Raw genomic sequence first — 57,671 nt, 5'->3', positions numbered from 1 at the left:
TACCTGAAAATTACTCAAATATGGAGGAGTGTTGTTTACCGCTTCTTCGTAGGTATAGGCAAAAGTTGGTAAGCCATCTTCACAATCAAAAAGCTCAAAAGTACTTCGGTCTATAGTGTTAATAGGCGTAGCCGTTAACCCTAATAGAGTAGCATTAAAATACTTTAGAATTTCGCCGAAGGCGTTGTAGATAGAGCGGTGGCTTTCATCCACAACAATAATGTCAAAAAAGTGGGGAGACAGCTGTTGTTGTTCGTCCTGAATAATATTAAGCATTGTCGGATATGTTGAGACATAAATACGCCTATCTTTTGCTATTATTTTTTCACCAACGTTAGGCCAACGAGGCTCATTCGGCAAATATTCTTTAAAAGCTGATAAAGCTTGTTCTCTTAATGCTATTCTATCGACAAGAAACAGTACTCGCTCTGCATACCCAGCCCTCATCATCGCATCGACATAAGCAATACAAGTACGAGTTTTCCCTGTGCCTGTTGCCATAACTAATAAGAACTCACGCTTTTTATTTTCTATACCTTCAAGTACTGAACGAATTGCTCTGATTTGATAATCTCGACCTGCAATATCTTTGTTAATAAACTCTTGAGTTAGTGACTTTTTGTTTCGGCGAATATATTGAAAACGCTCCAAATCATCCCTAGAGGGGAAGCCAATAACTTTACGAGGAGGGTAATTTTCAAGGTCCCAGAAATAAATTTCATGCCCATTGGTATAAAAACAAAACGGAAGTTCAACACCTAGCTGCTTTTGAATGTTGTAGCAGTACTGTTTCGCTTGCTCTCGACCTATTTCGGCATCTATTCTTGATTTCTTAGCTTCAACGACAGCAAGTGGTTTTCCATCCCTACCTAAAAGCACGTAATCACTAAACTGATGACCCCGATAAGGAGTTTGAGGCTCTTTGAGCCCTTCAGGTAAATCAACAAGGATGTCAAATTCATGCACTACTTGTGTAGGATCTGATATATTCCAACTCGAAAGTTCTAATTGTTTGTCAATCAACTCTACACGAGTTTGTGCTTCTGACTTTGTCATCCCATTGTCCTCAAACTTCAAAAAACTCTTCGTCTATTTTCTTCAGGCTTAACACCTGCTCATCACGGCTACCAATGTTGTAACGCAGCATCAATTTTGCTAACTCTTTAGAGGGTGTTCATAGTTCTGTGTCACCCAACGTTTAAAGATCTACGTAGTCGTCGAGCCGTCCTTCGAAGTGGATGCTCAGTTGGGACAATGTCAGGTTCCAATTCTGTACCGGATGCGTCCACTTCTCTGACGCCTTCAACATACCTGCATACAGCAACTTGAGCAATGCGTTCTCGTTGGCAAAGCCACCCTTGGTCTTCGTCAGTTTGCGGAATTGGCGATGAACAGCCTCAACGGCATTGGTCGTGTAAATCGCTTTGCGTACCTGTTCTGGGTACTTGAAGTACACCGATAGATTTTCCCATTTGCTGCGCCACGACTTTATGACCAGTGGATATTGAGCACCCCATTTGCTTTCCAGTTCATCTAACGCTTGCTCTGCGGCGTTTTGGGTCGTCGCTCGGTAAACGCACTTCAGATCGGACATAAAGGCTTTCTGATTCTTGCTGGCCACGTACTTCACGCTGTTGCGGATCTGATGGATGATGCAGAGCTGAACCTCCGTCTTGGGATAGACAGTTTCAATGGCTTCAGGGAAGCCCTTTAATCCATCGACCGAGGCAATAAGGATGTCTTTGACGCCACGGTTTTGTAGGTCTGTCAGTACATTTAACCAGTAACGGGCACCTTCACTAAAGGCCAAGTAATTCCTTTTTGCCCTCGATATTCAGCCCTAAGATTGTGTACAGGGCTTTAGAGACGAAGCGGCCATTTTCTTTGATTTTTTAATGGATAGCATCTAACCAGACGAAGGGGTAAACCGCTTCCAATTCGCGCTCTTGCCAGGCGCGTAGCTCAGGCACCAAACGGTCTGTAATGGCGTTTATCGTGCCATTGGACACCTCAGTCCCATACATCTCAAGAAGGTACTCACGAATGCTTTTGTAGCTATTCCCAAGTGCAAATAATGAGATGATATTACGCTCCATCTCATCGGTTAGCCGAGTCTGGTACTTCTTAACGGTCTGCGGCTCGAAAGCGCCGTTGCGATCACGGGGCGTGTCTAGTTCAAACGAGCCTGAAGCGGTTTTGATGGTTTTCTGAGAGACACCGTTTTTGCGGTTAGGCTGACCCTCTTTGGTCAGGTGTTCATCCATCTCAGCGGCCAAATCAGCTTCGGTGATTTGTTTAATCAACGTAGTTAGCAGTCCATCTTTCCCGTTGAGATCTTGTCCAGATTGCAGTGCCTTAGCAAAAGCTTGAATATCAATTTCGTATTTGTCGGACATTGATGTATCACTCCCTGTTGAGGGTTAACTATAGGAGTGACACAGATTTTTGAACACTACCAGCAAATCTGTATTAACCGCTTGTGTTATCCCGCTTTTCACTGTTTTGACTCATTTTTTGGATTTTTAGGCTGAGCCCGCACCACGCGAATACCGCAGTAAAAAATAGCCAAAGCCCAATCAATGCCCACGTATTCTCAGTCATAGCTTGCTCTACCCTCCCACATTATTCATCCAACCAGTGATCCTCTAGCCTACTGCCAACTTCGCCGCTTGCTGCCACATAAAGTTTGGCATCGGAGTGACTAGCTCCCACGTAATATCCATCGGTTAACGCGTTCGCAGACAACGCCTCATCGCTGTGTCATGATCCCTGCCTCAAATACTCTCCCCGTGTTCGATGCGGTAGCCAAGATCGATGTGGCTCGGCCAGGTGTCGGCGCCGCGGAGTCGGGCAATAAGCTCGGTGGCAGCGACGCGGCCGATTTCTTCTCGGGGGGTGATCACTGTCGCCAGTTTGGGGAGCATGGCTTGGCTGATGTCGTGGCCATGAAAACCGGCAATCGCCATGTGTTCCGGCACCTTGATCCCGCGTCGTTGGCATTCATATAAAGCACCAATCGCCAGGTCATCGTTGGTGCAAACAATGCCATCCACCTCGGGATGTAATTCAAGGATCTGGCCGAGTAACTTGGCCCCTAAGGTAAATGACGAGGCGTCTTCAGTTTGCAGGCTGATCGGCGTTTGCTGGGTTTGAGCAATCGCTTGATGATAGCCCTCAAGCTTTAACCGCGTGCGCTCATCCATACGGGCGGCAAAATACGCAATGCATCGGCGCCCTTTTTCAATCAGGGCGTTGGTCATATCGCGCGAGGCTTTGGTGTTGTCAAACCCAACCGCTTGCTCGAGGCGTGGCGACACGCTGTCCATGATTTCAATCACCGGAATCGAGGCGGTTTGCAGCATTTTACGCGCTCTATCGGTATGGACATTTTCAGACAAAATGATCGCATCGACGTTATACGAGAGCAAAGACTCAATGCTCTGCTCCTCAAGCGCGGCGCTGTAGCTGTAGTGGGCAATCATGGTTTGATAGCCCTCTGGTGAGGTGACGGATTCAATCCCGCGGATCACTTCGGCAAAGACTTGGTTGGTCAGGGACGGCACCAGTACGCCAATTGCATGGGATTTTGCATTGGAGAGAATATCGGGGGCACGATTGGGAATGTAACCCAGCTCCTCTACCGCCCATTGGATTTTTTCACGGGCGGCGTCCGAGACCATCGCCGGGTCGCGTAAACAGCGGCTTACTGTCATTTTGGTGACGCCGACTCGATCGGCAATGTCTTGTAATGTCGGTCGCTTTTTCTTATTCGCCATCTGGGTCTTTCATTGATGCAGTCTTGTTTTGGCTCCATCATACCCACTCTTTTGCCCTTTTTGTTGTTACGTGTAACAAAAAGGCGCGCCCATCACAGCGCGCGTTGGCTTATCGTATTTGTTGTCGCTTTGGCTGCTCACTCCAGGTCAAATGGTACCGGCGTGACCCATCATCATCGACACGTGCATAACCATGGGCGCCAAAATAGTCGCGCTGAGCCTGAAGCAAGTTAGCGGGTAACACCTCGCTATAAAGAGCATCAAAGTAATTCAATGACGCCGCCATCGCGGGAATAGGCACCGCCGCTTGCACGGCACTGGCAACGGTCGCACGCCAGCCGGAAGCTTGGCGGCTCACCGCCTCGGCAAAGGGCGCGACGAGAAGCAAGTTAGCGACATCTGGCGTCTGTTGATACGCGCTGGCAATCTCGCTTAAACATTGTGCGCGGATAATGCACCCTGCCCGCCAAATCTTGGCAATTTGCGCAAAATCCAGTGTCCAACCTTGTTGCTGGGCGGTGGTGTTGATCAGATCAAACCCTTGGGCATACACCGATAATTTGGCGCAATACAGGGCCTCGTGTAGGTTTTCAAGCTGCGTATCAATATCATCATACGCAACAGACGCTGAGTTGGTACGGGTTTTCGCTGCCGCCACTCGCACCGCTTTTAAGCCACTTTGGGCGCGTGCAAACACCGCCTGGGCAATGGTCGGGGCCGCGACACCAGTTTGCAGCGCATTCACTGCCGTCCACATGCCCGTCCCCTTTTGGCCGGCTTTATCCAGTACCACCTCGACGAACGGCTTACCTGTGATAGGGTCTGGGGTTTGTAAGATGTCGGCGCTGATTGCCATCAAGTAGCTATTGAGCGGCCCTTGGTTCCAACGAGCAAAACATTGGCCAATTTCTACCGCCGACAGTCCTAGTGCTTGCGACATAAAATGATACGCTTCCGCCATTAACTGCATGTCCGCATATTCAATGCCGTTATGTACCATCTTGACATAATGACCCACACCCGCCCCACCTAAATAAGCGGCACACGGCTCCCCCTGCTCAAACTGGCCCACAGGCTGACCGGCGTGATCCACTTTTGCCGCAATCGCCAACCACAGGGGTTTAACCTGCGCCCACGCTGACGCATCGCCACTGGCCATCAGCGAGGGGCCGGTACGCGCGCCCACTTCCCCACCGGAGATGGCGGTGTTAAAAAAGCGCAACTGCCCTTGGTAGTCGCGGGCGCGCCGCTCACTATCTGTCCACAGGCTGTTGCCGGTATCGATAACAATATCGTCAGGTGCCAGGCCCTCCGCCAACAACTCATCGATCACCTGATCAACAACTTCGCCGGCGGGCACCGACAAGGCGATAACACGCGGCGTTTGCAAACTGGCCAGCAGCTGAGATAGCGAATCGACCACCGTTAGCTGGCCTTTTCCCGAGACCTGATTGAGGGGCAGCGCGGCCTCGCGCGCCGCTTGCCGGTGATGCGGGTTAATATCAAAGCCTGCGACGTTAAAGCCATGATCGACAAGGTTTAAAGCCAGGCTTTTCCCCATCACACCTAATCCAACCAGACTTATCTGTGATGGCATCATGACTCCATCTCCTTTATTTGTTGCAACGCGTGCGCGACCACGGTGTCGACGGGGTAAGAGATATCGACAAACAAAGCCTCTTCAGCACTGGGCTCGACCAAGGCGTCAAATTGGCTACGCAGCATGGCTTCACCATGAAAATAGTGGTTAGCCCGTTTTTGTAGCCGTGACCAAATCGTGGCGTAATCCCCTTGCAGGTAGACAATCACTAACTCTGGGTTGTTTTGTCGCAGAACGTCGCGGTACTCCGGTTTTAATGCTGAGCAGGCAATCACCGCCGCTTCATTGTCGGTGTACAGACGGTTCAAGGTGCGCAACCAGCCACTACGGTCAGCATCAGTCAGTGGGATCCCTTGCCGCATTTTTTCTACATTGTCAGCGGGATGATAATCGTCACCGTCATAAAAAGGCAGGTCGAGTGCACAGGCAATTTCACTGCCAATCAGGCTTTTGCCGCACCCTGAAACCCCCATGATTAATAGTTTTTTTACTTTCATTGCACACCACAACCCTTAGCCGGGCTACACGCCAGCGATAACACCTTGAGAACTCGATATTGCTGTTTTAATACCATGATCATTGCCACCACATTGCCAACTCAGGGAAGATAATCACTAATGACAGCACGAACACTTGCAGAGCGATAAAAGGCAGGAGTGAGGTAAAAATCTCACCAAGACTAATGTCTTTCGGGGCGACCGATTTAAGGTAAAAGGCAGCGGGTCCAAATGGTGGCGAAAGGAACGACACCTGCATGTTGAGGCAGAACACCACCCCGAACCAAATGGGGTCAAAACCAAGCCCGGTGATGATGGGCACAAAGATCGGCATGGTTAACAGCGCCACCCCGACCCAGTCTAGAAACATCCCTAAGACGAGTAAGATCACCATCATGATAAGCAAGGTACCTATCGCACTGCCGCCACTTAGGCTCAGGATCACTTGTTCAACAAAATCAATCCCGCCCATCAGGTTGTAGATTCCCACCAGGGCGCTGGCACCAATGCCAATCCACATGATCATCCCGCAAGTGCGCATGGTGGCAATCGCGCTCTCTTTGAGCATCGAAAGATTCATCTCACCACGGACAATCGCAGACAGCATGATCCCCACCACGCCAAGCGCCGAGGCTTCAGTGACCGAGGCCACCCCGGTGTAAATACTGCCAAGCACCACCGCTACCGAGAAAAGCGGGAAAAATAGCGCTTTAAAGTAGCTCACTTGCGGCTCCTCTTCTTCGCCGCTGTCGCTTGGGATCGGTGCCAGAGATGGGTTTAACTTACAGCGAATCAACACATAAGCGATGTAACAGGCGGCAAGAATAAAGGCGGGGAGAAAGGATGCCTTGAACAAATCTCCAATCGATACACTGGCGGTCATGCCGTAAATAATCAGTACGATACTGGGCGGCAGCATGGTCCCGAGCGCGCCCCCGGCACAGGTGGTCCCGATCGCCAGTTTGCGATCATAACCAAGGCGGAGCATTTGCGGTAACGCCAAGATCCCCAATAGCACGGTTTCACCGCCAATCACGCCAGACATAGAAGCCAGCAACACCGCGACTAAAATGGTTTGTACCGCGACCCCGCCTCTCACCTTGCGCCCTAGGGACTTCATGGCATCGAAAAGATCTTTGGCAATGCCTGAACGGTCAAGCAGTGCAGCCATTAATACGAACATCGGCACGGCTAAAAAGACGTAACCAGAGGCAAAACTGTAGGTACGGCTGGCAATTAATGGCATCGCCTCGGGGCCAAACCAAAAGAGGGTAAAAAAGATCGCCACAAACCCAGACACAAACGCCAATTGCATTCCAGTGAGCAGCAGTCCAATCAGCATCACCAGCATGAGCAGGCTTCCCCATGCCAGTCCAATCGAAGATAAATCAAACATCGTCTTTGTTCCTCAGTCCCATCAGCTCTTGGATGAGATGCAATACAAACTGGATCACGAGAATACACAGCGCGATAAAAATCAGCCCTTTAAGCAGCGCCGGATAGGGCGCATTAAGCACAGACCCCGAGGTCTCAAGCCGTAATTCGCCCCAAGGTGCAAACCAAGCTTCCTTGGCAAGCGAGTAGGATGAATAAGCCAGCATACTGGCAAACGCGAGCCCCACGAGGTGATGAACCAGGTTGAGGTATTTGCGCGTTTGTGACGACACCGCGTCGTAAACCAGGACGACACGCACATGGCGATTGGCCGCGAAGGCATAAATCCCACCGATAATGAACAAAGAGCCGCCGATAAATGAGGCCGTTTCATGCACCCAGGTGGTGGGCGAATCAAACAGGTAGCGCATCACCACTTCATAAAAAGAGATAAAGACGGTGGCGATAAACAACCAACTTAATAGGTGGCTCRCCTTAATGATCGCTCTATCGAGTACGTTTCTTGGGTGCTCGTCGGGCTCGGGCGGGGTATGAGGTGTTTGTTCAGTCATAAAATAGGTCCACAATCAGGAGGGCGATGCCCTCCTATCACTGACAAGACAAGGATGAATGCTTACAACAAGCCATTGGTTTCTAAGAACTCGGTCACTGAGTCATACACTTTTTGTGCATTCGGTGAGCGCTCGGCAAACACTTTCCATTGGGTTTTGGCAATTTCACGAAACTTCTTGCGCTCTTCGTCAGACCAATCGTGGATAGTGATCTCTGGGTTGGCTTTGGCCTCTTTCACAGCTGCCATATCTGCCATTTTCAGTTGGGTGGTCATGTCGTAAGAAAAGTCACGAACAGAGGTTTTCAAAATGGTCTGCAAGTCTTCCGGCATCTTGTCCCATTTTTTCTGCGCAATAGAGATATCAATCAGTGGCAGCGAGTGGAAGCCTGGTTGCACTGGGTGCGGTGCAATATCATTCATGCCCGCTTTTTGGTTGGTGGAAAACACGGTGTAATCGGCCGCATCAATCACCCCTTTACTCAGACCGGTAAAGACTTCCGAGCCCGGCAAGTTAACCGGTGTGGCGCCAGCAGCGGCAAACACTTGCTGCACCAAGCCTTCCGGGGCACGCAATTTGAGCCCTTTCAGATCAGCCACGCCATCAATCGGTTTTTTGGAAATAAACGACTCAACGCCTGTGGTCGATGCGCCTACAAACTGCACGCCGTACGGAGCGTAAAGCTCAGTCATCAGCTCATTCCCGCCACCGTAATTCATGTATTGCAGCAGCTGGGTGGTATCGGACCAGGCACCGACCATATTACCAATCAAGCCAAAGGCCGGATCTTTGCCCGAAAAGTAGCCCGTGGCGGTGACATGGCCGTCCAGGATCCCCATTTTTATCGCCCCAAGGGTCTCGGTGTGTTTCACCACAGAGCCGACAGGCAATAAATCGATATTGATTTGGCCATCAGACATGGTCTCAACACGATCCGCCCAGCGCTGCTGAACCTTAAAGTTGAGATCACCTGAGGGATCAGAGGATTGGATTTTCAGATTAAAATCCGCCGCCATCGCTGACACAGAGAACAAGCCAGAGATAGAGGCAGCGAGCAGGGTTTTCGTTATTGCTTTCATAGTAGGATGTCCTTGTTTTATTTCCACTTATTCCAAAGTCCTGGAATGCGATTGGTCGAAACACTGGATGTAATAGTTATGTTACCAACGTTCTACGTCGTAAAGTTACCGGTAACACTGATGCATGAACAGAGATCGCACTCACAGTTATTGATTAATCTGTCACAAGGATAAAGCAAAGAGGAAGAAGTGTGAGGCACACCACATTGGCGGTTGTCGGGCTAGCGTCCTCGGTAAAAAGCGTAAGCATGAGCCGATGCCCACCCTGAAACAGGGTGGGAAACGGTACTAGCGGGTGGTTTCAGGCTTTTTTTCGCCCACCGACTCGTGCTGAATGTCCGCGTCAGCGGCCGGCTGCTCAGCACGGCGTTTGTGTTTGCGGTATTTGGGATGGGTGATCGGGATCGCGGAGAGTAGCGTTTGCGTGTACTCGTGCTGCGGCTGATGGTAGACGGTTTCGGTCGGACCCTCTTCCACCACATGACCAAAGTACATCACCGCCACTTTATCGGAGATATGACGAACCACCGATAAGTCGTGGGAGATAAAAATCATCGCCAAGTTCATCTCTTGCTGGAGTTTCAACAGCAAGTTAAGAATCTGTGCCTGCACCGACACATCCAAGGCGGAGACGGATTCGTCACAAATAAGCAGCTTCGGTTTAAGGGCAATTGCCCGTGCAATACCAATCCGCTGGCGCTGACCGCCCGAGAATTCATGCGGATAACGGTTAACCGCATCGTGGGGCAAGCCGACTTTATCTAATAGCTCAAGTACCCACTGGCGACGCTCTTTCGCGGTGCCAATATTGTGAATAATAAAGGGCTCTTCTAAGATCCCGCCGATGGTATGGCGCTGGTTGAGCGACTCGAGCGGGTCTTGAAAGACAATCTGCATGTCTTTACGCAGTGGCCGCATCTGACGTGGCGATAAATGCGTGATGTCTTTACCTTCAAAGAAAATTTTCCCTTCGGTCGGCTCAAACAGCTTAAGCATGGTACGGCCAAGGGTGCTTTTGCCACACCCCGACTCGCCCACTAGCCCGAGCGTTTCGCCTTGGGATACCGAGAGCGATACGCCATCGACGGCTTTAATGGTGTAGCCTTGACGAAGCAGGCCCTTGCCCGAGACAAAATACTGCTTCAGATTTTCTACTCTGAGGACTTCCTTGCTCATCGCGTTCTCCTGCAACTACGTGGATGATGGCGCGGCATCAAACTCTTCCAACGGCCGAATATCAATCATCTGTTTGGACTGATGGTGACGCCCCGGCATTAATCCCAACAACCGCTTGGTATACGGATGGGCTGGATGATCAAACAAGGTAAAGATATCAGCGCGTTCGCGAATTTGGCCGTCGTACATCACCGCCACATCGTCACACACCTCGGCGACCACCCCCAGATCGTGGGTGATAAAAATCACCGCCATGCCGGTTTCTTCTTGCAGCTCGTTGATCAAGTCCAAAATCGAGGCCTGCACCGTCACATCTAGGGCAGTGGTTGGCTCATCACAAATCAAGATGTCAGGCTTGCAGGCCAGTGCCATCGCGATCATTACCCGCTGACGCATCCCGCCGGATAGGTTATGCGGATACTCGTTCAGTCGCTTTTCTGGCATCGGGATTTTCACCTTAGCCAGCATGTCGAGCGCACACGCCGCACGGGCTTTTTTGTCGAGCTCTGGGCGGTGTAGCGTCAAGACTTCATTGATTTGCCGGCCAATGGTGTGCACAGGGTTCAGCGCCGTCATCGGGTCTTGAAAGATAATCGAGATCCGATTGCCGCGCATCGCATAGCGCTCTTTGGCTGGCAGAGTGACCAAGTCGGTCCCGCGGTACAAGATTTCACCACCCGTCACCTGCCCGTAAGGCTTAGGCAGTAAGCCCATGATCGACATCGCTGTAACACTTTTGCCGCTGCCCGACTCGCCCACTAAGCCGAGCGTGCGCCCGGCTTTGACTTCAAAGCTCACCCCGTGAAGTACCTCACGGGGGCCATCGTCAGTGGTAAAATTAACGGTCAAATCCTTAACCGAAAGAATGACATCCTGGGTCATAACCGCCTCTACAGCTTGTATCTGTCATCAATGATGGTCACCGGCTCAAAGGCTTTGTCCTCGTCCATGGCCTCTTCGGTGGCGTCTTTCATCTCTTCATCAATCCAGAAGGTGCCAAAGCCCATCACGCGGCCGCTGGTCACCATCTTCTCGGTGCGCTTGGTCATCGCGTTATCTGGGATTTGCACATAACGCCAAAAACCTTGACGCACATAGGGCACCATGTACCCGGGCACAATCACACTGGCTTCTGAGATCTTAGCGCGGATCTGGTGCGACAGCTGGTATTTCTTCGCCATGTCGAACTCGGTCTTGTACGCCATGATCAGCTTATCCAGCACCGGGGAGCTGTAATTGGTGTGGTTATTGGTTTGCTTTTTATTGGCGTTATCCGAGTGGAAGTACTCCCAATAGGCCGGGATTTCTGAGGTGCCCATATTAAGAAACGCTAGCTGATGCTTTTTCTCCAGTATGTATTTAAACGCCGATGAGCCATCAACCAGGTGAATGGTAAAATCCAACCCCGCTTTCTTCGCTTGTTCTTTTAAGTAAGCAATACGTGGGGTGTGGTGCTGATACCCATAAGTAATCGCAAAGCTTAAACGCTCGCCTTTGTCGTTAACACGAATGCCATCAGGGCCCACTTGGTCAAAGCCGGCTTTTTCGAAATAGCTGATCGCTTTTTCAGGATCAAATGGTGGTGGCGTCGCACCATCATTGTCGTACTCACCATGACCATGTCCCATTGCATGTGGCTTGCGTGAGTAGTCACCACGGGTAATGTTTTCAATCATGCCATCAAAGTCCGTGGCATAGATGATGCCTTTGCGCACATTGATATCATCGAGTAGCGGCATGGCGGTATTCATCCATAAACCACCCGCGCCAACCGGCACCTCGTTGTGGCCCCAGAATTTGGTGATATAGCCTTTTCTATAAGGTTCAGATTGGGTTTTGTCGTGCCACACATCCGGTAAGAGCAAGTCGAACACATCCAAGTTGCCTTTCTCAAAGTGCTTCATGGCGATATCGTTATCCCGGATCACACGCAGGCGAATTTTGTCGACGTTATAGCGGTGCTGATAATAGGGGTTGGTGTAGCCCCACCAGTCATCGACATGCTCAAAGGTGACGCTGCGGCCTTTTTGCACCCGCGCTAATTCGTACGGACCCAGGGTGGGGGTCGCTTTGAAGTTATAACGGCGCACAAAGTCGTCGGCAATGCCGTCTTGGTTTTCATCTTTACGCGGATTGGCGTAAAAATGCGCGGGACGTGGGACCAAACTACCCAAGGTATACATCAGATCTTCGTCACTTTTCTCTATCGCGGTCGAGATCGCAATGGTGTGTTGGTCAATTTTCTCTACCCCACCAATGGTGTTGGTGTAGTAGTCGTTGTACCAAGGGGCAACAATGTCTTTCGAGCGGTAGAACTGCATCATAAAGACAAAATCATCAGCGGTGACGGGCTCGCCATCCGACCAGGTCGCCTCTGGGTTCAGTTTAAAGTAGATGGTTTTATGGTCGTCGCCATAGGCCCACTCGTTGGCCAAATCCGGGATCCATTCCAGCGTGTCAGGGTGGCGCTTTACCAATGAGGGCATTTCATCGAGAAAATAGCTGCGCAGGCCTGCGTTGGAGTCTGGGCCTACCGTGCGCAGCGTCTGGGGAAAGGAGCTTAAGTGTGAGCGCAGAACGCCGCCGCGCTTGGCGTCGGGAGAGCCGATTTTAGGCGCATCCCAGTTGGTTTGCCAATTGAGGTTTTCAGGCAAATCCGCCGCCCAGCCAGTCAGGCTAAACATTGAGATTGAGGTCGCAAGGATCAGTTTTTTCATCGTGATTTCCTTATCGTGATTCAAACATTGCACATTGTGTTTAACGTTAGTCGTAACGGGTGAATTTTTTCGGGTCGAACGCGGCGCGCACCGCTTCACCAATGAAGGTCACCATCACCAATACCACCACCAGTGAGGTCACCACGGACGCAACAATCCATGGCGCGTCCAAATTTGATTTGCCTTGCTGCAACAGCTCCCCCCAACTTGGCGTCGGCGGCATCAGTCCTAGGCCGAGATAATCCAGCGCCGTTAGCGCGGTAATATTGAGGGCGATGGTAAAGGGCGCCAAAGTCACAATCATCACCATGGTATTGGGCAAAATATGACGGAATAAGATCCGGCTGGTCGAGGCACCGAGTGCACGCGCGGCCATCACATAATCACGCGCTGACTCTTTATAGGTCATGGTGCGCATATACCAAGTAATCGCCATCCAGCCAAACAACACGTTAATCCCCACAAACAGAGCAAACGTGGGCTGGAGAATCGAGACCAAAATCATGATCACGTACAAAAACGGCACCATCGACCAGATTTCGATAAAGCGTTGGAAGAAAAGGTCAAACTTGCCGCCCCAAAAGCCCATCGCACAGCCGACAGCCGTGCCAATCGCATAGGAAGCGGCCATGGTGAGCAACGCAAAGCCCATGGCGATACGAAAGCCGTACACCAAGCGGGCGAGGATGTCGCGACCAATCTCATCAGTGCCAAGGTAATGCTGATGCTCAGCGCTGGGCGCTGTCGGCGGGAAGTCACCGCTAAAGTCTTGCTCAAGCGGGTTCCACGGCACTAGGGGCATCACCACATAATTGTCACCGCCTTGCGCGGCAAAGGCTTTCGCGAGCTGACGATAGTTGGCCTCACTGGTTCCTACCTGCCCAAAATCGCTCGCCAAGTACACATCACTCAGTACGGGGAAATAATACTCGCCGTCGTATTTGACCATTAACGCTTTACTGTTGATAAAAAGCTCGGCAAACAGCGACAACACCAGCATGGTGGTCAAGATGATAAACGACCAGTAACCACGTTTAATTTGCTTAAAACTGCGGATTTTCTTTTGAGTTAAAGGGCTAAACGTCAACATATCAAGATCCAAACTTCACGCGAGGGTCAACCAAGGCAACACAGATATCGGAGATAATATTGCCGGCCAGCAGTAAAAGCGCATTGATGGCGACAATGCCCATTACCACCGGATAATCGCGCTCCATAATCGACTCATAGCCAAGTAAGCCAATGCCGTTGATGTTGAAAATCACTTCAATCAAAAACGCACCAGTCATAAAGAACAACAAGGAGTTGCCAAAATGGCTGGCAATCGGAATTAAGCTGTTGCGCAGCGCGTGTTTGCGCACCGCCGAACGAAACGGTAACCCTTTGGCGATAGCCGTACGGATATAGTCCGCCGACAAGTTTTCCATCAGGTTGTTTTTCATCGTCATGGTCAGAGTGGCAAAGTCACCAATCAGATAACAAATCAGCGGCAGCACCGCATGCCACATCACATCTTTGGCGCGTTCCCAAAAACTGGTGGCATCGTAGTAAGCGTCCCCCACAAAGCCCCCCATCGGAAACCATTCGAGGTGATAGCTAAATAAGGTGATCAGCAATACCCCCACCACATAGCCGGGTAAGGCAAAACCAATAAAGATCAGCACAGAGGAGGACGAATCAAACACCGAGCCGTGTTTGAGGGCTTTGTAATAACCAAGCGGAAGAGAAATGAAATAACTGATGAAGAAGGTCATCCCGCCATAAAACAAAGAGACGGGCAGACGCTCGGCAATCATGTCGGTGACCGGCTCGTAGTAGCGGGTCGACTCGCCCAAGTCCAAATTGGCCAGTTTGCCGAGCCAATCCACGTAGGCCTCGAGCACGGGTTTATCGAGGCCGTAAAATGCCTTGAGTTCGGCAATCTGATCGTCTGATAACGCTGAGCTATCGCCAGCACGCTGCAAGCTCGAGCCACCATCGGCTTGAGCCTGCATTTGCGTCATCATCCGTTCGACCGGCCCACCTGGTACTAGGCGGGTGATACCGAAAATCAAAATGGTAATGCCGAGAAACGTCGGGATCACCAACAGTAACCGGCGTAAAAAGTACGACAGCATAGTCCACTACTCCCTGTCCACTGTCTGATATTTTTGCAGAGCACTGCGCCTGCCGTTGCGTTCTCTTGGCCATCCTAAGCACTGAAAGCAACAATACGTATTACACACTTATATAAAGTGGTCTATATTTATCTTGAATTTTGGTCACGATCAACGATAACACGCTGTCAAAAGTCATTTTTTTTCGACAAAACAATGACGTTATTCCGGCACTAATTACTGTGTTGTGCTAGCTTGCTTATCGCTAAAAGCAATAAATATTTCAATCAATAGTTAAAAAGGTTTGGTTTAAAATGCAATAAAAATGACATTTCACCGAAACCTTGTATCTTCTCGTGATTGCACGCACCGATAACCCACCACAGTGCCTGCCTTGATAAACAGACAACCATCCTCCCGCTCCACCCTCAATCTCATATTCATTCATCAGGATCAGTGCAACAGTGATAGTGACTTGTTTCACTATAAACTAGGGCTACCAGCATGAATCACTAACCCCAATGATTGTGTGCAGTCGCTCCCTGAACGTCCATCGCATCGCTAGGGTCAGGCTCTCTGACACTGAATAACCGTATTTATTAGGGGTTGGTAATTTTTAGCAATCCTCTACAATTGGTTGAGTGATGCCGAGCCTCTTCCTGCTCGGCTTTTTTTCATCCAATTAAGCAAAGAGTGCCTGATGGAGTCTGCTTCTCGCGCAAAGCGCTTGTTCTCGACCACCCTACCCATGCTGTTTGGCGTACTGTCACTGATGAGTTTTCAGCTCGTTGACAGTGCTTTCATTGGTCAGCTGGGCGTGTTGCCCCTCGCCGCGCAAGGCTTCACCTTGCCGATTCAGATGATCATTATCGGCATTCAAGTCGGACTCGGGATTGCGACCACGGCGGTGATCTCGCGCGCGCTCGGTGCCGATCAGTGCCGTTACGCCAAACAACTCGGCGGTTTAATTTTATTTATCGGCACCACAGGGGTCGCCTTGTTCGCCGGTTTACTTTATGCATTACGCCACCCCATCTTGCAGCTGCTGGATGCACCGGATAATGTGTTTCCGGTAATTGATAGCTATTGGCAAATTTGGTTAGTCAGTGCCTGGACAGGCGCGGTACTCTACTTCTTTTATAGCCTAGCACGCGCCAATGGAAACACCATGTTGCCCGGCTCCATGATGGTGGTGACCAGCTTATTAAACCTCGCGCTCGATCCGGTGTTTATCTTTTGGCTCGATTGGGGCATTAATGGCGCGGCCGTCGCCACCTTAATTGCGTTTGGCTCAGGCATCGCCATTGTCGCGCCCCGCGTGTTTGGTAAAGGTTGGGTTTCGTTTGACTGGCAAGACTTAGACATCAAACACAGTGTGGGTTCGATTGGGCATATTATGGGACCAGCGATGATAAGCCAGCTGCTGCCGCCGGTGTCATCTATGCTGGCCACCAAGCTGCTCGCCAGCTTTGGCTCAGCGGCAGTGGCCGCCTGGGCGCTGGGTTCACGCTTTGAGTTTTTCGCCATTGTCTCGGTGCTGGCGCTGACCATGTCGATGCCCCCCATGGTGGGTCGTTTGCTGGGTAAAGGCGATCTGACCGAAGTGCGGCATCTGGTCAAGTTAGCCTGTCAGTTTATTCTCGGCTTTCAATTGCTGATAGCACTGGTCACCTGGCTTGCCGCCGCTCCCTTGGCGGACTTGATGACCAGCGATCAACAAGTCACCGATATCTTGTATACCCACCTCACGCTAGTGCCATTTAGTCTTGGCGCTCTGGGGGTGTGTATGTTGATGGTGTCGATTACCAATGCATTAGGTCGCTCGTACACCGCGCTAACCATTTCTGCGCTCCGCCTATTTGCGTTTTTCCTGCCCTGCCTCTGGTTAGGCGCACAAATTGGCGAGCTATTTGGCCTGTTTGCCGGTGCCTTAATCGGTAACCTACTCGCAGGCGCCGTGGCTTATGCCATGTACCGACGTACGCTAGCCAAACTGATGGCGAGCGAATAGAGAGCCAAAACGTCAACCTTGGGGCATCGGCTCAGTTCGCACACAGACACGCCGTCAATCCTTCCCTGGAGGCTCCGCCGCGCCATCCATGGCGCGGAGGGTCTGCTTAGCGAACTAAGCCGATCATCAAACCCTCCAGCGTTCGCCCCCAACTAAAAAGCCCACCAAATATAAGGCGGGCTCAAAGGATAAAAACGGTTAACGCGCGGGGTTAATAACCCAGTTGCGTTAAGGTCGCTTCAATGTCTTTACCGTCACTGTCGGTTAAGGCTTTAACCGCCACGTTAGGACGGTTGGTAAAGAAGCCATCCACGCCACGCTCACGGTAACGAATCAAATCTTCGCGATCGTCCAAGGTGTACATGTGCATCAATAAGCCTTTTTCATGGCTCATGTCCACCATCCAGGTCTTCGCCAGGTCCATATAGCTAAATTGGCTTGACCAGGCATCATCGAAGTTGGCTTGCGTGCCCGACGGGCCTACACCGATGGCACCGTGCTCCTTGGCATAATCCAACCACTCTGCGTAGCCGGCTTTCGAGGCCACTTCTTGGCGCGCATAGTACTGAGCGTAGGACTCATCATCCGCTTTCGGCGCGCTGTCTTTGGTCGGAATGTAGCCATCGCCTGCCCATAGCAGCAAGATTTTTGGCACGTTTGGCATCACATCTTGCAATGCTTCAAGGCTCGATTTATTAAAAGTCTGCAGGATCACTTTGCCTTTGGCGTCGTCATCTAACCAACCATGCTCGGTCAAGTCTTGCTTCAAATCCTGCTCAATCCCTGGGAAGAACTCCGGCACCTTGGTTTCGATATAAAGTCCTGGCTGATGGGCACAGTCTTCAGCGATTTCACGTACCTGATCCAGCGTCACTAGCTTCAAGCCGCGGAAGCTCTCACGCGCACGCTCTGGGTATGACTGATTAAACCAGCTGCCCGCATCCAGCTTTTCCAGCTCTGCCCAAGTAAAGGTATTGACCGGGTCGTCGGCACGCTCTGGATAAACTGTCTCAATATTAGTGTTGCGCTTAAGGTTGTCGTCATGCACCGCAATCAGTTTGCCGTCTTGAGTGCGTTGCAGATCAAGCTCGAGATAATCGGCCCCCACTTCACACGCAAGTTGGTAGGCCGGCAAGGTTGATTCTGGTGCATTGTAAGAATCACCACGGTGGGCAATCACGGCGTGATCAGCAATGCCAAGTTGTTCGCTAAGCGCACTGTCACTGGCTTGGGCAAAAGAAGGGTAAGATAAGGCACTGGCTACACTCAGGGCAGTAGCCGTCACGCTCAAGGTCGCTTTTAATGATGTGTTCAACGGAAACTCCTTAATGTCGTTGAAATTGGCGAGATAATTAAACGCTTGTTCAATTATCGAGACAGCATAGCAAAACCCTGATTTAAAGAGAAAAAATAAAAACGCCCACAACAACGTGGGCGTTAGTCGGGCTAAGAAGCTAGCGGCCAGAGTGACTCAACCGCCTGCAGGGGGCGTTGGTCGGGATTGGATAAATAGTGGGGGCGCGGTGACAACCCACTAAAGGGCGTCACCGGTTTATTCTCCACACTGTTATAGACAAACATTAAAATTGAGCGTGGGTCGTTGGCGATATTATCGGGTGAACCATGCATCAAGTTACAATCATGGAACACCAAGGTACCGGCTTGTCCCGTTACCGAGGCAATGCCATTGTCTTCTAACAATGCCTCCATGGTCTCTGGCTTGGGCACACCCAGCATTTGTTTTTTCAGCGATTGCTGATAGTTTTTTTCGCCGGTGTTGCCTTCACAAGACGCATAGTGATGGTGTGAGCCGGGGATCACATACAAAGGCCCATTGTGCTCGGTGTTGTCGGTTAGCATCAGCCATACGGTCACGGCTCGCATCCGTGGCATTCCATCCTCAACGTGCCAAGTCTCGAAGTCAGAATGCCAAGGAAACGACTTGCCTTTAAACGCAGGCTTAATATTGACGCGCGATTGCATCAAATATGCGTCCGAGCCCAAAATTTGCCGCACTTTATTGAGAATGCGCGGATCGCGTGAGAAGCGATCAATCAAATCACTGTAGGCAAAAGGTTTGAAAATGGTGCGCAGCTCGTCACTATCCGGCTCAGTATATAGCTCTTCATAGCCGGCCATATCATCGCGTAAACGGGTTATTTCACGTTTAAGCGGTGCCACCATTTCCGGCATGTAATTATCCATCACCAGAAAGCCTTGGCGCTCGAACGTATCCAGCTCGTGCGAGCTTAAGCTATGCGGTACCTCTGGCTGCACACTGCCGTACACAACAGGGTCTAGACGTGGGGAAAGCGTTTCTTGTCCATTGACGCGTGAGGGATACAAATCGGGAGTACCTTCCATTATTGACACCTCCTTCATGTCGTTCGTTTTTTGGTGATATCTTCTCGCTGTTTGAGGCCCTAAAGGGCGTGAATTGAACACAACACAGGTATGGGCGGCCAATCGAAAATCAACCCCCATACGCGTGCGATGCATCTTCTCGGATAACTGCGAGCTACCCTATCAGCTCAGCATCGAACAGTGAACCTTTGTCACCACAACGTCATTATGCCTCGTGAGCGATCCAGCGGATCGCTTTCACACCGATCCCGTTCAAATCCTCATTGGTTCGTGCTACCCTGCGCGCCTCCCACGGGGAACAACTATCTATTCGTCGATCGACGCCTGTACGTGTACGCTATACTGCGGATGGGCATCAGCCAGTGAAAGTGATCAATCCATGAGCCAAGGTACGCTTTACATTGTTTCCGCCCCAAGTGGTGCGGGTAAATCCAGTCTGATTTCAGCGTTGCTGAATGATAATCCTCGCTATGACATGAAAGTGTCAGTCTCTCACACAACGCGCGCCATGCGTCCGGGTGAAGAAAATGGCGTACACTATCATTTTGTCTCGGTGGAAGAATTTCAGTCACTGATTGCACAGGAAGCGTTCTTAGAGCACGCGCAAGTGTTTGGCAATTATTACGGCACCTCGCGCGTATGGATTGAAAAAATGCTTAATAATGGTGTCGATATTTTTCTCGATATCGATTGGCAAGGCGCTGAGCAAATTCGTCAGCAAATGCCGAACAGCAAGAGTATTTTCATTTTGCCACCAAGCCGTGAAGAGTTAGAAAGACGCCTCACGACACGTGGCCAAGACAGTGAGGAAGTGATTGCGCAACGCATGCAGGAAGCACGCTCCGAGATCTCTCACTATGCTGATTATGATTACCTGATTATTAATGATGACTTTGATGTCGCATTGATGGATATTAAGGCCATCATCCGTGCCGAGCGGATGGCACAAGCCAAACAAGCCAGCAAGTATCATGCAATGATCGACGAACTGTTGGCTGACTAACCACCACATTGAGACGTGGCCATTGCCCCAGCCAACGCTGGCAATAGGTCGCGGCCTTTTGTATACTTTTCGGTCATTTTGAATGACCTATTGATGACATAGCTGGAGTCCTTCATGGCACGCGTAACTGTTCAAGACGCCGTTGAAAAAATTGGTAACCGCTTCGATCTCGTTCTGGTTGCGGCTCGCCGCGCCCGTCAAATGCAAACGGGTGGCAAAGATGCCCTCGTCGCAGAAGAAAACGACAAGTACACAGTGATCTCTTTGCGTGAAGTTGAAGAAGGACTGATCAACAAAGAAGTCCTCGACGCGCGTGAGCGTCAGGAAAAGCAAGAGCAAGAAGCCGCTGAAATGGCCGCGGTAAGCACCATTTCGGGTCAACGTTAAACGCTGCATTTATCAGGGACAGGCCGTTTGTATCTATTTGATAGCCTGAAAGAAGTTGCTAGCCAGTATTTGCCGGAGTCACAGCTTGAAGCGCTTCGGCAAGCCTACCTAGTAGCCAGGGATGCCCACGACGGGCAAACTCGCTCAACCGGCGAACCTTATATCATTCACCCCATCGCGGTGGCACGGATCTTGGCGGAAATGCGCTTGGACTGTGAAACCCTGATGGCGGCATTGCTGCATGATGTCATTGAGGACACTGAGGTGACCAAAGACGATCTGCAGCAACGCTTTGGTGATGTGGTGGCTGACTTGGTCGACGGCGTCTCTAAGCTTGATAAGCTTAAATTTCGCGACCGTAAAGAAGCCCAAGCCGAGAACTTTCGCAAAATGGTCATGGCGATGGCCCATGACATTCGCGTGATCCTGATAAAACTGAGTGACCGCACCCACAATATGCGTACCTTGGGCGCCCTCCGCCCAGACAAAAAACGCCGTATTGCCCGTGAAACGCTAGAAATCTTCGCCCCTCTCGCCCACCGCTTGGGTATCCATAATATAAAGGTGGAGCTTGAAGAGCTCGGCTTTGAGGCCTTGTACCCCAATCGCTACCGCGTCCTTAAAAAGGTGATCGCGCAAGCGCGGGGGAACCGCAAAGAGATGATCCAAAAAATCCATGCGGAAATTGAAGGTCGTTTGGAAGATGCCGGGATTAACGCCCGTGTGCTGGGCCGAGAGAAAAACCTCTACTCCATCTATAACAAGATGAAGAATAAAGAGCAGCGTTTCCATACCATCATGGATTTATACGCGTTTCGAGTGATTGTGGGTGATCTTGATACCTGCTATCGCGTGCTAGGGCAAATGCATAACTTGTATAAGCCACGCCCAGGCCGGCTCAAAGACTATATCGCGGTGCCTAAAGCCAACGGGTATCAATCACTGCACACCTCTATGATTGGTCCACATGGTGTCCCGGTGGAAGTACAAATTCGTACCGAAGACATGGATCAAATGGCCGACAAAGGGGTCGCGGCACACTGGGCGTATAAAAGCGGTGCCGACAGGCCCTCTGGCACCACCGCACAGAAACGGGCGCAGCGCTGGATGCAAAACATTATTGAGCTCCAACAAAGTGCCGGTAGCTCGTTTGAATTTATTGAGAGCGTCAAATCGGATCTCTTCCCCGATGAGCTGTACGTCTTTACCCCCAAAGGGCGGATTGTCGAGCTCCCTGTCGATGCCACCGCGGTCGACTTTGCCTATGCCGTCCATACCGATGTGGGCAATACCTGTGTCGGGGCGCGGGTTAATCGTCAACCTTACCCGCTAAGTCAACCGCTCAAAAATGGTCAAACAGTAGAGATTATCACCGCACCCGGCGCGCGCCCCAACGCGGCTTGGCTTAACTATGTAGTGACCGCGCGGGCCCGGACGAAAATTCGTCAAGTGCTGAAAACCATGCGCCGTGAAGAGTCGGTGACCTTAGGGCGTCGTCTGCTCAATCATGCGCTTGGAGAGCAAAACCTGCCGGATATCAACCCTGAGCGGGTTGAGGCAGTACTGAGTGACTTAAAGCTGAAAACCAGCGACGACTTACTGGCGTCGATTGGCCTTGGCGAACTCATGAGCGTAGTGATCGCACGTCGCTTGCTAGATCAAGACCCGGCGGCCCCCACCGAGGGCAAAATGCCTATCCGTGGTGCCGATGGTATCTTGGTCACCTATGCCAATTGCTGTCGCCCAATCCCAGGTGACCCGATCATTGCCCATGTCAGCCCAGGTAAAGGCTTGGTTATCCACCGTGAAACCTGTGCTAACATCCGCGGCCACCGCCAAGAGCCGGATAAATATATGCCGGTCGAGTGGGCGGACGATTTTGAACAAGAGTTCAGCACACGGGTGCGTGTGGATATGCAAAACCATCAAGGGGCGCTGGCAGATTTAACCAATACCATTGCATCAACCGGCTCCAATATCCAAGGGCTAACCACCGAAGAGCGCGATGGCCGCTTGTACACTATCTTTGTTCGCCTAACGACCAAAGACAGAGTGCACCTAGCCAATATCATGCGCCGCCTGCGGGTGATGCCTAACGTGGTGAAGGTTAGCCGCCAGAAAAACTGATCGCCTCAATACACTATTGCCCGTCGCCCGTCCTTTTTGGCGGGCGCATTTGTTTTTCGTCTGCCATTTACGGAATTGAATCATGACCCCTGAACGCTTTGAACGCATTCATCAGGTCTTGGCCCAACGCCAGCCTGATCTCACTGTCTGCATGGAGCAAGTTCATAAACCCAATAATATTTCCGCTATCATTCGCACTGCCGACGCCGTGGGGATTCATCGCATGCATGCCGTGTGGCCAGAAGGCACGAAGATGCGCACCCTCGGGGGCACATCGGCCGGTTCACGCAACTGGATAGATGTGGTGACTCACAACACCACGGAAGAAGCGTTTAATACCATGCAAGCCCAAGGGATGCAGGTGTTAGTCACCAACTTATCGGATACCGCGGTTGATTTTCGCGAGATTGACTACACCCGTCCGACTGCCATCGTGCTGGGGCAAGAAAAACAAGGCATCAGTCGCGAAGCACTGGATAAAGCAGACCAAGACATCCTCATTCCTATGGTGGGTATGGTACAGTCACTTAATGTGTCAGTCGCCAGTGCCTTGATTTTGTACGAAGCACAGCGCCAGCGCCAAGCGGCTGGCATGTATCAACAGGATAAAACCCGCTTACCCGAACACGAAGTCCACCACATTTTGTTCGAGCGCGGCCATCCGGTACTTGCCCGGGTGGCAAAACAAAAAGGTTTGCCTTATCCGCCTTTAAATGAACATGGTCAAATCGTGGCGGACGAGGCATGGTGGGCACAGATGCAAGCGGCTAAACACGCACGTTAGTCATGTACAATAGCCAGCGCTAACCAAATAGAGAAACGGATGCGATCTTCCATGCTGAGTGCCGTTACTGTCGATACCTTAAGCGGTGTTGGCAATAAGATGGCAGAAAAACTGGCAAAAGTTGGCCTGCATACAGTGCAGGACGTGTTGTTTCACCTGCCTTATCGCTATGAAGATCGTACCCGTGTCTGGCCGGTCGCTAGCCTCTTACCTGGCCAACATGCAACTATCGAAGGTGAGATCACCCACAACGATACCGTATTTGGTCGCCGCCGGATGCTCACCGTCCGGGTGCAAGATGGCAGCGGCGCGTTAACGCTACGGTTTTTCAATTTTAATGCCGCGATGAAAAACAGTTTAGCGGTCGGCAAGCAAGTGAAAGCCTACGGCGAACTCAAACGCGGAAAGCACGGGCTGGAGATCATTCACCCCGAGTATCAGGTGTTTTCTGAGCCCACCGAATTGGTGATGGAAGAAACCCTGACCCCCGTGTATCCCACCACGGAGGGGCTGCGCCAAGCGACCCTGCGCAGCCTGACCGATCAAGCGCTGGCGTTGCTGGATAAAAGTGGCGTCGACGAGCTGCTGCCCGAGGGCTTGTACGATCGACAACTCTCATTGCGCGAGGCGTTGCACCTATTACATCGCCCGCCGCCAGATACCGCGCTAGAGGATCTATTAACCGGTCAACATCCCGCTCAGCGGCGCTTAATCATTGAAGAGCTCCTTGCCCAGCATCTGTCGATGCTGTCTGTGCGCCACCAGGCACAACAAGTGAAAGGCTTTGCCCTCGCGCCCAGTCAGTCACTGGGGCAGCGTCTTTTAGACAACCTGCCTTTTTCACCCACGGGAGCACAAACCCGAGTGGTGAGCGAGATCAGCACCGATTTGGCCAAGCCGTTTCCAATGATGCGCCTCGTGCAAGGGGATGTCGGCGCGGGCAAGACCTTGGTGGCCGTCCTCGCCGCCTTGCAAGCGATTGAGCAAGGCCATCAAGTGGCATTGATGGCACCGACCGAGCTCTTGGCCGAGCAACACGCCACCAACTTTTCCCAGTGGCTTGAGCCTTTGGGGATTCAGGTTGGTTGGCTGGCTGGCAAGTTAAAAGGAAAAGCACGCGAGGACACCCTGGCACAAGTTGCCGGTGGCAAAACACAAATGGTGGTCGGTACTCATGCGTTATTTCAAGCCAGTGTCCGGTTCCACCGCTTAGCACTGGTGATTATTGATGAGCAACACCGCTTTGGCGTTCATCAGCGTCTTGCGCTGCGTGAAAAAGGCGAGCAACAAGGTGCGCATCCACACCAGTTGATCATGACCGCGACCCCCATTCCTCGTACCTTGGCGATGACCGCCTATGCCGATTTAGAAACCTCAGTGATTGATGAGTTACCCCCAGGTCGTACCCCCATTCAAACCGTTGCCGTCCCCGACACCCGCCGTGACGATATCATCGCCCGCGTCAGTGCCGCCTGTGCCGCCGGTCGACAAGCGTATTGGGTATGCACCTTGATTGAAGAGTCCGACGCCTTAGAAGCGCAAGCCGCCGAAGACACGGCCACCGCACTCAAAGACGCCCTACCCAACCTGGAAATTGGTTTGGTTCACGGGCGAATGAAAGCGACGGACAAGCAAGCGGTGATGGACGCTTTTAAGCAAGGCGAACTGCAGTTATTGGTAGCGACCACTGTGATTGAAGTGGGGGTCGATGTGCCCAATGCCAGTTTAATGATTATTGAAAACCCAGAACGGCTGGGGCTCGCACAGTTGCACCAGTTACGTGGCCGTGTCGGCCGAGGCGCAGTCGCCAGTCATTGTGTGCTGCTGTACCATGCACCCTTATCTAAAACCGCGAGTCAGCGGCTGGGGGTACTGCGCGACAGTAATGATGGCTTTGTTATCGCCCAGCGCGATCTCGAAATCCGCGGGCCGGGTGAACTATTGGGGACTCGGCAAACGGGCTTGGCCGAATTTAAAATCGCCGACTTGGTGAGAGACCAAGCGCTGATCCCTGAAGTACAAAAACTGGCGACCCATATCCATCAACATTACCCACAACATGCGGATGCGATTATTCGCCGCTGGCTGGGGCATAAAACCCATTACTCCAACGCCTGATCACCGCTATAACGCTCCCAATGGGTCATGATCAGCGCCATGGCTTCTGACTTACTGTAGCCTGCTTCGCTGGTCGCATGAATAAATTGCGCCAGCGTTGCTTCAACATATTGCAGACGTTGCTCTGGCTCAGCAGGACGCATGGCATCACTGACCTGCATACCCACGCCGGGCAAGCGCTCTAGCCAACCATCTTCAACCAATTGCTGATAGCTGCGCGATACCGTCATTGGGTTCATCGCCAGTGTTTTGGCCAATTGCCGCACCGAGGGGAGGCGCGCCCCCGGATAAAGTGTACCACTGGCAATTTGCCGTTGAATTTGGTCAATAAGCTGCTGAAATTTAGGCGTCGGATCCTGACTGTCTAGCGATAAACGCATAGCCTTTTCCCAGTGTATTGAATCTCTATGACAGTATGGCCTAACGCCCGCATTCCGCGACTTCCGCCGCTAAAAACGTGGTCACACGCACACGAGGGGTTATTTTTTATTGCCCACGGGAAACGTCATTTGAATTCTCAGCCCGCCTTCAGTACGTGAAGAAAGACGAATATCACCATGGAGCTGTTCCACAATGCGTTTGACGATAGCCAGCCCTAAGCCTGTCCCTTCACTACCGCGTGCGGTGTCGCCGCGTGTAAAGGGTTGAAATAGCGAGTTTTCTAAGTTGGCATCGATCCCCGGGCCATTGTCTTCCACTTCCACCCACTGATAGGTGTGATCGGCATTGCTGCCACAGCCGAGACGGACCCAACCGTGTCCATAACGCACCGCATTGACCACCAGGTTGGTCACCGCACGCTTTAAGGCCACCGAGTTGGCAAATAACTCTCCGTGCAACGCCCCTAAATCGAGTTCAATATCGACACCGACTTGCTGCTGATTACTCGCCACATCGCGGCAAATACTGGCTAAATCAACCGGATCAGGATCTTGTTGCTGCACCGCGCGCAAGTAGTCCATAAATTGGTTGATGATTTCATTACACTCTTCGGTATCTTCGGTAATGCTATCGGCCAAGTAGGCATCATCTGATGACATCATTTCAGTCGCAAGGCGAATGCGCGTCAGTGGCGTGCGCAAATCATGGCTCACCCCGGCCATCAGCAAAGCGCGGTCTTCTTCGAGTTTGCGTATGCCGGCCGACATCTTATTAAACGCCACCGTCACCGCCTGAATTTCCGACGCCCCTCGCGGGGGGACAGGATCGGGAAAACGGCCATCCGCCACATCTAACGCCGCCCGCTCAAGAGCCACGAGTGGACGGTTTTGCATCTTGATAAATAGCCACCCGCCCGCAATCACCAACAGGGCAATCACTAAGCTGTATTGAAACAAAGGGGCAAAGTCGTCTTGATGCAGTTCCGACAGCGGGATCCGCATTAAAAAATCGTCAATCTGGTCAAACTTCAGCCATAGCACATAACTGTCTTCGCCACTGACCAAGCGTACTTCGGTTTGCGTGCCCAGTTCTTTGCTGATGTGCTCGCTTAAGTAATCAATCTCCATCGCGTCTTTAAACGCCGCCGCTTGGTCACTGTTGGGCGCATGCAAGGTGACACCAATCTGCTCCAATAGCTGCCGCCGCACAGGTTCACCAAGATGAAGGACTTCACCATCCTTAAGATACCAGTCTTCCTCCAGCATCAGGCGTACTTCGAACGCCAAGATTTTGTTGAACTGCTGCAAGCTGGGCAGTAAGGCATAATTGACGATGGTCAGATAAGAAAAAACTTGGCTGGCAATTAATAAGCCAGCCAAGATAAACAAGGTACGCGCAAAGTTAGTCCGCGGTGACATCCGCATCGCTACACCTCTCCATCCGGAACGAACACGTAGCCGAGCCCCCATACGGTTTGAATGTAACGCGGTTTGCTCGGGTCTTCCTCTATCATGCGGCGCAACCGCGAAATTTGCACATCAATAGAGCGCTCCATTGCCGAATACTCACGGCCACGCGCCATGTTCATCAGCTTATCACGTGACAAAGGCTCTCGCGCATTGGTCACCAAGGCTTTAAGCACCGCGAACTCGCCAGATGTGAGCGTCATGGGCTCATCATTGCGAAACATTTCTCGCGTGCCCAAGTTGAGGCGAAACTCGCCAAAGGTCACCGTGGTTGAGTCTGCACTCGGCGCGCCTGGCGCTTCAATGGTCTGCCGGCGCAATACCGCCCGTACCCGCGCCAATAGTTCACGCGGGTTAAAAGGCTTGGGCAAGTAATCATCGGCACCCACCTCTAAGCCAACAATGCGGTCAATCTCATCGCCCTTGGCGGTCAGCATCAAAATCGGCAACTGGTTATTCGCTTGACGCAAACGGCGACACACAGACAGGCCATCTTCACCCGGCAACATCAGATCCAGTACCATCAGGTGAAAGGCTTCACGCGCGAGTAAGCGATCCATTTGCTCGGCATTGGCCACACTGCGTACCTGAAAACCTTGCTCGGTCAGGTAGCGTTCCAGTAGCGAGCGCAGACGCATATCATCATCCACCACTAGAATTTTATAGTTCTCTTGCATGCTAAGCCCTCAATGCTGATCGTTGCCCGGCCATGGATTGACCGTCACTTATATCATACTGAATTTTGCCACAATTGAATGTCAGACCGCGTGTTTGTCTGTCACCACATGCGGAGTAAATTGTTACCGAGTGTTGCCTCGACAAGCTTGTCCGCTTCTTGTAGTTTCCTGAACAAGGTTATATCGCGCGACGCCGAATGGCTAGCGAAAGGAGAGGTAACGTGAAAACCAAATTGGTGACCCGAGAGGGGTTTAACGCGCTCAAAGCCGAGCACGATTACCTGTGGCACGAACGACGCCCAGAAGTGACCAAAATTGTCAGCTGGGCCGCCAGTTTAGGTGATCGCTCAGAAAACGCTGACTACACCTACAATAAGCGGCTGTTACGTCAAATTGACCGTCGCGTCCGTTATCTGCGCAAACGCCTCAATGACTTAACCATTGTTGATTACGCGCCAGAACAAGAAGGACGGGTCTTTTTTGGCGCCTGGGTGGAAATAGAAAACGAGGCCGGCGACACCAAGCAATTTCGAATCGTTGGCCCTGATGAGATTTATGAACGTAAAGATTACATTTCTATCGATGCCCCTATGGCGCGGGCGCTATTAAAAAAAGCCGTTGATGACGAAGTGGTGGTCTCAACCCCTGAAGGTGAAAAGCAGTGGTTTGTGAATACCATTACCTACCCAAAGCCCAATGACACCGACGCTCAGTAATCACGGAGGGAACCTTCGCCTCCATCGCGGTCAAAAATGCTATCCCTTGGCAGGGTATCCCCTGCCGTGCTTGTAGAGAAAAGGAAACACATGCACACATCCATTACACAAACCCTGGCGCACGAACTCAATGTCGCACCAGGTCAAGTTAAGACAGCGGTTGAGCTGCTTGACGATGGTAACACTGTCCCTTTTATCGCTCGCTATCGTAAAGAAGCGACCCAGGGCCTGGATGACTCGCAGTTGCGTACCCTAGAAACGCGATTGGTCTATCTTCGCGAATTGGATGCCCGGCGCGACACCATCCTCAAATCGATTGACGAACAAGGCAAACTCACCGAGAGCCTGCGCCGCGATATTCTCGCCGCGGAGAGTAAAAACCGCCTAGAAGATCTCTATCTGCCTTACAAACCCAAGCGCCGAACCAAAGGACAGATCGCGATTGAAGCCGGCCTCGCCCCCTTGGCCGACACCTTATGGCAAGATGCCTCGCACGACCCTGACACGCTTGCCGAGCAATACATCAATGCTGAAAAGGGCGTCGCCGATACCAAAGCGGCACTCGAGGGGGCCCGCGCCATCATGATGGAACGCCTCGCTGAGGATGCGAGCTTACTTGAGGCGCTGCGCCAATACCTTAAGCAATATGCGGTGCTACGCGCCACTGTGATTGCGGGTCAGGAAGAGAAAGGGGCAAAGTTCAAAGACTACTTTGCCCACCAAGAGCCGATTGCCAAAGTGCCCTCTCACCGCGCGCTGGCGATGCTACGTGGTCGCAATGAAGGCGTACTGCAGCTGGCGCTGGTTGCCGACCCCGACCAAGCACCAGACAGCAAGCAAAGCGTATGCGAAACCATGATTGCTCAGCATTACCAGCTGTCTTTAGGCACCGCACCGGCTGACCGTTGGCGCAAGCAGGTGATTGCCTTTGCGTGGCGGGTAAAAATCTTGATGCACCTCGAGACAGAGTTCATGGCCAATCTGAAAGAGCGCGCGGAAAATGATGCCATTGATGTGTTTGCGGCGAACTTAAAAGATGTATTGATGGCTGCACCGGCTGGCCCTCGCTGCACCATGGGGATAGACCCAGGCCTACGTACCGGCTGTAAAGTGGCGGTGGTGGATGGCACGGGCAAACTGCTCGACACCGCCACGATTTATCCCACCGCGCCTAAACACGATATTGAAGGGGCAAGCAAAACCCTGCGCCGTTTTATTGATCGCCATGGCGTGAACTTGATTGCCGTCGGCAATGGCACCGCCTCGCGTGAAACGGAACACTTTGTCACCAACATGCTCAAGCAAGCCGACTTAAGCATTCAAACCGTGATGGTCAGTGAAGCCGGTGCCTCGGTTTATTCGGCGTCAGAGCTGGCAGCCAATGAGTTTCCCGATCTCGATGTCTCGCTACGTGGCGCGGTTTCCATTGCCCGTCGCTTGCAAGACCCCCTCGCCGAGCTGGTTAAAATTGATCCTAAATCGATTGGCGTCGGTCAGTATCAGCACGATGTCTCTCAAAGTCAGCTTGCCAAAAAGCTCGATGCCGTGGTGGAAGACTGTGTGAACGCCGTAGGGGTTGATCTAAATATCGCGTCCGCACCACTTCTCACCCGGGTGGCAGGCCTTAGCCAAACCATGGCACAAAACATTGTTGCCTTTCGCGATGAAAATGGCCGATTTGGCGATCGTAAAACACTGCTGAAAGTGCCGCGCCTTGGCCCGAAAGCCTATGAGCAATGCGCTGGCTTTTTAAGGGTGATGGATGGCGCTAACCCGCTGGATCGCTCAGGTGTCCACCCAGAAACCTACCCTTTGGTTAAACAAATCGCCCAAAAGACCGGCAAGGCCATCGATGCCTTGGTGGGCAATTCGGGTATGCTACAAAGCTTAAACGCAAGCGATTATGCCACCGAGGCCTTTGGACAGATCACGGTCACCGACGTACTGAACGAGCTGGCCAAGCCGGGCCGCGATCCGCGTCCTGAGTTTAAAACCGCCACCTTTGCCGAGGGCGTGAATCAGATCAGTGACTTAAAACCAGGTATGCAACTCGAAGGCGTGGTCACTAACGTCACGCACTTTGGCGCATTCGTCGATATCGGCGTCCACCAAGATGGCCTCGTGCACATCTCCGCCCTATCAAACCGCTTTATTAGCGATCCCCGCGACGTGGTGAAAGCCGGTGATGTGGTGAAAGTGAAAGTCATGGAGGTGGATGCGCCGCGCAAACGCATTGGGTTATCGATGCGCCTCGACGATACCCCAGCCGCGAGCGAAACCACAGTTGCCGCCCCTAAGCAGCGTGAGAAAAGTCCGAAAAAGCGCCAGGAAAAACCCGCCACAATGGGCAGCATGGCGGATGCCTTTGCCCGCGCCAAGCGCTCTTAGCCAAGCAAAAAGCCCCGCGATAATACGCGGGGCTTTGACGTCAATCGGCTCAACGGAAAGCGCTTAAATCACGATCAGCACTTCTGAGGGCATATTCGCCACGGTCGCTTGCTGATAGCGCATGGCGACGACTGCACGCGTTTGCTCGAACCTTTTCAGCTCTTCCACTTTTTCAAGCACTTCTTCCGGCATTTTCAACCCCAGCGGGTAGCCGTTGTCTTTACGTGCTTGCTCTCCAGGCTCGGTACGTGCCATGGCGTCGACACGACCGGCAATGTTCGCCCCATCGTAATCAGCGTCAGACAAAGACTCGCGACTGTAGTCGAGCGAATAGTTAGGGTGCTGTGACGGATCCCAAGATGAGCGGCCGAGCTGCTTGCCTTGATCGGTGGCCGCTTTGCCGTGTTCTGGCTCTGGGGCTTGCTTGGTGGGGACGATTTTTTCGCGCATGCGATTGTCCCGCGCAACTTGCTCGGTTGGCGGGTTCACCGATGGCGCGACAGTTGGGATACTGACGCTTGCTGGCGATATATTCATCTGATGCTACCTCCCAACATCAGCTGAAGGCCTAATTGTCAGTGCGGCCTCGTCTCCTTATAGTTTAGACGACAACCGCGAGTATGGTGCCTATTGTGCCCAACGCAGACAAAAATTGTCCCGCACTATAGGCCGTATCATCGTTTTCTTTCACTTTTTCCGGGTGGTCCATGCCCAACGCACCATAGGTAAAGGATTCAACCGATGATTTCTCTTCTGGCTTTTTAACACCTTCAGCGTTTTTCGCTGCTTTCACATCTTTGCTTTCTTTTGCTGCCTCAGCAGCAGAAAGCTTTTCAACAGGCTTCGCTTCTTTCGTATCTTTGGCCGCGTTGTCCGCATTTTGTTGCGGCTGTGTCGGCGCTTTTGGCTTCATCGTTTGTTGATGATACGCCTGAGACTGCCCAACGTTACCTACGTTCATTATGGTCTCTCCTAATGTCAGAGCAAGTGACATAGTTAACTTATCGGCAGAACCATGACAGGATTTAGTCAATTCTACCAAAAAACGATCCGCGCACACTATTTGGGCGGCAAGTTTTTGCCTAAAAAGGCAAGTAGCTTGTCCACCACTTCGTCAGGCTCCGTCACAAAGGGGGCATGAGCACTGTGTGCTAATACCTCGCATTGTGAGTGAGGCGCCAACGCAGACACCGCTTCCGCCACCGACGCAGGCACCAAACCGTCTAGCCGCCCGTATAACCGTAACCAAGGCACAGTGATCGCCTCACAATGTTGGCGAAGATCTGTGGTTGCCAGCATCGACAATCCATCTGCCAAAGCACGAGGGTCGGGCGCCGGCCGCGAAAACACCGCTTGTTTGAGCGCTTTCACATCTTTTCTCGCCGTGGGTGACCCCATGGCTTGCAGCGCCATGAAGCGCTCCACCGTTTGCGAAAAATCACGCTCAAGTTGGTCGGCAAAGTCGGTCAATACTGCCGGCTTGATTCCGCGCCATCCTGGCTCTGCAACAAACTTGGGTGAACTGGCCACGGTGACTAAACCACTCATACGCTGTGGCGATAAGTATGCCGCCTGTGTGGCGACTAACCCGCCCAGCGACCAACCGATCCAAGTTGCATGCGCTGGTGATTCTTTAAGCAACAGTTGTGCCAGTTTCTCTATATTAAGATCCGGTTGGTGGGCGCTGTGGCCGAAACCTGGTAGGTCAACACAGTGAACACGGTAATGCGCGGTCAGGTAAGGCAGTAACAGCGACCAAACAGCACTGTTCATCCCCCAGCCGTGAATGAGAACCAGATCGGGGCCTTGACCATAAGATTGCCAATCACATAACGCCATGCTTTACACTGCCTTGGTTGCTTTTCAATCAAGGTGCCTATGATACCAGCAATCAACCCACGGCGCTTGACGCGTTGGCTGACCCATTGGAGAGGCAAGATCTTGCCCTTGCAATGCCCTGTTTGCCACTTATCACTGGCGACCACGTCGGTGGGGGCCACACAGGCTTTGTGTTGCGACGCATGCTGGGACGCCCACTATCAATATCATCTTTGCCAGTGTTGCGGTTTGCCGGTGACCGACTCCCAAGCGCGATGCGGTGCCTGCCTGAGCCACCCACCGGCGTGGGATCACCTGTTTGCCATCAGCGCTTACCATGATCCCTTGCCGCAACTTGTCCATGCATTCAAATACCAGCAGGCCTTCGAGTTGGCCTTGCCATTTGCACGCCAGTTAAGCGAGCGTATCCTTCATCCCGCTCCCGTGCTGCTTCCTGTCCCTCTGCATTGGCGGCGTCGCTGGCAACGCGGCTTTAATCAAAGTGTGCATTTAGCTTGGGCGCTAGCCGACCACCTTGATACTCAAGTTGTCGATAACGTTTTAGTCCGACATCGCCATACTGCGCCACAACAAGGTTTAAGCCGACAGGCGCGGCTCTCTAATCTGAAATATGCGTTTGCGATCAGGGGCGAGCTGCCAAGTTCGCATGTGGCGATTGTTGATGATGTGGTCACGACTGGACAAACGGTGTCACAACTGTGCCGGTTATTACGCCGTGCGGGAGCAGAAACGATCGATATTTACTGTTTGGCACGTACCGATCTACCCTAACGGAAAGCGTGCTATCCATGCTCATAAAGTAGCCACATGCTTCAAGGGGTGATAGCCAACGCAAACCGGAGTACACTGTATAAAACACACTGGATTAGTCAGGTATTTGTCGTGTCAGAAGTCAATATTTCAGAAAATGCACAAAGCCACTTTGTGAAGCTGCTTGAGCAGCAGCCCGAGGGCACCAATATTCGCGTGTTTGTGGTTAACCCAGGCACGCCAAACGCCGAGTGCGGTGTTTCTTATTGCCCACCCGAAGCGATAGAAAGCAGCGATACCGAACTTAAGTTCAACGGCTTTTCTGCCTTTATCGATGAAATGAGCCTGCCATTTCTAGACGAAGCGGAAATCGACTTTGTCACCGATAAAATGGGTTCACAGCTGACGCTGAAAGCACCGAATGCGAAAATGCGTAAAGTCGCCTCCGATGCCCCCTTGATGGAGCGGGTTGATTACGTGATTCAAAGCCAAGTTAACCCACAGCTTGCCAGCCATGGCGGCCATGTGAACTTGATAGAAATCACCGATGATGCGGTTGCGATTTTGCAATTCGGTGGCGGCTGTAATGGCTGCTCGATGGTGGACGTTACCCTAAAAGAAGGGATCGAAAAGCAGTTGCTGGCTGAGTTTAGCGGCGAGTTAAACGGCGTGCGTGATGTGACTGAGCATGCCCGTGGCGATCATTCTTACTACTAATAAACGCCGTCTCCTATCGCAAAAACAGGCCAAATGGCCTGTTTTTTTTTCATTAGCCTCAGTGCGTGACGTGAAAAAAGCTATCCCGTCGCCAATGGTAAACAAAGCACACCGCAAGACTGAGCCCTCTTAGCGCCATAAAAGTAAGCATCGCTAACCACAGTGCATGATTGCCCCACCCTTGCGCTAACCACCATGCCGCAAAAAAACCTGCGGTGGCGACAAACATCCCATTGCGCATGTCTTTACCCCGCGTGGCACCAATAAAAATACCATCCAGCAAAAAGCACCACATCGATACCAAAGGCATGGCCACCAGCCAAGGTAAATAACGTGCCGCTTGGTCACGCACCGCCTCGATATCGGAAATCAGCGCAATAATGTGATGGCCTGCCACACCAAACGCCAGCGTGATCGCCAAGCAAATCACCAACGACCAAAAAGTGCTGCCTATGAGTGACACTAACAGCTCAGACTTACTCTGCGCGCCAATCGCTTTACCGACCATTGCCTCCATTGCATAAGCAAAACCGTCCATTGCAAAGGAAATCAGCATCAGAAAGCTCATCAACACCGCATTGGCGGCCACAATCTCGTCACCAAGCGTAGCCCCTTGGAAGGTCATGAAGGTAAACGCCAACTGCAAGCTAAGGCTACGTAAAAAGATGTCTCGATTAAGCTTTAGCAAGCGGCTCATCCCAGTCAGCCCGCGCTCAAACACCGACCGAACGGTCGGTAACTGACGCGACTGCCAGATACCTTTGACAAAATAGAGCCCCAGGATGAGGCCGAGATAATCGGCAACCACACTGGCCGCTGCGGCCCCTTCGACTTTCATATCGAGGCCCACCACAAACAGCAGATCAAGGATAATATTGGCACTGTTAACCACAATCAGTAGCCACATCGGCTGGCGCGCATTTTGGGCCCCCAGTAGCCAGCCCATGATCACCAAGTTCATCAAGGTCGCCGGTGCACTAAAGATCCGAATGGAGAAATACTGGCTCGCATAGTGTTTCACCTCAGCGCTGGCATCACTAAAGTGCATCACCCCCTCTAAAATAGGCACATGCAGTGCGATTAACAGTACAGCCAGCAAGCACGCTAAGGTCGCCCCACGCACAAAGGTCGCCGCCAGCTCACGGTTATCACTCGCGCCATAGGCTTGCGCGGTAAACCCGGTGGTCGCCATACGCAAAAAGCCCAACAGCCAAAAGGTGACATTTATCATGGTGCTGCCAACCGCCACACCACCTAAATACCATGCATGGTCTAAATGGCCGATCACCGCGGCATCCACTAACCCTAATAACGGAACGGTGATATTGGAGATCACCATAGGTAAAGCCAGCGATAAGACCCGCCAGTGAAGCTCACGCTGGGTTAAAGACTGCCACATACTTCCTCGATTTGAATTTTAAATGATCTGCACTGCGTTTGAGAGATAGTCTATTTTTGATAAAGAACACGATTGCATCGACAAGCGATAACATCCTTGGGTAGCCCTTATGGGTGCAGCAGTGTACCATTGCGACAATCTCATCGACGAGCGGCCATTGTATTGCGCCAGTGACACGACGTCAGTTGCACTGCGCCAGTTGCACTGCGCTAACTAGCGCTCATCACCTCTGTGAATAAGGAAAGGTTATGCGTGTATTTTTTGCCTGTGTGTTGGTGGTATTGCTAGCGGGTTGCTCGAAAGTGACCAAGCAAAACTACGATCAGCTCGAAGTGGGCATGAGTTATGACGTGGTTGTGAGCCACATTGGCGAGCCTAGCCAATGCGACGACACCATGGGCTTAACACACTGTGTATGGGGCGGCGATGGTAAACATATCAAAGTCTCGTTTGTCGCCGACAAAGCCACCGTGTTGTCGGCGCAAGGGCTAAAGTAGCCTCTCAATAGCGCAACGCGTGGTCGGCAAGGAGCACCACAAAGGTCGCGAAGATATGCCATATCGAGAACTTAAAGGTCTGCCACGCGATGCCTTTTTGCGACTGGGTTTTCAGTCGCCACGCATAGCCGACAAAGACCAGATTTAAGGTGGTCGCCCCCACCAGATACAGCCAACCACTCATCCCGGTCAGCCAAGGTAAAATGCCCACGATGACCAGCAGTAGGGTGTAAAGCAAGACCATGGTTTGGGTAAACCCTACCCCGTGAGTGACAGGCAGCATCGGTACATCGGCTTTGGCATAGTCATGGCGGCGATGTATTGCTAACGCCCAAAAGTGCGGCGGCGTCCAAGTAAAAATGATCATCACCAACAGCAGCGCGTGCGCGTGGATCTCTCCGGTCACCGCGGTCCAGCCAAGCAATGGCGGCATCGCACCGGCCAAACCGCCAATCACGATATTTTGCGGGGTCGCAGGTTTAAGCCACTGGGTATACACCAACGCATACCCGACCAGGCTGGCAAACGTTAACCAGGCGGTAAGCGGGTTCAACCACCAGCAAGCAATAAAACCGCTCACCATCAGCACCACGGCAAAGGCCAACGCGGCACCTTGACTGACTCGCCCCTCAGCAACGGGACGATGGCGGGTGCGCTGCATTTTCGTATCAATTTTCCAATCGATAACGTGATTAAACACCGCCGCCGCACTGGCTTGCGCACCAATGCCAAATAATCCCACCAGCACCGCCGACCAAGGTGGCCAGCCGGGGGTTGCCAAACACATGCCCACCAACGCGGTGAGAAGCAACATGGCAACCACACGCGGTTTGGTCAGCTCGTAATAATCACGCCAATTGGCGCCAGCAGGTGTCGAAACACTAGCGGTACGTTGAAACTGTGCCATCACGGGCTCCTTGTCGGGTCGACGGTGAAAGACATAAAAATCGAGTGAGGAGTAATGTGGCCAATAGCGACAATCCACCGAGGTTATGCGCCACCGCCACACTCAGCGGCAGTAATGCGACCACATTGGTCACCCCCAGCGTAATTTGAATCGCCAACACACCACTCACCGTCATTGCCAGCGCGCGCCCCCCAGCACGCCACAGCACCCATGCCCAAGCGAGCACGAATACGGTGACCACCATGGCGCCAAGACGGTGGGTGGCATGGATGGTCACCCGCTCGGCATGGTTCAGCACGCCAAACTGATAGGTGTCGCTAAGCGGACTGACAGGATGAAAGGCGGAAGGGGTGAAAAGCTGCCACCAAGGGCTTTCGCAGATAGGTAGCTGGGTGCACACAGTGGCGGCATAGTTGGCGGAGGTCCAACCGCCGAGCCCGATTTGAACAATCACCGCCACCAAAGCTAAAGTGCCCACGCGGCGCGCCGATGACGACATTGCAATCACCGGCAACCGGCATGCGCCTGTCACCGCCGCCAGCCAAACCAGCAAGCATACGGTGGTGAAACCGCCGAGTAAGTGCGCCATCACCACCACCGGCATTAAACTTAAGGTCACCGTCCACATCCCTAGGGCGGCTTGCGCGATGACTACCACACTGAGCAAGGTGGTCAGAGCGCGGAACGCCTGATAGTCAGGACGTCGCCAGCTGATCCAGGCCAACGCAAAAATCGCCAGCCCGAGGGTGCCGGCCACGTAGCGGTGCAGCATTTCATTCCACGCTTTGTTGATATCAATGGGCGCATCTGGGAAACGCGACATGGCGACCGATTGCGCGCTTTCACTGGCGGGCACGGCCAAATGGCCATAGCATCCGGGCCAATCTGGGCAGCCAAGCCCCGCTTCAGTAAGACGGGTAAACGCGCCGAGGCCGACCACCAGCACAGCCAGTATCAGTGTCGATAAAACGGCGAGTTGGTAGCGACGCGTTGCCATAATCAGCCTACCTTTGACAATTTAAGGAGCCGTTTGAGGTCGCGTAACAAGCCTTTGCCTTGCGCGACCCACTTCGTTTTATCATCACTGACCGGATAGGCCAGCACCACATTATTCATCGGATCGCTAAGATAGATGGTATTTTTATCAAACGCTTGCTGCTGCCATGCCCGCGCTTGCTCTGTGGTCAGGGTTTGCCATGTCAGTACCTCCGGCGCTTTCGGGGCGGAGCTCGTCAGTGCCACGCTACTGACCCGATCGCGCTCTTTGCCGACCGCAATCGGAATTTGTGTTAACTGAAACAGCGCTTGCTCGCACACAGAGTCACATTGCTCTGGCACCCGATAAATCAACCGCCACTGGCCTTGCTCAGGTAACCAATTCAAGGTCGCCGGCTCAGTGAGAAACTGTCCGTAATTGGTGACCCCTTTTTCATACCAACTTTGCTCCAACACCAATTTCGCCACCACCACGGGCAGGACAAAGATGCCAATCAAAGCCACGAGCGTCATGCGTCCTTTCACACCGCTTCCCTCTGTTTAGTTTTGTACCACCAGATGCCCGCGCCAATACTGACCGCGAGCGCCATTAACGCCCACTGAAAGGCATAGCCATAATGTTTTACTGGCGGCATCACCACCGGCTGCCACACCGGTGTCACCCCCGCTTGCGCCAAGGCATCTGTGCTCGGCGTGGTCACATCCACCAGTTTTTCTGCCCGTATCAACCACTGCGCCTCCAGCGCGGGCATTTGAGCCTTAAGTGCTTGTAAGTCAATGCGCTGCACCCGAGCGGGCCACTTATGCGATGCCGTTTCTTTCTTGAGCACCACCCGCTTAGATGGTGTATCAATAAAGCCAGACAGCTGATAGCGCGACGCCAACGCGGGTACCGCCGGCAAGGCACGCACAGCAGGCGCGGCCACCCAACCCAATTCCACCAGCCACCATCGCGATGGCTGCTGGTTTGGAATGAAGGGAAGAAAAAGGCGATAGCCTACGCGACCTTGGTGGGTCTGATTATCGAGCCACACGGCAAACTCGGGGCGAAACTGGCCATCGATCGCCAGAAATTGCCCTTTTTGCACCGCGCTTGCGAGTGAACCTGGTGCTTGATTGGCCTCAAACTGTGCCAGATGTTGGGCTTTTTGCTCGCCACGCGTCCATTGCCAATGGCTTAACTTGACGAGCAGCAAGACCACAACCACAGTCAATATCAGAAACCCCATTCGCCGTCCTTGTTTCATGATTACCTATTGCGCTAAGGAGCGCTTATGTTGGTCAAAGTCATTCTGATTTGTTTACTGATTTTTATTCTGTTTAATCTCTTCCGTGCCTTGCCCGTGCTACTAAAAGGCGATAGCGCTGTGCCTTTGTCACGTTATCTCGGTCGGCGTGTGCTGTTTTCCGTGGTTGTCTTCGTGTTATTGCTGATTGCGCTATCCATGGGCTGGATTGCCCCCAACCCGCGCCCTTACTGAGCTACAAGATATACACAAAGACAAACAGGCATAGCCAGACCACATCGACAAAGTGCCAATACCACGCACTGGCTTGAAAGCCAAAGTGATGTTCAGGGCTAAAATGCCCACGCATCACACGCAGCCACACCACCAACAGCATAATGGTACCCAAGGTCACGTGTAGGCCATGAAAGCCGGTTAATAAATAGAAGGTATTGCCATACACCCCGGAGTCGAGACGCAGATTCATTTCTTGATAGGCGTGCACATACTCTTCGCCTTGAAAGAACATAAACAGCGCCCCAAGCAGCACCGTTACCAGTAAAAAGCCTTTCAATCGCTCACGTTGATTTTTTTCAATCGCGGTATGGGCAATATGGAGCGTGACCGATGAGGTGAGTAGGATCAGCGTGTTAAGTAAGGGCAGTCCCATTGCCGGCATCGCAGTGGTTTCAATCCCTCCAGGCGTGAGGGTCAACGGCCACTGGGCGACAAAATCTGGCCACAGCACCGCCGCGGTCATCGCGTTATTGCTCGCACCACCCAGCCAAGGGACGGCGATAAAGCGGGCATAAAAGAGCGCGCCGAAGAAGGCACCAAAAAACATTACCTCAGAGAAAATAAACCAGCTCATTCCTTGGCGAAAAGAACGGTCCATTTGCGCTGAGTAAAGCCCTTGCATGGATTCGCGGATCACGTCGCGAAACCAGCCAGTGAGCATAATCAAAATAAGCACAGTGCCAGCCAGTAACAGCCAAGGACCGTTGCCACCAAATAAACCGCCCACCGTGGCACCTGCACCAGCGGCAATCAAAAACAGCGCCACCGCACCCACGATCGGCCAAATACTCGCGGCAGGGACATAATAACGTTCAGGCGTCGCCATGATCGCCTCCTTATTCCTTGGCGCTGGCAGTCACATCAAACAAGGTGTAAGCCAGCGTTAAGTGGTTAATATCGTCCGGCAACTCAGGATCCACGTAAAAGATCAGCGGTAAAGAGGCATCCTCGCCACGCGGCAATGGCTGACGGTTAAAACAAAAGCATTCAATTTTGTTTAAGTACTGTGCGGCTAAACCCGGCGAGACCGAAGGCACGGCTTGGCCAATGGTGTCATAGCGTGCGTTGTTCGTTGCGAGATAATTAATCGTGTGGGTCTCACCCGGGTGCACTTTCATCTGGTTGACTTGGGGCTCGAACGTCCAGCGCATCCCCGGGTTGATATAGGCGATAAACTCAATGGTCACCAAGCGGTCTTGGTCAATGCCCGCACTGGATGCGGCCGCCTCGTTATCGGTTTTGCCGTTGATCCCTGTCACCTCACAGAACACGTCGTACAAAGGCACTAAGGCAAACGCAAAGCCAAACATGGCCACCGCTAACAACAATAATCGACGAGCGGAGCGGGTTGATTTAGTGGCCATCTCGCACCTCCTTGAGATCAGGCGGTGTCTCAAAGGTGTGATACGGTGCGGGCGATGGCACGGTCCATTCTAGCCCTTCAGCGCCATCCCAAGGCTTGGCAGCCGCTGGGGCGCCACCACGCGCGCACTTAACCACGACGACCAAGAAGATGAGTTGCGATAAACCAAAGGCAAAGCCACCGATGCTGACAATGGCGTTTACGTCAGCAAACTGCAGGGCATAATCGGGGATCCGGCGCGGCATCCCCGCCAGCCCCAGAAAGTGCATGGGGAAGAAAAGCACATTGACCGAAATCACCGAACACCAAAAGTGCCACTTGGCCAAGGTTTCATTAAACATATGGCCCGTCCACTTAGGGAGCCAGTAGTAAGCCGCGGCCATAATCGAGAATACCGCGCCCGAGACCAGTACATAGTGGAAATGTGCGACCACAAAATAGGTGTCGTGATACTGAAAATCGACTGGGGTGATCGCCAGCATCAAGCCAGAAAACCCGCCGATGGTGAACAAGACAATAAAGGCAATCGCAAACAACATGGGCACTTCAAAGGTCAAGGATCCCCGCCACATGGTGGCGACCCAGTTAAAGACCTTCACCCCAGTGGGCACAGAGATCAGCATGGTACAGAACATGAAAAATAATTCGGCAAACACCGGCATCCCGGTGGTGAACATATGGTGCGCCCATACTAAAAAGCTTAACCCCGCAATCGAGGCGGTGGCATACACCATCGAGCTATAGCCGAACAGGCGCTTGCGCGAGAACGCAGGGACGATTGCCGAGATAATGCCAAAGCTTGGCAAAATCATGATGTAGACCTCGGGGTGACCAAAGAACCAGAAAATATGCTGGAACAAAACCGGGTCGCCGCCCCCCGCGGCATCAAAAAAGCTGGTGCCAAAGTATTTATCGGTAAGCACCATGGTGGCGGCCCCTGCCAACACCGGCATCACCGCAATCAACAAAAAGGCCGTGATCAGCCAAGTCCAAACAAACAGCGGCATTTTCATGTAGGTCATGCCCGGCGCGCGCATATTGGTGATGGTGACAATCACATTGATAGCGCCCATGATCGAGCTTATCCCCATAATATGCAGGGCAAACACAAACAGGCCGGTACTGTCTGGGCTATAAGTGGTCGACAGCGGTGCGTAAAACGTCCAGCCAAAGTTAGGGCCGCCACCTTCCATAAACAACGAGCCAATAAGCAGTAAGAACGCGAACGGCAGGATCCAAAAGCTCCAGTTATTCATCCGTGGCAGCGCCATGTCCGGCGCTCCTATCATCATTGGCACCATCCAGTTAGCCAAACCGGTAAACGCGGGCATCACCGCGCCAAACACCATGATCAGGCCGTGTACTGTGGTCATTTGGTTGAAAAAGTTAGGCTCAACCAGTTGCAGGCCGGGCTGAAAAAGCTCAGCGCGGATCACCATCGCCATCGCCCCACCCAGTAAAAACATGGTGAAGCTGAAAATCAGATACATGGAGCCAATATCTTTGTGGTTGGTGGTCAACACCCAACGCATGATCCCACGCGGTTTATGGTGATGATCGTCATGCAAGGTATCTGGGGTAGTATCTGTCATCACGCGCTCCTAAAGATCTTCACCTGACTTCACCGCGTTGATTTGCGCAGCTTGTACGGTATCACCGGTGTCATTGCCCCACGCATTGCGCTCGTAGGTCACCACCGCCGCCAATTCTTTGAGCGACAGTTGCGGACCAAACGCTTGCATGGCGGTGCCTGCCTTGCCGTTGACGACGATATCGATATGGTCGACCAATCTATCTGGCTGAGTGGCAATCTCAGCGCCGGCCAACGCAGGGAACACGCCCGGCATCCCTTGTCCTTCGCTTTGGTGACACATACCACAGCGGCTGTCGTACACCTGCTTGCCTAGCGCCATCAGTTCATCCATCGGCATTTCCATGTCCAGCAAGCGTTGCTCTTCTTCGCGCGCTTTCTGCTGCGCTAGGGCCGTTTTTTGCACCCAAGCATCAAATTCCTCTTGAGGCTTGGCGATCACCACAATCGGCATAAAGCCGTGGTCTTTACCGCACAGCTCTGCACATTGGCCGCGATAAATGCCGGGCTTATCAATTTTGGTCCACGCCTCATTGATAAAGCCGGGGTTAGCATCTTTTTTCACCGCAAAGGCAGGCACCCACCACGAATGAATCACATCTTGCGAAGTAATCAAAAAGCGCACCTTACGCCCAACTGGCAACACCAGTGGCTGATCGACCTCGAGCAAATAGGTGTCCCGCTTTTGTCTCTCATTGCGGATTTGTTCAGGACTTGAGGCAAGCAGTGAAAAGAAGGCAACGTCATGGTCAAAATAGCGGTAATGCCACTTCCATTGTGATCCCGTTACCTGCACTGTGAGGTCCGGCTCAGTGGTGTCTTCCATATCGAGTAGCACTTGGGTGGCCGGAATCGCCATACCCACCAAAATTAAAAACGGCACGAGCGTCCACGCAATTTCTACCTTGGTACTTTCATGAAATGAGGCAGGCTTCGCGCCTTTGGATTTACGGTGACGGATGATGGCCCAAAACATCACCCCAAACACCAGTACGCCAATCGCGACACAGATGTAGAAAATGGTCATATGCAGGTCATACACCTGCTGGCTGATGGCCGTCACCCCTTGGGTGAGATTCCAGCCTTCGCGCTCTGTGGCTACTGCACCGCCACTGAACATTGTTAAACTCAGCGCTAGGATTCGTCTTTGGTGCCTCAGCACGGCTCCCTCCTGCCTCACGGCATCAATGCAAAGCCTTACTGCTTGTCGCCACATATCAACGTCGCACGCTGTTATAGCGGTCAGAGTAGCGATATCAGCAAGCCGTCGTTAAGGAAAAACCTCGATACAGCTGGTCACAACCATTAACGTTTTATTTACATTCAATTTAGGAGAGGTTTGCCCAAAGGACAAAAAAACAGAGGGAAAAAGATTGTGATGCCAAGCACATACTGATGCTCAACACAGTAAGCAGGGGGCCGCCATGGCATCAGATTTCGATATGTAGCACCACCGGCGTAAAGCGGAGGCGATAGCGAGGCATCGCGGCCAGTGCACGCTGCCATAGACGCCACCGTGGGCACGGCTTATCGAGCGGAGATTTTTCTTCCACGCGACACGCCCAAGGTAACGCATTAATAATCGCCATTCTGGGGTCGGTGAACCCATGTTGATAGTGCTCACAGCCGAGTTTTTGACCCATTCGGGTATGACATTTATCTCCCGCTAAGACCAAGCAAGCCTCAAGTTGAGGGAAATAACGGCTAATGTGGTGGCAAAAGGCAGAAATTTCTTGGTTAGTGCACTCTAACAAGGCTTGATCGCAAATCAGCATGGTGGGATGACCTGCCGGCACCGCCAACTGCGCCAGCCAATCAAGCTGCTTGACCGAGCCTTGCACCATGCGAAAACGCTCACTGGTATGAAACAAGCGCTCTCGCCAGAGCAGGGTTTCGTCTACGTCCACTTCCAACCAGCGACAGCGACCGTTATCTAGTCGATAAAAACGGGTATCGAGTCCGCCACCCACGTTAATAATCCACGCAGTGGGATGCTGGGCTAAGAATTGTTTTACAATCGCGTCACATTGACTGGTAAGCGTGGCATAAAGCAGCTGGGTTTGATCTAGGTTGTGCCAATCGCATTCAGGCTGCAACACGCACCCCTGGCAGGCAGCCGCCGCCATGGGATCATAGATCACGCCGTCGTCAGTCAGGCTCTCACGACTGCGCAGCCACATTGGCTTAAATAGCTTACTGGGAACAGAATGCTGTTGTGTACGCACGGACACCTCCACACACGATAATCACTGATGATAATAATTATCGTTTAACTGAGCAAGAATGCAAAGGTGTTTTTTTAACCGCGTTCCAATGGCGGACGCTATCGCCCGCCACGGTCAAGATCACATCCAGTCGGTATTGCGGATCACCCCCACAGCAACGCCTTCAATCGTCAGCGATTGTGCGGTCAAATCCACCGAAATTGGCATAAATTCATCGTTTTCAGCATGAAGTACCACTTGTGCGCCTTTCTTCTCAAGCCGTTTAACCGTCACATCATCATCGACACGGGCAACCACCACTTGGCCGTTATGCACATCTTGCGTTTTGTGGACGGCGAGCAAATCACCGTCGAGAATACCAATGTCTTTCATGCTCATGCCATTGACACGAAGTAGGAAGTCAGCATTGGGCTTGAACAGAGCAGGATCGACCTGATAGTGGCTTTCGACGTGCTCTTGCGCCAGCATCGGCTCACCGGCAGCAACACGCCCAATTAAGGGCAGTCCTTGCTCTTCCGGCGTCACCACCTCTTCTTCACTGATCAAACGAATACCACGTGATGCACCTGGAATGATTTCCAACACACCTTTACGGGCCAAGGCTTTTAAATGCTCCTCTGCGGCATTCGCCGAACGAAAACCCAATTGACGGGCGATTTCGGCACGGGTCGGGGGCATTCCTGTTTCTTCAATGTGGGCTTTAATCAAATCGAAGATTTGTTGCTGTCTCGCGGTTAACGGCTTCATGCTCTTACCTGTCTTTTTATACAGTTAACTGTGAGTATATCCAGTAAAATGCAGCTTGAAAAGCACTAATTAACGCCACGAGAAGCCGATCTCATTATCGCGAATATCGTCGATTACGCGCAGGCTAATGGCAAATCTCGACCTTTGTTTGCAAGTTCGCGGCACTTTTCTGCTATCCTTGGCGCGCATTTTGAATTTGAGGCACTGACAATCATGGCTCTCTGGCAAAAGATTTATTACAAGCTATTGAATTTGCCGCTTTCTGCCTGGGTAAACACCCAATGTATTCCCTCTGAACCGGTCGAACAGCTTAATCTGTCACTCGCACGCCCTATTGTGTATGTGTTGCCGTTTCAGTCTCACACCGATTTATTAACCTTACGGCGCACCTGCTTACGCCAGGGGTTGCCCGATCCGTTAACGCCCTTGACCATTGGCGATGTCACTTTGCCGCGCTACGTGTTTATTAGCCACGGACGCAAGGTATTTTCTGGGGATGACGATCTGCCTGCGCGCTCGCTCGCGCATTTTAAAGACTTACTTCACTTACACCGCCAAGATAGCGAGTTAGATATCCAGCTCGTCCCAGCTTCCGTGCTATGGCAGCGCGATCCGGGCAATGAGACCCAGCGTCACCAAGCGATTCTGCGGGCGATGAATGGACCAGAAAAGCTGTGGACCATCCTCACCCGTGGCCGCGATGGCATGGTGCGACTTAGCCAAGCGGTATCGCTACGCTACATGGCCGATAAGCACGGCACCGACCAGGCTATCGCCCATAAACTGGCGCGCGTGGCGATGATCCATTTCTCACGCCAAAAGCTCGCCGCTTCAGGACCACGCTTGCCCAACCGTGGCTTACTGTTTAAGCGGCTGCTTGCGTCGAAAGCCATCGACAAGGTGGTGCACGATGAAGCGCAAACGCGCGATGTGTCAGTAGACAAAGTGCGCAAAGAAGCGGTCGATATGATGGAGGAGATCGCCGCCAACTTTTCCTATCGCTTGATCCGTTACAGTGACCGCATTCTTACTTGGCTGTGGAACAAGCTCTATCAAGGCATTCATGTCAACAACGCCGAGCGTGTGCGTCAACTCGCGCAAGATGGCCACGAGATTGTCTACGTGCCCTGCCATCGCTCGCACATGGATTACCTGCTACTTTCATACGTGTTATACAAAGAGGGCTTGGTGCCACCGCATATCGCCGCCGGTGTGAACCTCAACTTCTTCCCGGCCGGCCCCTTATTCCGCCGTGGTGGTGCCTTCTTTATTCGCCGCAGCTTTAAAGGCAATCGCCTGTATTCCACCGTATTCCGTGAGTATCTCGCAGAACTGTTTGCCCGTGGTTACTCGGTCGAGTACTTTGCCGAAGGCGGCCGTTCTCGTACAGGCCGCCTACTGCCAGCGAAAACCGGGATGCTCGCCATGACCCTACAGGCGATGCTTCGCGGCCAACAACGCCCTATCACCTTGGTGCCTGTCTATATCGGCTATGAGCACGTGATGGAGGTCAACACTTACGCCAAAGAGCTCCAAGGCCAGCGCAAAGAGAAAGAAAGCGTCGGCCAAGTATTAGGGATCGTGCGTAAGCTGCGTAACTACGGCTTGGGTTACGTGAACTTTGGTGAACCCATTGCGCTCAACCAACACCTTAATGAGCAGGTGCCTGACTGGCACGATTACATTAACCCGATGGAGCCGCAAAAACCGGCGTGGATGAATCCGGTCGTCAGTGATTTGGCGACCAAGGTAATGACCCATATCAACGATGCCGCCGCGACCAATGCTCTCAACTTGTGCGCCACCGCGTTGCTGGCCTCACGTCAGCGTGCCTTAAGCCGTGAAGCGCTCGAGGCCCAGTTAGGGGTGTATCAAGCCCTGCTGACACAGGCTCCCTACTCGGCGAGCAGCAGTGTGCCTCAAGATTCACCGGCGGATCTGGTCGATCACGCGTTATCACTCAACAAATTGGTGGTCGAAAAAGACACCATGGGTGAAGTCATTTCTCTGGATCGCCAGCAAGCGATCTTGATGACCTACTATCGCAACAATGTCATTCATCTGGTGGCGCTGCCGTCGCTGATCGCGCAAATATTGGTGACCCACAAATCGATTAGCCGATCCGGCTTGCGCGCCTGCGTGCAGCAATTGTACCCCTTGCTTAAAGCGGAACTCTTTATGAGCTTTGACCAAGCCGGCCTTGAAAGCTACTTCGAAGCCTTACTGCACGCAATGCACGACCAGTCGCTGCTGTGCTGTGACGATGGCAAAGTGACCATGAATAATGCCAAGCTCGGTGAGCTGCAATTACTCGGCCGCACCATTGCCGAAACGCTACAGCGCTACGCGATTACGCTTACCTTATTCAGCCACCAGCCGCATATTGATAAGCGTGATTTGGAAAAACACAGCCAGATGCTGGCGCAGCGACTCAGCCGTTTGCATGGGATCAACGCCCCTGAGTTCTTTGACAAGCGAGTGTTCTCCATTTTTGTCGACACCTTGCGCGAGCAAGGCTATTTGGACGATGATGCCAAGGCCAATGCAGAGCGTATCGCCGCGCTCAACGATCTGGTATGTGAGTTGATTTCCCCCGAGGTGCAATTGACCATTCAAGCAGTGCTTAATCAGCCATTAGGCACGAATAAGGCGGACAAACGCTAAGCGAAACGGCCCACTCATACAGCCCTCCTGACAAAAAAAAGGCGCTTCACCACGAAGCGCCTTCTCTTTCTTTATCCAAACTCGGCTACCCGTATACACCCAACAATACACCAATAAAAATCACTAGGCCGACATAGTTATTGTTCAAAAAGGCTTTAAAGCACGCCATCCGCTCGCGCTCTCTGGCGAGGTATTGCTGATAGACAAACAATGCAAAGGCGGCCAATAAGCTCCACTGATAGGCTGGCGACAGCGCTAACCACTGCCCGGCGAGCATCAGCAGCCCGAGGGTTAATAATTGTAAGCCACCCACCGTCGCTTTATCCCAGCGGCCAAATAGAATCGCCGTCGATTTGATACCAATTTTCACGTCATCGTCTCTGTCGACCATGGCATACAAGGTGTCGTAAGCGATGGTCCAACAAATATTGGCGAAAAACAGCAACCAAACCACTGGTGGCAGCGCATTTTGCGCCGCCGCAAACGCCATGGGGATCGCCCAGCTAAACGCCAGCCCTAATACTAACTGAGGCAGATGGGTGTAGCGCTTCATAAAAGGATAAATAAACGCCAGCGCGACGCCGACAAAAGAAAGCTGAATGGTCAAACGATTTTGGGTGAGCACCAGCAAAAACGCACCGAATACCAACATAATAAAAAAGCCGAGCGCTTCTTTTTCGCTGATCCGTCCGGCCGGTAAGGGCCTATCTTTGGTGCGCTTAACATGGCCATCGAAATGGCGATCCGCATAGTCGTTAATGACACACCCGGCGGCACGCATCATATATACCCCGAGGACAAAGACCACCAGGGTTAACAGTGACGGCATGCCATCGGCAGCGAGAAACAAGGCCCATAAGGTTGGCCATAACAGCAATAGCGTGCCTATGGGCCGGTCTAGACGGGCCAGCTGTCCGAAGGCGGCCAGTTTTGCGCTCATGCAGGGATCTCCTTTCCATACACAGGTGAGCTAGGCAGAAATAATTCCGCCACTAGCATGGGGCGATTGTGGAGCCAAAGCCGAGAGCGACGCGCATGCAACTGATGAGACAAGCACGCCACATTAGCAGTTTCAATCGCATCTCGCCGTGAGGCGCGCTGCTTAAAGACATGTTGGCCTAATGGCTCTGTTCCCAAGGCATGCAAGTGTCCCCCTTGTCCTTCTAAGGTGGAGGCCGGCATCAAAGTACGCGCGCACAACCAAGGAAGTCCATCGCCTTTTAATACCACTTCACGCACCACACAAGCCTCTTGGCCAATCAGCGCAACTTCGCTGTCAGTCAGTTTGTCTGGGGTTAATTGATAAACGGCAATCACATCCACGTCAAAGTCATGACAGTGCTGCTTCAACCTTGCTGTCATCGAATGTGATTCGAGTAACCAACTGCCTTCTGCGGTGCGCTTTAGCGCCGCAATATCTGGTCGCTCCCAGCGTGCCGTTTGCAGCGCTTCTAAATAGGTATGATTTAATTCCGACATTGTTTCCTGTGCCACATCGCGCAAAATTCGCCTGTCCTTACCGCTAAGGGGGGGACAATGTTGCTATACTCGGCTGGTAATTGTATCAGGCTGGTTGCGTTTGGAGAATGCGCTCAGCCTATCCCTGTCACACCATGAACGGAATAACTGGGTCACTATGAGTAAAAAACAACCCCTATTAATGGTCGTACTGAGCGTGTTGTTCTGGCTTAGTGCCGCCGTCCATGCACAAGAAGAGGGTGAGGGTAACCCCAAATACAGTTACTTTTCCTTAGAGCCTGAGATTACCACCAACTATGTCACCGAAGGTCGTCGATTAGGTTTTATCAAGGTGAAAGTCGAGTTGATGGTCGATAACCCCAAACTCGTCAGTGAGCTGGAGTATCACTCTCCCCTGATCCGCGATGTGATTATTGAAACCCTAAACCAGCAAACCGCCACCCAGATAAAGTCGTTGTCTGGCCGAGAAACGATTCGCAAAACCTGTTTAGAGAAAGTCAACGAGCACCTACTCGCCGAAACCAATCGCCGCATGCTCACCGACCTGTTATTCACAAAATACTTATATCAATAATCACTCAGCCGTGACGTTAGCGACGGGCTCAGGGTGGCTAATCACCTCAAGGTGGCTTCCCTGTGCGCTCAGCATGTCACGGATCTGAGCTGGTGGCGTTGCGTCAGTAAAGACCATATCCAGCTGGGTGATATTGCCCAAATTCACCATGGCATTGCGGCCAAACTTGGTATGGTCTGCTGCCAGCATCACACAACGACTGTTATCAAGAATGGCTTTTTTGACGCGCACTTCATGGTAGTCAAAGTCGAGTAATGAGCCATCATCATCAATACCACTGATGCCAAGAATGCCAAAGTCGAGCCGAAACTGAGAGACAAAGTCGAGCGTTGCCTCACCGACAATCCCCCCATCGCGATTCCGTACCTCGCCGCCCGCAATAATCACCGTAAAGTCCTGCTTTGGCATTAAGATCGCGGCCGCATTCAAGTTGTTGGTCACCACGCGCAGGTTATGATGGTCTAGTAGCGCACGTGCCACCGCTTCAGGTGTGGTACCAATATCGATAAACAAGGTCGCCCCATCAGGAATATGTTTGACCAAGGCCTGTGCGATGGTGTCTTTTTCTTGCTGCTGAAGCACCTTACGGGTCGCATACGCGGTATTTTCTGAGCTGGACGGCACCGTCGCGCCACCATGATGACGACGAATGTGGTTCTCTGCCGCCAATTCATTGAGATCGCGTCGAATCGTTTGCGGGCTGACATTGAAGCGCTCAACCAAGTCTTCCGTGCTCACGTATCCTTGTGACTTAACCAGATCAATGATTTGCTGATGACGTTTGTTTTGCTTCACTGCTTCTCCCCTTACAAAAAAAGCCCCCGCGATCACGAGGGCTTCCTAGTTTACGCATAGCCACTAGGCGATGCCAAGACAGATCACTTAGACAGCGTGCACAGCTGTGTCACGACGCACACGATGCTCCCCGACCCATGCCAAACACAGGAAGAAGATAGCCAACCCACACCCGCCGGTGAGCAGCATAAAGCCACCATCCCAACCAAAGTGGTCGACGGTATAGCCAAGCGCGATGTTCGCGACAACCGCGCCACCCAGATAGCCGAATAAACCGGTCAGGCCGGCCGCGGTGCCCGCCGCTTTTTTCGGTGCCAGCTCCAATGCATACAGGCCAATCAGCATCACCGGGCCGTAAATCAAGAAACCAATCGCCACCAACGCTACCATATCGATGCCCGGGTTGCCGGCTGGGTTAAACCAGTACACCAACACTGCCACGGTCACCAGCACCATAAACAACACACCGGCAGGTGCTCGCGCCCCTTTGAAGAATTTATCAGACATCCAGCCACATAATAAGGTGCCTGGGATCCCCGCCCATTCATAGAGGAAGTAGGCCCAAGAGGATTTATCCACGGTAAAGCCTTTCGCTTCATCAAGATAAACCGGTGCCCAATCGAGTACGCCATAGCGAATCAAATAGACAAAGGCATTGGCAATCGCGATATACCACAGCAAACGGTTCTTCATCACGTAGGTGACGAAGATATCTTTGGCGGTCATCTCTTTTTCAAACGCTTCCTCGTCATAGTTCTCTGGATAATCGTCTTTATACTCCTCAATCGGTGGCAAGCCACACGATTGTGGGGTGTCACGTAGCGTTAACCAGATAAACACCGCGACCAATGCGGCAAAAAATGCAGGTACATAAAAAGACGCACGCCAGTCATCATTAAACAGCCACAAGCCGAGCAAGAATAGCGGCCCAATTAAGCCACCCCCGACGTTATGCGCCACGTTCCAAACCGACACCAGCTCACCACGCTCTTTCCGTGACCACCAGTGCACCATGGTGCGCCCACAGGCAGGCCAGCCCATACCTTGTACCCAACCATTGATAAACAGCAGGATAAACATGATGGTAATGCTGCTGGTTGTCCAAGGAAGGAAACCAAAGCTGAACATCACCAACGATGACATTAACAGCCCAGCACTTAGGAAATAACGTGGGTTTGAGCGGTCAGAGACACTGCCCATTAAGAATTTTGATAAGCCGTAAGCGATGGACACAGCGGCGAGCGCTACCCCCAAATCACCACGACTAAAGCCATATTCATCAATCAAATACGGCATGGCCAAGCTAAAGTTTTTACGCACGAGATAGTAGCCGGCATAGCCGATAAAAATCCCGATAAACAGTTGCCAGCGCAGTCGAGTGTAGGTGTCACCGATCTGCGCTTGGGGCAATCTTTGCCGGTGAGCAGCCGGACGGAAGATTCCAAACATGAGAGGGTCCTCAGTAAGATGTACGCGATGGATTTATAAAAGGATAAAAATCAAAGAAGTGAGCAATAAATTTTCGTATCCGCTCAACGGGTAGAATAATTACTCAAATTGAAAACAAAAACCGTGAAAGCGAACATAAAAACATAGATCTGACGCAATAAAATTGCGCTTACGAACAAAAAAAGAGCAGTTACCTGCTCTTTTTTCTTTACGCGATAGAGATAATGCGATGTAGACAGAAGTACCGATCCGCTAAGAATGGCGTTTCGCGTCCCACAGAGCGAGCAAACAGCCAATGATCAGACCAAATAAGTGCGCCATATTGGCGATGTTCATGCCCATCGGCTGGAAAAAGCCAATCACCAACCACGCCAGCATAAAGACAACATATGGCTTTTCGACCGTGAGGCCACGCGATGGCGCCAGCCAAGTCATCCACCATAAATAGCCTAACAGCGCGTAAACCACGCCCGAGAGACCACCAAAGTAAGGCCCTTCCAACCAATACTGACCGAGTCCCGAGAAAAGCGCGGCAAATAAAAAGATTTGAACCAGCTTACTGCTACTGCCGAGGCGCTCGATGCGACCACCAAGCACCCACCACCAGAGTAAGTTGAAGATAATATGCAAAGCGGAAAAATGCAGGAGCGCATGGCTGAATAGACGCCACAGCTGCCAGCGCTGACCACTATCAGCCGGAAACAGTAAGCTGCGTACGACAACCTCAAACCCGCCCAGCGTCATCAACGCAAACAACACCACACTGGCGCACATCACCGCCAAGGTCACTGGACCAGACTTATCTTTGACCGTTTGCCATAACCCTGAGGAGGGGTAGTGAAAACGGGCATGGCGGGTTTCTGCCACCTGCCAAGACGCCGCTTGATAACGGCTATGCATGGGGTCAGCGATAAACCGCTCCAGCTCGCTATCCACCCAGGCTTTATCGTTGTCGTTCACCAACCAAATCGCCACCTGCGTTTCCGGCTCAGGGGCGAGTTCAAGAGTGACGTGATGCGCTGCCGCATAATCGACAAATGCCTGAGCCAAGCGCGCATTTGGCAGTACCGCGATTTTTTGCATGAGCTGTCCTATTGAGGCTCCTATTTAAGATCGATACCCGACGCGGTGGGAAGGGCTTGACGTTGCCAGGCTTCAAACCCGCCATCGACACTATATACCGCATCGAAGCCTTGATTGATCAAGTACTGCGCCGCGCCTTGGCTGCTGATCCCGTGATAACACATCACCAGCACCGGCTGATCAAAGTCAACCTGATCCATAAACGCCACCAAGGTATCGTTCGTTAGGTGATACGCATCTTGAGGGTGCGCAACCTGAAACGTTTGTGGATCGCGAATATCCACTAATACTGCATTTTGCTGATCATCACGCAGCATTTCCCACGCATCGGTCACAGAGATGTGTGCAAACTGATCCATACCTTTTACCCCTTCACTCACAAAGTTATTCCCAGCTGACGTCACACGAGGATAACGTGCTCCTCGAAACAAGTCCGCATTGTACCTGAGTTTGATCTCACACGTCTGCTTCCCCCGCCAACAGTGTTCGTTTTTTAGTCGACTGTGGAAAAAGGTGTGGATTGCGTTGATAAGCGATGATCGTTATACCGGATCCACTATATGTAGTAAGGATCCAGGATAAGCTGTGAATAACCTCTTCAACACTTTTCTTTTTCCCTGGCAACAGGCATAAAAAAACCGGCCTCATGGCCGGTTCAGCTTTGATCGAAGACGATCTTACAGCGCATCACCCATTGCTTGTTTAAGCTTTTTCATCGCGTTCTTCTCTAGCTGACGGATCCGCTCCGCCGACACTTGATAATGATCCGCGAGATCTTGCAGCGTGGCTTTGTTGTCGTCTAACCAACGAGAACGGACAATATGTTGGCTGCGCTCATCCAATGCGGATAGTGCACTGGCCAATCGGCGGTTTGCGTGCGACTCCCAGTTTTCCGCCTCTAGCGACGCGGCAATATCTGAGGTTTTGTCCTCCAGATAATAGACAGGGGCCATTGGACCGCTTTCGCGCTCATCGTCGGCATTCGCCGGCGCTTCAAAGGTCGCATCCTGTGCGGCCAACCGAGCTTCCATTTCGCGCACCTCAGACGCTTCCACGCCGAGTTGCTCTGCGACCATATTCACTTCGTCGTTATTAAACCAACCCAAGCGCTTTTTGTTTTTACGCAAGTTAAAGAAAAGCTTACGCTGCGCTTTGGTGGTTGCCACTTTAACGATACGCCAGTTACGCAATACGTACTCGTGAATTTCAGCTTTGATCCAATGGACAGCAAAGGACACGAGGCGCACGCCAACTTCTGGGTTGAAGCGCTTCACCGCCTTCATCAAACCAATGTTGCCTTCTTGTACCAAGTCTGCCATCGGGAGACCGTATCCGGTGTATCCACGGGCGATATGAACAACAAAACGCAAGTGAGATAGGATCAGCGACTTCGCCGCCTCCAAATCACCATGATAATGGAGACGCTCGGCCAGCGAATGCTCCTCTTCAGCGCTGAGCATAGGGTGGCTGTTTACCGCTTGCAGATAACCGTCGATGTTATCTTGAACAATCGGTGCCAATGCGTTCATCTCTTTTGTCATTCAAACCTCGTTTCCGAATCGTCGAAGACCGAATTGCTGATTAAGCATGCAAAAATATACCCAAGCAGGGGCAAACTGCAAGCCTTTATCTGTCTGTTGTGAGTCTATGACCGTATTAACCCTACACAGGTTCAATTTCTTTTAAATGTCGGCGCGTCGCCAGCAACGCCGCCAACACTCCTAGTAGGATTGAGCCCATTAACAATAGCAAAGATTCATCCCAATTGAGTCCGCTAAGGGTAAAGGGACTGTCATAAAGCTGTGCAAATTGCCGCACCGCCCCATCCATCAACCAGGTGTTTAATCCGGTGAGTAACCACGCGACGATCGCCGCCAGTCCGCCCAACCATGCGCCCATATAAAGATAAGGCCGTAAGATAAAACGGTCGGTGGCTCCTACCATTTTCATCACTTGGATCCGTGCACGATGATGGAGTACCTGCAACCGCAAGGTATTCCCCACAAGTAGCACGACAGCTGCCAACATCAACCCGGAAAAAAGCCAAGCAAGTGTAATGGCCAGTGTTTTGATCGCGTCCAAACGTGCCAGCCAATCAGTATCTAACCGCACTTCCTCGACTTCAGCCAGTGCCGAAAGCTTGTCGGACAAGGCTTCCACACGCGCGGTCAAAGAGATGGCGCCTTCTCCATCTGCGGGGGTCACGTCAGGCACCACCACCAACACAGCAGGCAGTGGATTATTATCTAACAAGCTCACCGCTTGATTAAAGCCTCGCTGCTGTTTTAGCGACGCCATACCTTGGTCGGGCGAGATGTATTCAATGCTATCAATGGCGGGCCACTCCCTCAGCTGCTTAGCCAGTGCTTCACCTTGCTGCGACGATTGATCCGGCGTTAAGAACACATTGAGCTCTGCTGGGCTATGCCACTGCGCGCTCACTGCTACCACATTCTTGGCCAATAAGTAGAAGGTCGCGGGTAAGGAAAGTGCAACCGCTAACACCATCAAGGTGAGTAGATTCCCCATCGGGCGTTGAAACAGATCCCGCCAAGCAGTGGAGGCATGACGCTTTTGCGTCTGCATAAAAGATTCAGCCATGACTGACCTCCGCCAAACTGCCTTGCTGGAGATCAAACCGCCTAAGGTGGCGGTACTGCTCAAGCAAGCTGGTGTCATGGGTCGCCATAAGAATGGTCACGCCCACTTGGTTGAACAGGCGAAACAGCTCCATAATCTGCGCTGACAAAGCGGCATCGAGATTCCCCGTTGGCTCGTCCGCCAACAGGACTTGCGGGCGATTGACCACCGCCCGGGCAATCCCAACGCGCTGCTGTTCGCCCCCTGATAGCTGAATCGGGAAACAACGCGCTTTATCCAACAACCCCACTTTATCTAACGCCGCAGACACGCGTTTTTTGATTTCACCCTCTGGCTGCTGCTCAATTCGCAGCGGTAACGCCACATTCTCGTAGACAGTCGCGTCCATCAGCAGGTTATGATCCTGAAAAATAATCCCTAAATGGCGCCGTAGAAACGGAATGTCTTGGCGCGGAATGCGGGAAATATCATGGCCATTGAAGTAAATCTGCCCATCACTGGGACGTTCAATGGCGCAGATCAGTTTCAGCAGCGTACTTTTCCCAGCGCCAGAATGGCCGGTTAACAACGCCATATCCCCTTTGGGAAGCTCAAAGCTGACTTTTTGTAGCGCCTGACGACCGCCCCGATAGGCTTTACTTACCTGCTGAAACTGAATCACGGTTATTCCTCCCGGCTAAAGAGCGCCTCGATAAAGTCGTTGGCGTTAAAGGTGCGTAAATCTTCAATGCCTTCACCGACACCAATATAGCGAATCGGAATATTAAATTGTTCTGCCACAGCAAAAATCACTCCGCCTTTGGCAGTGCCGTCTAATTTTGTCAGCGTAATCCCCGTTATCGGTGCAATTTCATTGAACAATTTCGCTTGGCTGATGGCGTTTTGTCCGGTACCGGCATCCAGGGTCAGCATCACTTCATGTGGGGCACCCACATCCAGCTTTTGCATCACGCGCACAATCTTGCGCAGCTCTTCCATCAAGTTGGCTTTGTTCTGCAAGCGCCCGGCGGTATCCGCAATCACCACATCGACGTTACGCGCTTTGGCCGCTTCAATCGCGTCATACAGCACAGAAGCACTGTCTGCACCCGTGTGTTGCGCGACCACGGGCACCTGATTGCGTTCGCCCCAAGCTTGCAGCTGTTCCACCGCGGCCGCACGGA

At 52.2% G+C, this 57,671-nt stretch carries 55 protein-coding genes and 2 pseudogenes (2 of these 57 cut by a window edge); 14 read left to right on the top strand and 43 right to left on the bottom strand.

Annotated elements, in window-relative coordinates:
• The 14 genes and pseudogenes from BZG20_RS04055 to BZG20_RS03995 all read right to left on the bottom strand — a co-directional run.
• Positions 1-1,056, bottom strand: the 5' portion of a protein-coding gene (locus tag BZG20_RS04055; protein ID WP_077578201.1) for a DEAD/DEAH box helicase family protein. 1,746 nt of this gene lie to the left of the window's left edge; the window shows 1,056 of its 2,802 coding nt (coding positions 1-1,056); it begins with the start codon at positions 1,054-1,056; its stop codon lies off the left edge, out of view.
• Positions 1,057-1,066: 10 nt separating this feature from the next.
• A pseudogene (locus tag BZG20_RS16140) lies at positions 1,067-1,165 on the bottom strand (restriction endonuclease); the annotation flags it as partial.
• Between the two features lie 33 nt (positions 1,166-1,198).
• Positions 1,199-2,396 (bottom strand): annotated as a pseudogene (locus BZG20_RS04050) (IS256 family transposase).
• A gap of 378 nt (positions 2,397-2,774) precedes the next feature.
• Positions 2,775-3,776 (bottom strand): gluconate operon transcriptional repressor GntR, encoded by a 1,002-nt coding sequence (gene gntR / locus BZG20_RS04045; protein WP_077578200.1) that lies wholly within the window; start codon positions 3,774-3,776, stop codon positions 2,775-2,777.
• Between the two features lie 109 nt (positions 3,777-3,885).
• On the bottom strand, positions 3,886-5,376 hold the full coding sequence (gene gndA / locus BZG20_RS04040; RefSeq protein ID WP_077578199.1) for an NADP-dependent phosphogluconate dehydrogenase: 1,491 nt from the start codon (positions 5,374-5,376) through the stop codon (positions 3,886-3,888).
• On the bottom strand, positions 5,373-5,873 hold the full coding sequence (locus tag BZG20_RS04035) for a gluconokinase (RefSeq protein WP_077578198.1): 501 nt from the start codon (positions 5,871-5,873) through the stop codon (positions 5,373-5,375). The genes gndA and BZG20_RS04035 overlap by 4 nt, the downstream gene beginning before the upstream one ends.
• Before the next feature lie 79 nt (positions 5,874-5,952).
• Positions 5,953-7,269: a TRAP transporter large permease subunit gene (locus BZG20_RS04030; protein WP_077578197.1), complete on the bottom strand. Its 1,317-nt coding sequence runs from the start codon at positions 7,267-7,269 to the stop codon at positions 5,953-5,955.
• Positions 7,262-7,819: a TRAP transporter small permease subunit gene (locus tag BZG20_RS04025; RefSeq protein WP_077578196.1), complete on the bottom strand. Its 558-nt coding sequence runs from the start codon at positions 7,817-7,819 to the stop codon at positions 7,262-7,264. Before BZG20_RS04025 ends, BZG20_RS04030 begins: the two co-directional genes overlap by 8 nt.
• Positions 7,820-7,881: 62 nt before the next feature.
• On the bottom strand, positions 7,882-8,898 hold the full coding sequence (locus tag BZG20_RS04020; protein WP_046074670.1) for a TRAP transporter substrate-binding protein: 1,017 nt from the start codon (positions 8,896-8,898) through the stop codon (positions 7,882-7,884).
• Positions 8,899-9,186: 288 nt separating this feature from the next.
• The gene (locus tag BZG20_RS04015) at positions 9,187-10,074 is read right to left on the bottom strand and encodes an ATP-binding cassette domain-containing protein (RefSeq protein ID WP_077578195.1); all 888 of its coding nucleotides are present in this window, start codon (positions 10,072-10,074) and stop codon (positions 9,187-9,189) included.
• A gap of 15 nt (positions 10,075-10,089) precedes the next feature.
• Entirely contained in the window at positions 10,090-10,956 is an 867-nt protein-coding gene (locus tag BZG20_RS04010; RefSeq protein WP_077578194.1) for an ABC transporter ATP-binding protein, read from the bottom strand.
• A gap of 8 nt (positions 10,957-10,964) precedes the next feature.
• Positions 10,965-12,791 (bottom strand): extracellular solute-binding protein, encoded by a 1,827-nt coding sequence (locus BZG20_RS04005; RefSeq protein WP_077578193.1) that lies wholly within the window; start codon positions 12,789-12,791, stop codon positions 10,965-10,967.
• Positions 12,792-12,837: 46 nt separating this feature from the next.
• The gene (locus BZG20_RS04000; RefSeq protein ID WP_046074668.1) at positions 12,838-13,881 is read right to left on the bottom strand and encodes an ABC transporter permease subunit; all 1,044 of its coding nucleotides are present in this window, start codon (positions 13,879-13,881) and stop codon (positions 12,838-12,840) included.
• 1 nt (position 13,882) lies between these two features.
• Positions 13,883-14,908 (bottom strand): ABC transporter permease subunit, encoded by a 1,026-nt coding sequence (locus BZG20_RS03995; RefSeq protein WP_046074667.1) that lies wholly within the window; start codon positions 14,906-14,908, stop codon positions 13,883-13,885.
• 679 nt (positions 14,909-15,587) lie between these two features.
• Here BZG20_RS03995 and BZG20_RS03990 point away from each other — a divergent pair.
• Positions 15,588-16,898, top strand: coding sequence for an MATE family efflux transporter (locus BZG20_RS03990; RefSeq protein WP_077578192.1), 1,311 nt, complete (start codon positions 15,588-15,590; stop codon positions 16,896-16,898).
• Between the two features lie 211 nt (positions 16,899-17,109).
• Here BZG20_RS03990 and BZG20_RS03985 read toward each other — a convergent pair whose 3' ends face one another.
• Together BZG20_RS03985 and BZG20_RS03980 are read right to left on the bottom strand one after the other, a co-directional pair.
• Positions 17,110-18,213, bottom strand: a complete 1,104-nt coding sequence (locus tag BZG20_RS03985; protein ID WP_241828661.1) for a glycerophosphodiester phosphodiesterase — start codon at positions 18,211-18,213, stop codon at positions 17,110-17,112.
• A 131-nt stretch (positions 18,214-18,344) separates the two neighbouring features.
• Positions 18,345-19,262, bottom strand: coding sequence for a phytanoyl-CoA dioxygenase family protein (locus BZG20_RS03980; protein ID WP_077578191.1), 918 nt, complete (start codon positions 19,260-19,262; stop codon positions 18,345-18,347).
• A gap of 379 nt (positions 19,263-19,641) precedes the next feature.
• On the opposite strand from BZG20_RS03980, the gene gmk reads away from it, so the two are divergent.
• From gmk to recG, 5 genes are all read left to right on the top strand, one after another.
• Positions 19,642-20,265 (top strand): guanylate kinase, encoded by a 624-nt coding sequence (gene gmk / locus BZG20_RS03975; RefSeq protein ID WP_046074664.1) that lies wholly within the window; start codon positions 19,642-19,644, stop codon positions 20,263-20,265.
• A 114-nt stretch (positions 20,266-20,379) separates the two neighbouring features.
• Complete coding sequence (gene rpoZ / locus BZG20_RS03970; RefSeq protein WP_046074663.1) at positions 20,380-20,652, top strand: DNA-directed RNA polymerase subunit omega; 273 nt, start codon at positions 20,380-20,382, stop codon at positions 20,650-20,652.
• 27 nt (positions 20,653-20,679) lie between these two features.
• Positions 20,680-22,779, top strand: a complete 2,100-nt coding sequence (gene spoT / locus BZG20_RS03965) for a bifunctional GTP diphosphokinase/guanosine-3',5'-bis pyrophosphate 3'-pyrophosphohydrolase (protein ID WP_046074662.1) — start codon at positions 20,680-20,682, stop codon at positions 22,777-22,779.
• A gap of 82 nt (positions 22,780-22,861) precedes the next feature.
• The gene (gene trmH, locus BZG20_RS03960; protein ID WP_077578190.1) at positions 22,862-23,563 is read left to right on the top strand and encodes a tRNA (guanosine(18)-2'-O)-methyltransferase TrmH; all 702 of its coding nucleotides are present in this window, start codon (positions 22,862-22,864) and stop codon (positions 23,561-23,563) included.
• A gap of 39 nt (positions 23,564-23,602) precedes the next feature.
• Positions 23,603-25,681: an ATP-dependent DNA helicase RecG gene (gene recG / locus BZG20_RS03955; protein WP_077578189.1), complete on the top strand. Its 2,079-nt coding sequence runs from the start codon at positions 23,603-23,605 to the stop codon at positions 25,679-25,681.
• On the opposite strand, the gene BZG20_RS03950 is transcribed toward recG, so the two are convergent.
• From BZG20_RS03950 to ompR, 3 genes are all read right to left on the bottom strand, one after another.
• Positions 25,666-26,061, bottom strand: coding sequence for a GntR family transcriptional regulator (locus BZG20_RS03950; RefSeq protein ID WP_046074659.1), 396 nt, complete (start codon positions 26,059-26,061; stop codon positions 25,666-25,668). The two genes, recG and BZG20_RS03950, sit on opposite strands and share 16 nt — an antisense overlap.
• 99 nt (positions 26,062-26,160) lie before the next feature.
• Complete coding sequence (gene envZ, locus BZG20_RS03945; RefSeq protein WP_077578188.1) at positions 26,161-27,486, bottom strand: two-component system sensor histidine kinase EnvZ; 1,326 nt, start codon at positions 27,484-27,486, stop codon at positions 26,161-26,163.
• Between the two features lie 2 nt (positions 27,487-27,488).
• On the bottom strand, positions 27,489-28,205 hold the full coding sequence (ompR, locus tag BZG20_RS03940) for a two-component system response regulator OmpR (protein ID WP_046074657.1): 717 nt from the start codon (positions 28,203-28,205) through the stop codon (positions 27,489-27,491).
• 221 nt (positions 28,206-28,426) lie between these two features.
• Here ompR and greB point away from each other — a divergent pair, with 221 nt between their 5' ends.
• Positions 28,427-28,921 (top strand): transcription elongation factor GreB, encoded by a 495-nt coding sequence (gene greB, locus BZG20_RS03935; protein ID WP_046074656.1) that lies wholly within the window; start codon positions 28,427-28,429, stop codon positions 28,919-28,921.
• Positions 28,922-29,011: 90 nt separating this feature from the next.
• Positions 29,012-31,309, top strand: a complete 2,298-nt coding sequence (locus tag BZG20_RS03930) for a Tex family protein (RefSeq protein WP_077578187.1) — start codon at positions 29,012-29,014, stop codon at positions 31,307-31,309.
• Positions 31,310-31,372: 63 nt separating this feature from the next.
• Here BZG20_RS03930 and BZG20_RS03925 read toward each other — a convergent pair whose 3' ends face one another.
• From BZG20_RS03925 to bioH, 3 genes are all read right to left on the bottom strand, one after another.
• Positions 31,373-31,846: a hypothetical protein gene (locus BZG20_RS03925; protein WP_046074654.1), complete on the bottom strand. Its 474-nt coding sequence runs from the start codon at positions 31,844-31,846 to the stop codon at positions 31,373-31,375.
• A gap of 64 nt (positions 31,847-31,910) precedes the next feature.
• Positions 31,911-32,270 carry a hypothetical protein gene (locus BZG20_RS03920; protein ID WP_046074653.1) on the bottom strand — a complete coding sequence of 120 codons (360 nt, stop codon included), beginning with the start codon at positions 32,268-32,270 and terminating at the stop codon, positions 31,911-31,913.
• Between the two features lie 98 nt (positions 32,271-32,368).
• Entirely contained in the window at positions 32,369-33,148 is a 780-nt protein-coding gene (gene bioH / locus BZG20_RS03915) for a pimeloyl-ACP methyl ester esterase BioH (protein ID WP_077578186.1), read from the bottom strand.
• A gap of 39 nt (positions 33,149-33,187) precedes the next feature.
• On the opposite strand from bioH, the gene BZG20_RS03910 reads away from it, so the two are divergent.
• Both BZG20_RS03910 and nfuA read left to right on the top strand, forming a co-directional pair.
• Positions 33,188-33,919 carry a ComF family protein gene (locus BZG20_RS03910; RefSeq protein WP_077578185.1) on the top strand — a complete coding sequence of 244 codons (732 nt, stop codon included), beginning with the start codon at positions 33,188-33,190 and terminating at the stop codon, positions 33,917-33,919.
• Between the two features lie 111 nt (positions 33,920-34,030).
• Entirely contained in the window at positions 34,031-34,615 is a 585-nt protein-coding gene (nfuA, locus tag BZG20_RS03905) for a Fe-S biogenesis protein NfuA (protein ID WP_046074650.1), read from the top strand.
• 58 nt (positions 34,616-34,673) lie between these two features.
• Here nfuA and dinF read toward each other — a convergent pair whose 3' ends face one another.
• On the bottom strand, positions 34,674-36,014 hold the full coding sequence (gene dinF, locus BZG20_RS03900) for an MATE family efflux transporter DinF (protein ID WP_077578184.1): 1,341 nt from the start codon (positions 36,012-36,014) through the stop codon (positions 34,674-34,676).
• A 248-nt stretch (positions 36,015-36,262) separates the two neighbouring features.
• Here dinF and BZG20_RS03895 point away from each other — a divergent pair, with 248 nt between their 5' ends.
• Complete coding sequence (locus BZG20_RS03895; protein WP_046074648.1) at positions 36,263-36,511, top strand: lipoprotein; 249 nt, start codon at positions 36,263-36,265, stop codon at positions 36,509-36,511.
• 4 nt (positions 36,512-36,515) lie between these two features.
• Here BZG20_RS03895 and cyoE read toward each other — a convergent pair whose 3' ends face one another.
• Genes cyoE through BZG20_RS03875 form a run of 4 tightly spaced genes read right to left on the bottom strand, consistent with a single transcriptional unit; the run spans position 36,516 to position 39,643 of the window.
• Complete coding sequence (cyoE, locus tag BZG20_RS03890; RefSeq protein ID WP_077578183.1) at positions 36,516-37,418, bottom strand: heme o synthase; 903 nt, start codon at positions 37,416-37,418, stop codon at positions 36,516-36,518.
• Positions 37,393-38,415 carry a COX15/CtaA family protein gene (locus BZG20_RS03885; RefSeq protein ID WP_077578182.1) on the bottom strand — a complete coding sequence of 341 codons (1,023 nt, stop codon included), beginning with the start codon at positions 38,413-38,415 and terminating at the stop codon, positions 37,393-37,395. The genes cyoE and BZG20_RS03885 overlap by 26 nt, the downstream gene beginning before the upstream one ends.
• A 2-nt stretch (positions 38,416-38,417) precedes the next feature.
• Complete coding sequence (locus tag BZG20_RS03880) at positions 38,418-38,939, bottom strand: hypothetical protein (RefSeq protein ID WP_046074645.1); 522 nt, start codon at positions 38,937-38,939, stop codon at positions 38,418-38,420.
• Complete coding sequence (locus BZG20_RS03875; RefSeq protein WP_052708054.1) at positions 38,936-39,643, bottom strand: SURF1 family protein; 708 nt, start codon at positions 39,641-39,643, stop codon at positions 38,936-38,938. The genes BZG20_RS03880 and BZG20_RS03875 overlap by 4 nt, the downstream gene beginning before the upstream one ends.
• 45 nt (positions 39,644-39,688) lie before the next feature.
• On the opposite strand from BZG20_RS03875, the gene BZG20_RS03870 reads away from it, so the two are divergent.
• Entirely contained in the window at positions 39,689-39,895 is a 207-nt protein-coding gene (locus BZG20_RS03870) for a DUF2909 family protein (protein ID WP_046074644.1), read from the top strand.
• Between the two features lies 1 nt (position 39,896).
• Here BZG20_RS03870 and BZG20_RS03865 read toward each other — a convergent pair whose 3' ends face one another.
• The 6 genes from BZG20_RS03865 to lexA form a co-directional block, all read right to left on the bottom strand.
• A complete protein-coding gene (locus BZG20_RS03865; protein WP_046074643.1) occupies positions 39,897-40,763 on the bottom strand; it encodes a cytochrome c oxidase subunit 3 in 867 nt (288 codons plus the stop codon).
• A 10-nt stretch (positions 40,764-40,773) separates the two neighbouring features.
• The gene (locus BZG20_RS03860) at positions 40,774-41,301 is read right to left on the bottom strand and encodes a cytochrome c oxidase assembly protein (RefSeq protein WP_046074642.1); all 528 of its coding nucleotides are present in this window, start codon (positions 41,299-41,301) and stop codon (positions 40,774-40,776) included.
• Positions 41,291-42,892, bottom strand: coding sequence for a cytochrome c oxidase subunit I (ctaD, locus tag BZG20_RS03855; RefSeq protein WP_077578180.1), 1,602 nt, complete (start codon positions 42,890-42,892; stop codon positions 41,291-41,293). The genes BZG20_RS03860 and ctaD overlap by 11 nt, the downstream gene beginning before the upstream one ends.
• A 9-nt stretch (positions 42,893-42,901) precedes the next feature.
• Entirely contained in the window at positions 42,902-44,011 is a 1,110-nt protein-coding gene (coxB, locus tag BZG20_RS03850; RefSeq protein ID WP_077578179.1) for a cytochrome c oxidase subunit II, read from the bottom strand.
• A gap of 310 nt (positions 44,012-44,321) precedes the next feature.
• Complete coding sequence (locus BZG20_RS03845) at positions 44,322-45,116, bottom strand: class I SAM-dependent methyltransferase (protein ID WP_327294138.1); 795 nt, start codon at positions 45,114-45,116, stop codon at positions 44,322-44,324.
• A gap of 120 nt (positions 45,117-45,236) precedes the next feature.
• Positions 45,237-45,863 (bottom strand): transcriptional repressor LexA, encoded by a 627-nt coding sequence (lexA, locus tag BZG20_RS03840; protein ID WP_046074639.1) that lies wholly within the window; start codon positions 45,861-45,863, stop codon positions 45,237-45,239.
• A gap of 213 nt (positions 45,864-46,076) precedes the next feature.
• On the opposite strand from lexA, the gene plsB reads away from it, so the two are divergent.
• Positions 46,077-48,527 carry a glycerol-3-phosphate 1-O-acyltransferase PlsB gene (gene plsB / locus BZG20_RS03835; RefSeq protein WP_046074638.1) on the top strand — a complete coding sequence of 817 codons (2,451 nt, stop codon included), beginning with the start codon at positions 46,077-46,079 and terminating at the stop codon, positions 48,525-48,527.
• Positions 48,528-48,612: 85 nt separating this feature from the next.
• Here the strand turns inward: plsB and ubiA are convergent, their stop codons facing one another.
• Both ubiA and BZG20_RS03825 read right to left on the bottom strand, forming a co-directional pair.
• Entirely contained in the window at positions 48,613-49,467 is an 855-nt protein-coding gene (gene ubiA / locus BZG20_RS03830; protein WP_046074637.1) for a 4-hydroxybenzoate octaprenyltransferase, read from the bottom strand.
• Positions 49,464-50,006, bottom strand: a complete 543-nt coding sequence (locus BZG20_RS03825) for a chorismate lyase (RefSeq protein ID WP_046074636.1) — start codon at positions 50,004-50,006, stop codon at positions 49,464-49,466. The genes ubiA and BZG20_RS03825 overlap by 4 nt, the downstream gene beginning before the upstream one ends.
• A 157-nt stretch (positions 50,007-50,163) precedes the next feature.
• On the opposite strand from BZG20_RS03825, the gene BZG20_RS03820 reads away from it, so the two are divergent.
• On the top strand, positions 50,164-50,580 hold the full coding sequence (locus tag BZG20_RS03820) for a flagellar basal body-associated protein FliL (RefSeq protein WP_046074635.1): 417 nt from the start codon (positions 50,164-50,166) through the stop codon (positions 50,578-50,580).
• On the opposite strand, the gene BZG20_RS03815 is transcribed toward BZG20_RS03820, so the two are convergent.
• The 8 genes from BZG20_RS03815 to ftsY all read right to left on the bottom strand — a co-directional run.
• Complete coding sequence (locus BZG20_RS03815; RefSeq protein ID WP_046074811.1) at positions 50,581-51,375, bottom strand: DeoR/GlpR family transcriptional regulator; 795 nt, start codon at positions 51,373-51,375, stop codon at positions 50,581-50,583.
• A gap of 87 nt (positions 51,376-51,462) precedes the next feature.
• Positions 51,463-52,824, bottom strand: coding sequence for a glycerol-3-phosphate transporter (glpT, locus tag BZG20_RS03810; RefSeq protein ID WP_046074634.1), 1,362 nt, complete (start codon positions 52,822-52,824; stop codon positions 51,463-51,465).
• 252 nt (positions 52,825-53,076) lie between these two features.
• The gene (glpG, locus tag BZG20_RS03805) at positions 53,077-53,907 is read right to left on the bottom strand and encodes a rhomboid family intramembrane serine protease GlpG (RefSeq protein ID WP_046074633.1); all 831 of its coding nucleotides are present in this window, start codon (positions 53,905-53,907) and stop codon (positions 53,077-53,079) included.
• Between the two features lie 20 nt (positions 53,908-53,927).
• Complete coding sequence (gene glpE, locus BZG20_RS03800; protein WP_046074632.1) at positions 53,928-54,266, bottom strand: thiosulfate sulfurtransferase GlpE; 339 nt, start codon at positions 54,264-54,266, stop codon at positions 53,928-53,930.
• Between the two features lie 318 nt (positions 54,267-54,584).
• Positions 54,585-55,448, bottom strand: coding sequence for an RNA polymerase sigma factor RpoH (gene rpoH, locus BZG20_RS03795; protein ID WP_046074631.1), 864 nt, complete (start codon positions 55,446-55,448; stop codon positions 54,585-54,587).
• A 121-nt stretch (positions 55,449-55,569) separates the two neighbouring features.
• A complete protein-coding gene (gene ftsX, locus BZG20_RS03790; RefSeq protein ID WP_046074630.1) occupies positions 55,570-56,508 on the bottom strand; it encodes a permease-like cell division protein FtsX in 939 nt (312 codons plus the stop codon).
• Positions 56,501-57,169 (bottom strand): cell division ATP-binding protein FtsE, encoded by a 669-nt coding sequence (ftsE, locus tag BZG20_RS03785; protein ID WP_046074629.1) that lies wholly within the window; start codon positions 57,167-57,169, stop codon positions 56,501-56,503. Before ftsE ends, ftsX begins: the two co-directional genes overlap by 8 nt.
• 2 nt (positions 57,170-57,171) lie before the next feature.
• Positions 57,172-57,671: the end of a signal recognition particle-docking protein FtsY gene (ftsY, locus tag BZG20_RS03780; protein ID WP_077578178.1), read on the bottom strand. Its footprint extends 781 nt past the window's final position; only the last 500 of its 1,281 coding nucleotides appear in the window; the start codon falls outside the window, past its right edge; its stop codon occupies positions 57,172-57,174.

The sequence above is a fragment of the Salinivibrio sp. IB868 genome (assembly GCF_001995655.1).
In the GTDB taxonomy this organism is placed as follows: Bacteria; Pseudomonadota; Gammaproteobacteria; order Enterobacterales; family Vibrionaceae; genus Salinivibrio; species Salinivibrio siamensis.
Note: the sequence above shows the minus strand (reverse complement) of the source record. Positions and strands in the feature narration are given on the sequence as shown.

Bases quoted from the DNA above. Each gene is read 5' to 3' on its own strand.
- gntR (WP_077578200.1), bottom strand. From the start codon at position 3,776: ATGGCGAATAAGAAAAAGCGACCGACATTACAAGACATTGCCGATCGA.
- gndA (WP_077578199.1), bottom strand. From the start codon at position 5,376: ATGATGCCATCACAGATAAGTCTGGTTGGATTAGGTGTGATGGGGAAA.
- BZG20_RS04035 (WP_077578198.1), bottom strand. From the start codon at position 5,873: ATGAAAGTAAAAAAACTATTAATCATGGGGGTTTCAGGGTGCGGCAAA.
- BZG20_RS04030 (WP_077578197.1), bottom strand. From the start codon at position 7,269: ATGTTTGATTTATCTTCGATTGGACTGGCATGGGGAAGCCTGCTCATG.
- BZG20_RS04020 (WP_046074670.1), bottom strand. From the start codon at position 8,898: ATGAAAGCAATAACGAAAACCCTGCTCGCTGCCTCTATCTCTGGCTTG.
- BZG20_RS04015 (WP_077578195.1), bottom strand. From the start codon at position 10,074: ATGAGCAAGGAAGTCCTCAGAGTAGAAAATCTGAAGCAGTATTTTGTC.
- BZG20_RS04010 (WP_077578194.1), bottom strand. From the start codon at position 10,956: ATGACCCAGGATGTCATTCTTTCGGTTAAGGATTTGACCGTTAATTTT.
- BZG20_RS04005 (WP_077578193.1), bottom strand. From the start codon at position 12,791: ATGAAAAAACTGATCCTTGCGACCTCAATCTCAATGTTTAGCCTGACT.
- BZG20_RS04000 (WP_046074668.1), bottom strand. From the start codon at position 13,881: ATGTTGACGTTTAGCCCTTTAACTCAAAAGAAAATCCGCAGTTTTAAG.
- BZG20_RS03995 (WP_046074667.1), bottom strand. From the start codon at position 14,908: ATGCTGTCGTACTTTTTACGCCGGTTACTGTTGGTGATCCCGACGTTT.
- BZG20_RS03990 (WP_077578192.1), top strand. From the start codon at position 15,588: ATGGAGTCTGCTTCTCGCGCAAAGCGCTTGTTCTCGACCACCCTACCC.
- BZG20_RS03980 (WP_077578191.1), bottom strand. From the start codon at position 19,262: ATGGAAGGTACTCCCGATTTGTATCCCTCACGCGTCAATGGACAAGAA.
- gmk (WP_046074664.1), top strand. From the start codon at position 19,642: ATGAGCCAAGGTACGCTTTACATTGTTTCCGCCCCAAGTGGTGCGGGT.
- rpoZ (WP_046074663.1), top strand. From the start codon at position 20,380: ATGGCACGCGTAACTGTTCAAGACGCCGTTGAAAAAATTGGTAACCGC.
- trmH (WP_077578190.1), top strand. From the start codon at position 22,862: ATGACCCCTGAACGCTTTGAACGCATTCATCAGGTCTTGGCCCAACGC.
- recG (WP_077578189.1), top strand. From the start codon at position 23,603: ATGCGATCTTCCATGCTGAGTGCCGTTACTGTCGATACCTTAAGCGGT.
- BZG20_RS03950 (WP_046074659.1), bottom strand. From the start codon at position 26,061: ATGCGTTTATCGCTAGACAGTCAGGATCCGACGCCTAAATTTCAGCAG.
- envZ (WP_077578188.1), bottom strand. From the start codon at position 27,486: ATGCGGATGTCACCGCGGACTAACTTTGCGCGTACCTTGTTTATCTTG.
- ompR (WP_046074657.1), bottom strand. From the start codon at position 28,205: ATGCAAGAGAACTATAAAATTCTAGTGGTGGATGATGATATGCGTCTG.
- BZG20_RS03930 (WP_077578187.1), top strand. From the start codon at position 29,012: ATGCACACATCCATTACACAAACCCTGGCGCACGAACTCAATGTCGCA.
- BZG20_RS03925 (WP_046074654.1), bottom strand. From the start codon at position 31,846: ATGAATATATCGCCAGCAAGCGTCAGTATCCCAACTGTCGCGCCATCG.
- BZG20_RS03920 (WP_046074653.1), bottom strand. From the start codon at position 32,270: ATGAACGTAGGTAACGTTGGGCAGTCTCAGGCGTATCATCAACAAACG.
- bioH (WP_077578186.1), bottom strand. From the start codon at position 33,148: ATGGCGTTATGTGATTGGCAATCTTATGGTCAAGGCCCCGATCTGGTT.
- BZG20_RS03910 (WP_077578185.1), top strand. From the start codon at position 33,188: ATGATACCAGCAATCAACCCACGGCGCTTGACGCGTTGGCTGACCCAT.
- dinF (WP_077578184.1), bottom strand. From the start codon at position 36,014: ATGTGGCAGTCTTTAACCCAGCGTGAGCTTCACTGGCGGGTCTTATCG.
- BZG20_RS03895 (WP_046074648.1), top strand. From the start codon at position 36,263: ATGCGTGTATTTTTTGCCTGTGTGTTGGTGGTATTGCTAGCGGGTTGC.
- cyoE (WP_077578183.1), bottom strand. From the start codon at position 37,418: ATGGCACAGTTTCAACGTACCGCTAGTGTTTCGACACCTGCTGGCGCC.
- BZG20_RS03885 (WP_077578182.1), bottom strand. From the start codon at position 38,415: ATGGCAACGCGTCGCTACCAACTCGCCGTTTTATCGACACTGATACTG.
- BZG20_RS03875 (WP_052708054.1), bottom strand. From the start codon at position 39,643: ATGGGGTTTCTGATATTGACTGTGGTTGTGGTCTTGCTGCTCGTCAAG.
- BZG20_RS03870 (WP_046074644.1), top strand. From the start codon at position 39,689: ATGTTGGTCAAAGTCATTCTGATTTGTTTACTGATTTTTATTCTGTTT.
- BZG20_RS03865 (WP_046074643.1), bottom strand. From the start codon at position 40,763: ATGGCGACGCCTGAACGTTATTATGTCCCTGCCGCGAGTATTTGGCCG.
- BZG20_RS03860 (WP_046074642.1), bottom strand. From the start codon at position 41,301: ATGGCCACTAAATCAACCCGCTCCGCTCGTCGATTATTGTTGTTAGCG.
- ctaD (WP_077578180.1), bottom strand. From the start codon at position 42,892: ATGACAGATACTACCCCAGATACCTTGCATGACGATCATCACCATAAA.
- coxB (WP_077578179.1), bottom strand. From the start codon at position 44,011: ATGTTCAGTGGCGGTGCAGTAGCCACAGAGCGCGAAGGCTGGAATCTC.
- lexA (WP_046074639.1), bottom strand. From the start codon at position 45,863: ATGAAGCCGTTAACCGCGAGACAGCAACAAATCTTCGATTTGATTAAA.
- plsB (WP_046074638.1), top strand. From the start codon at position 46,077: ATGGCTCTCTGGCAAAAGATTTATTACAAGCTATTGAATTTGCCGCTT.
- ubiA (WP_046074637.1), bottom strand. From the start codon at position 49,467: ATGAGCGCAAAACTGGCCGCCTTCGGACAGCTGGCCCGTCTAGACCGG.
- BZG20_RS03825 (WP_046074636.1), bottom strand. From the start codon at position 50,006: ATGTCGGAATTAAATCATACCTATTTAGAAGCGCTGCAAACGGCACGC.
- BZG20_RS03820 (WP_046074635.1), top strand. From the start codon at position 50,164: ATGAGTAAAAAACAACCCCTATTAATGGTCGTACTGAGCGTGTTGTTC.
- glpT (WP_046074634.1), bottom strand. From the start codon at position 52,824: ATGTTTGGAATCTTCCGTCCGGCTGCTCACCGGCAAAGATTGCCCCAA.
- glpG (WP_046074633.1), bottom strand. From the start codon at position 53,907: ATGCAAAAAATCGCGGTACTGCCAAATGCGCGCTTGGCTCAGGCATTT.
- glpE (WP_046074632.1), bottom strand. From the start codon at position 54,266: ATGGATCAGTTTGCACACATCTCTGTGACCGATGCGTGGGAAATGCTG.
- rpoH (WP_046074631.1), bottom strand. From the start codon at position 55,448: ATGACAAAAGAGATGAACGCATTGGCACCGATTGTTCAAGATAACATC.
- ftsX (WP_046074630.1), bottom strand. From the start codon at position 56,508: ATGGCTGAATCTTTTATGCAGACGCAAAAGCGTCATGCCTCCACTGCT.